Annotated in this window: 35 protein-coding genes and 2 pseudogenes (2 of these 37 cut by a window edge); 8 read left to right on the forward strand and 29 right to left on the reverse strand. The window is 38.0% G+C overall.

The window, feature by feature from the left end:
* From QLQ22_RS14830 to QLQ22_RS14875, 12 genes and pseudogenes are all read right to left on the reverse strand, one after another.
* Positions 1-8,400 carry the 5' portion of a non-ribosomal peptide synthetase gene (locus QLQ22_RS14830; protein WP_284015066.1) on the reverse strand. Its footprint begins 3,843 nt before the window's first position, so only the first 8,400 of its 12,243 coding nucleotides appear in the window; it begins with the start codon at positions 8,398-8,400; the stop codon falls past the left edge of the window.
* Positions 8,384-11,539, reverse strand: coding sequence for a cyclic peptide export ABC transporter (locus tag QLQ22_RS14835; protein WP_284015067.1), 3,156 nt, complete (start codon positions 11,537-11,539; stop codon positions 8,384-8,386). Before QLQ22_RS14835 ends, QLQ22_RS14830 begins: the two co-directional genes overlap by 17 nt.
* Before the next feature lie 23 nt (positions 11,540-11,562).
* Positions 11,563-16,044, reverse strand: a complete 4,482-nt coding sequence (locus QLQ22_RS14840) for an amino acid adenylation domain-containing protein (protein ID WP_284015068.1) — start codon at positions 16,042-16,044, stop codon at positions 11,563-11,565.
* Positions 16,045-16,048: 4 nt separating this feature from the next.
* Positions 16,049-20,296: a type I polyketide synthase gene (locus QLQ22_RS14845; protein ID WP_284015069.1), complete on the reverse strand. Its 4,248-nt coding sequence runs from the start codon at positions 20,294-20,296 to the stop codon at positions 16,049-16,051.
* The gene (locus QLQ22_RS25250; RefSeq protein ID WP_479724403.1) at positions 20,286-20,708 is read right to left on the reverse strand and encodes a phosphopantetheine-binding protein; all 423 of its coding nucleotides are present in this window, start codon (positions 20,706-20,708) and stop codon (positions 20,286-20,288) included. The genes QLQ22_RS14845 and QLQ22_RS25250 overlap by 11 nt, the downstream gene beginning before the upstream one ends.
* Positions 20,697-22,199 (reverse strand): annotated as a pseudogene (locus tag QLQ22_RS25255) (non-ribosomal peptide synthetase); the annotation flags it as partial. The pseudogene QLQ22_RS25255 and the gene QLQ22_RS25250, both read right to left, overlap by 12 nt.
* Positions 22,182-26,054 (reverse strand): annotated as a pseudogene (locus QLQ22_RS14850) (amino acid adenylation domain-containing protein); the annotation flags it as partial. The pseudogenes QLQ22_RS14850 and QLQ22_RS25255, both read right to left, overlap by 18 nt.
* Entirely contained in the window at positions 26,035-26,763 is a 729-nt protein-coding gene (locus tag QLQ22_RS14855; RefSeq protein WP_284015071.1) for a thioesterase II family protein, read from the reverse strand. The gene QLQ22_RS14855 and the pseudogene QLQ22_RS14850, both read right to left, overlap by 20 nt.
* Positions 26,764-26,950: 187 nt before the next feature.
* Positions 26,951-27,964: a fatty acid desaturase family protein gene (locus QLQ22_RS14860; RefSeq protein ID WP_284015072.1), complete on the reverse strand. Its 1,014-nt coding sequence runs from the start codon at positions 27,962-27,964 to the stop codon at positions 26,951-26,953.
* Between the two features lie 210 nt (positions 27,965-28,174).
* Positions 28,175-29,200: a serine hydrolase domain-containing protein gene (locus QLQ22_RS14865; RefSeq protein ID WP_284015073.1), complete on the reverse strand. Its 1,026-nt coding sequence runs from the start codon at positions 29,198-29,200 to the stop codon at positions 28,175-28,177.
* 442 nt (positions 29,201-29,642) lie between these two features.
* Complete coding sequence (locus tag QLQ22_RS14870; RefSeq protein ID WP_275976709.1) at positions 29,643-29,774, reverse strand: hypothetical protein; 132 nt, start codon at positions 29,772-29,774, stop codon at positions 29,643-29,645.
* An 821-nt stretch (positions 29,775-30,595) separates the two neighbouring features.
* Complete coding sequence (locus QLQ22_RS14875) at positions 30,596-31,102, reverse strand: GNAT family N-acetyltransferase (protein WP_223435759.1); 507 nt, start codon at positions 31,100-31,102, stop codon at positions 30,596-30,598.
* Between the two features lie 1,075 nt (positions 31,103-32,177).
* On the opposite strand from QLQ22_RS14875, the gene QLQ22_RS14880 reads away from it, so the two are divergent.
* A complete protein-coding gene (locus QLQ22_RS14880; protein WP_223435761.1) occupies positions 32,178-32,588 on the forward strand; it encodes a VOC family protein in 411 nt (136 codons plus the stop codon).
* A 286-nt stretch (positions 32,589-32,874) separates the two neighbouring features.
* Here QLQ22_RS14880 and QLQ22_RS25170 read toward each other — a convergent pair whose 3' ends face one another.
* Positions 32,875-33,090, reverse strand: coding sequence for an EamA family transporter (locus QLQ22_RS25170; RefSeq protein WP_223435763.1), 216 nt, complete (start codon positions 33,088-33,090; stop codon positions 32,875-32,877).
* The gene (locus QLQ22_RS14885) at positions 33,077-33,997 is read right to left on the reverse strand and encodes a DMT family transporter (protein ID WP_223443462.1); all 921 of its coding nucleotides are present in this window, start codon (positions 33,995-33,997) and stop codon (positions 33,077-33,079) included. Before QLQ22_RS14885 ends, QLQ22_RS25170 begins: the two co-directional genes overlap by 14 nt.
* Positions 33,998-34,113: 116 nt before the next feature.
* Here QLQ22_RS14885 and QLQ22_RS14890 point away from each other — a divergent pair, with 116 nt between their 5' ends.
* Together QLQ22_RS14890 and QLQ22_RS14895 are read left to right on the forward strand one after the other, a co-directional pair.
* Positions 34,114-35,454 carry an aminotransferase-like domain-containing protein gene (locus QLQ22_RS14890; protein WP_284015074.1) on the forward strand — a complete coding sequence of 447 codons (1,341 nt, stop codon included), beginning with the start codon at positions 34,114-34,116 and terminating at the stop codon, positions 35,452-35,454.
* 276 nt (positions 35,455-35,730) lie between these two features.
* On the forward strand, positions 35,731-35,973 hold the full coding sequence (locus QLQ22_RS14895; protein ID WP_223435765.1) for a hypothetical protein: 243 nt from the start codon (positions 35,731-35,733) through the stop codon (positions 35,971-35,973).
* A 127-nt stretch (positions 35,974-36,100) separates the two neighbouring features.
* Here QLQ22_RS14895 and QLQ22_RS14900 read toward each other — a convergent pair whose 3' ends face one another.
* The 3 genes from QLQ22_RS14900 to QLQ22_RS14910 all read right to left on the reverse strand — a co-directional run bounded on the left by QLQ22_RS14900 (position 36,101) and on the right by QLQ22_RS14910 (position 40,349).
* On the reverse strand, positions 36,101-36,256 hold the full coding sequence (locus tag QLQ22_RS14900; RefSeq protein WP_223435766.1) for a DUF1540 domain-containing protein: 156 nt from the start codon (positions 36,254-36,256) through the stop codon (positions 36,101-36,103).
* Positions 36,257-36,648: 392 nt separating this feature from the next.
* Complete coding sequence (ppsA, locus tag QLQ22_RS14905; protein WP_284015075.1) at positions 36,649-39,264, reverse strand: phosphoenolpyruvate synthase; 2,616 nt, start codon at positions 39,262-39,264, stop codon at positions 36,649-36,651.
* Between the two features lie 530 nt (positions 39,265-39,794).
* Positions 39,795-40,349, reverse strand: coding sequence for a GNAT family N-acetyltransferase (locus QLQ22_RS14910; protein ID WP_252207066.1), 555 nt, complete (start codon positions 40,347-40,349; stop codon positions 39,795-39,797).
* Between the two features lie 354 nt (positions 40,350-40,703).
* Between QLQ22_RS14910 and QLQ22_RS14915 the strand changes: the two genes are divergently transcribed.
* Both QLQ22_RS14915 and QLQ22_RS14920 read left to right on the forward strand, forming a co-directional pair.
* Entirely contained in the window at positions 40,704-41,666 is a 963-nt protein-coding gene (locus QLQ22_RS14915; RefSeq protein WP_284015076.1) for a S8 family peptidase, read from the forward strand.
* A complete protein-coding gene (locus tag QLQ22_RS14920) occupies positions 41,666-42,481 on the forward strand; it encodes an endonuclease I family protein (RefSeq protein WP_223435771.1) in 816 nt (271 codons plus the stop codon). The genes QLQ22_RS14915 and QLQ22_RS14920 overlap by 1 nt, the downstream gene beginning before the upstream one ends.
* A gap of 602 nt (positions 42,482-43,083) precedes the next feature.
* Here the strand turns inward: QLQ22_RS14920 and QLQ22_RS14925 are convergent.
* The 5 genes from QLQ22_RS14925 to QLQ22_RS14945 all read right to left on the reverse strand — a co-directional run bounded on the left by QLQ22_RS14925 (position 43,084) and on the right by QLQ22_RS14945 (position 47,828).
* Positions 43,084-44,466, reverse strand: coding sequence for a sensor histidine kinase (locus QLQ22_RS14925; RefSeq protein ID WP_252207068.1), 1,383 nt, complete (start codon positions 44,464-44,466; stop codon positions 43,084-43,086).
* Entirely contained in the window at positions 44,463-45,137 is a 675-nt protein-coding gene (locus tag QLQ22_RS14930; RefSeq protein WP_252207069.1) for a response regulator transcription factor, read from the reverse strand. Before QLQ22_RS14930 ends, QLQ22_RS14925 begins: the two co-directional genes overlap by 4 nt.
* 111 nt (positions 45,138-45,248) lie before the next feature.
* Entirely contained in the window at positions 45,249-45,926 is a 678-nt protein-coding gene (locus QLQ22_RS14935) for an ABC transporter ATP-binding protein (RefSeq protein WP_252207070.1), read from the reverse strand.
* A gap of 1 nt (position 45,927) precedes the next feature.
* Positions 45,928-46,962 carry an ABC transporter permease gene (locus QLQ22_RS14940; RefSeq protein WP_252207071.1) on the reverse strand — a complete coding sequence of 345 codons (1,035 nt, stop codon included), beginning with the start codon at positions 46,960-46,962 and terminating at the stop codon, positions 45,928-45,930.
* A 518-nt stretch (positions 46,963-47,480) separates the two neighbouring features.
* Positions 47,481-47,828 (reverse strand): DUF3243 family protein, encoded by a 348-nt coding sequence (locus QLQ22_RS14945; protein ID WP_252207072.1) that lies wholly within the window; start codon positions 47,826-47,828, stop codon positions 47,481-47,483.
* A 185-nt stretch (positions 47,829-48,013) separates the two neighbouring features.
* Between QLQ22_RS14945 and QLQ22_RS14950 the strand changes: the two genes are divergently transcribed.
* From QLQ22_RS14950 to QLQ22_RS14960, 3 genes are read left to right on the forward strand one after another with little or no spacing between them, the layout of a single operon-like run.
* Positions 48,014-49,078 (forward strand): GerAB/ArcD/ProY family transporter, encoded by a 1,065-nt coding sequence (locus QLQ22_RS14950; RefSeq protein ID WP_284015078.1) that lies wholly within the window; start codon positions 48,014-48,016, stop codon positions 49,076-49,078.
* 9 nt (positions 49,079-49,087) lie between these two features.
* Positions 49,088-50,569 carry a spore germination protein gene (locus QLQ22_RS14955; protein ID WP_284015079.1) on the forward strand — a complete coding sequence of 494 codons (1,482 nt, stop codon included), beginning with the start codon at positions 49,088-49,090 and terminating at the stop codon, positions 50,567-50,569.
* The gene (locus QLQ22_RS14960; RefSeq protein WP_252207075.1) at positions 50,559-51,686 is read left to right on the forward strand and encodes a Ger(x)C family spore germination protein; all 1,128 of its coding nucleotides are present in this window, start codon (positions 50,559-50,561) and stop codon (positions 51,684-51,686) included. The genes QLQ22_RS14955 and QLQ22_RS14960 overlap by 11 nt, the downstream gene beginning before the upstream one ends.
* A gap of 312 nt (positions 51,687-51,998) precedes the next feature.
* Here QLQ22_RS14960 and QLQ22_RS14965 read toward each other — a convergent pair whose 3' ends face one another.
* The 7 genes from QLQ22_RS14965 to QLQ22_RS14995 all read right to left on the reverse strand — a co-directional run.
* A complete protein-coding gene (locus tag QLQ22_RS14965; protein ID WP_252207076.1) occupies positions 51,999-53,213 on the reverse strand; it encodes a M20 family metallopeptidase in 1,215 nt (404 codons plus the stop codon).
* Between the two features lie 15 nt (positions 53,214-53,228).
* The gene (locus tag QLQ22_RS14970) at positions 53,229-54,200 is read right to left on the reverse strand and encodes a P1 family peptidase (RefSeq protein WP_284015080.1); all 972 of its coding nucleotides are present in this window, start codon (positions 54,198-54,200) and stop codon (positions 53,229-53,231) included.
* Complete coding sequence (locus tag QLQ22_RS14975; protein WP_223435784.1) at positions 54,200-54,757, reverse strand: ECF transporter S component; 558 nt, start codon at positions 54,755-54,757, stop codon at positions 54,200-54,202. Before QLQ22_RS14975 ends, QLQ22_RS14970 begins: the two co-directional genes overlap by 1 nt.
* 72 nt (positions 54,758-54,829) lie before the next feature.
* A complete protein-coding gene (locus QLQ22_RS14980; protein WP_252207078.1) occupies positions 54,830-55,675 on the reverse strand; it encodes an energy-coupling factor transporter transmembrane component T family protein in 846 nt (281 codons plus the stop codon).
* Positions 55,676-55,680: 5 nt separating this feature from the next.
* A complete protein-coding gene (locus QLQ22_RS14985) occupies positions 55,681-56,553 on the reverse strand; it encodes an energy-coupling factor transporter ATPase (RefSeq protein ID WP_223435786.1) in 873 nt (290 codons plus the stop codon).
* A complete protein-coding gene (locus tag QLQ22_RS14990) occupies positions 56,550-57,413 on the reverse strand; it encodes an energy-coupling factor transporter ATPase (RefSeq protein WP_284015081.1) in 864 nt (287 codons plus the stop codon). The genes QLQ22_RS14985 and QLQ22_RS14990 overlap by 4 nt, the downstream gene beginning before the upstream one ends.
* On the reverse strand, positions 57,413-57,671 hold the 3' portion of the coding sequence (locus tag QLQ22_RS14995; RefSeq protein ID WP_284015082.1) for an SDR family oxidoreductase. It continues 515 nt past the right edge of the window; only the last 259 of its 774 coding nucleotides appear in the window; its start codon lies beyond the right edge, outside the window; the stop codon is at positions 57,413-57,415. Before QLQ22_RS14995 ends, QLQ22_RS14990 begins: the two co-directional genes overlap by 1 nt.

Consider the following 57,671-nt stretch of genomic DNA (forward strand, 5'->3'; position numbering starts at 1 on the left):
CTCTAAATTAAATTTCACTCCATCTCCTTCAAACAGCGGTTCATCCGATCTGCGATAATCTGTTGGCAGATTTAAAAGGGGTATTTCCTGTGAAAATGTTTTAAGCCAGTATTCCTCCTGAGATTTTAATAAACCAGATTCTACCGCATGATTCTGCCAGCCTGAAAAATCTTTATATTGGATTCTTACATTCGGCAAGGTATTTCCTTGATATAGACTTACAAACTCTCTGATTAAAATTCCAATCGATAAACCGTCGGATATTATATGATGCATATCATAAACAAGTAAGAATTTTGAAGGTGACATTTCTACAATTGCCGCTCTGAACAAGGGACCCCGTTCTAAATCAAATGGTTGAATAAAACTTTCGACAACACTGTCCAGATTGTATTCATTCGCATACAGATGTTCCATGTTCCACTCCAAGTTTTCATGGACCTTTTGAATGATGTGCCCATTTGTCTGTGCAAATGATGTTCGTAAACTTTCATGCCGAAGGATTAAAGCTTGAAATGCCCTTTCCAGCTGTAACACATTTACTTTGCCATCAAGAAATACAGCTCCAGAAATATTATAGTTGGTACTAGCACCGCTCAAGCGGCTGACGATATACATTCTCTTCTGTGCAGCGGAAGCCTTATAAAATTCCTGCTGCGCTACTGGGGAAATAGATTGATATGTTTCTTTCTTCCCCATCATTTCTTCTATAAGTAAAGCCAACTCTTTGATGGTAGGAGACTCAAACACTTTCCCAAGTGGAATCTCTACTTCAAATACCCTGTGAATTTCCGAAACAAGCGTAATCGCTTTTAATGATTGACCTCCAATTTCAAAGAAATGATGATTGATTCCCACACCATCAGTTCCCAGTATTTTTTCCCATATACGTACGAGTTCTCGTTGTATTTCATTGTATGGTCTTTCATATCCACCACCTATATCCACTTTTATTTTCGTATGAGCAAGCGACTTTCTATCAATTTTCCCATTTGGACTCATTGGAAGTTTTTCCAGCTGTATGAAAAAGGAAGGGATCATATATTCTGGGATATTATTTCGTAAAAACTTCCTAATACTTGATAAATCATTTGTCATATGTGCGGCTGGGACGTAGAATGCAACAAGGTACTTCTCATTCTTCTCATCATTCTTCACTACAACTACAGAATCTTTTATGTTATCGCATTGGTTCAAAACAACTTCAATTTCACCAATGTCCATTCGATGACCTCTAATTTTTGTTTGGTCGTCCTTTCGTCCTAACACTTCTATGTTGCCATCACGAAGAATTCTGCCCAGATCTCCGGTCCTATAAAGCCTGTTTCCGTAATCTTGATAATAAGGATCTTGAATAAACTTGTCCTTTGTCATCTCAGGATTTTTCAGATAACCTCTGGCCAAGGGCAGACCTCCAATAAATATTTCTCCTTTCACACCAATGGGCAGCGGCTGCATGCTTTCATCAAGTATATAAACACGTCTGTTTGCAAGTGGCCTTCCAACCGGAATATACCTTAAATTAGCACTCTTAGTTCCATTACCAGATACTCTGTACAAAGTGCTGGTCATTGCTGTTTCAGCAGGTCCATAAGCATTTAATAGAATTACGTGGTCTAAAGATAAGCTTTCCCATATTCCCACTTTTTCTGCTGACATTTGTTCTCCGCCGACTATAACAAGTCTAAGCTTACTATCTGGAATCATTTCAGGACTTATATGCCATTCTTGGATAACTTCCCCCCAATAAGATGTAGGAAGATTCACAACCGAAAGTCCGAGTTCCACACACTTTCGAGAAAACTCGTGAGGAGTCCATATATTCTTATCACGCAGAACAAGAGAACTTCCCGCAGCAAGAGTCGTAAAAATCTGTTCTAGCGAAATATCAAAACTTATTGAAGAAAACTGAAGAACCCGATCCTCTGGTGTAAGCTCATAGCGTTTAACAAGATCGATGGAGTGGCTAACAACCGCTTCATGGGGCATCATTACACCTTTTGGTCTGCCAGATGAACCTGAAGTGTAGATGATATATGCCAAATTATTAGGTTCAATCCGAGATTTTGGCTGTCCTTCAGACTCTTTAAGCAATGAATCCCATTCCGCATCAAGGCAAATAGTGTGATCTTCATAGCTTCGTATCTTTGGTTTCAGATTGGTTTGAGTAAGCAGCACAGGTACTTGCGCATCATTCAACATCATATTTACCCTATCGCCAGGATAATCAGCGTCAATGGGCAGGAAAGCTCCTCCAGCTTTTAGAATACCCAGAATCCCTACAACCATTTTGATTGAACGTTCGACGTACAGCCCAACAGGCACCTCGGGCCCAACCCCTAGCTTTATGAGTCTATGAGCTAATTTGTTTGAGAGTATATCCAACTCTTTGTAAGATAAACTTTCATCATTCTGTATAATTGCAGTTTGGTTTAACCGTGATTTCACTTGAGCTGTAAATAAATCTTGAAAACACTTGTCTTTAGGATACTCCATCGATGCAGGATGACTGTCAATTAAAAGTTTAAGCTCTTTTTCCGATAACATCGAAATTTCACCTAGCTGTCTATTTTCACTTACGATCATATCCCATAGGATATTAATTAAATGTGCAAGTATCTGATTTGCTTCCGTTTCATCTAAAAAGTGACAATCAAACAGGAGCTTAAAATGAAGTTCTGGTTGTAAGTTACAATAGACAACCAAAGGGTAATCCAATTGTTCCTCTACACGTATTGATTTTACGTGAAGAGAACCAATTCCATCTTTTAGAGCAGCGTCAAAAGGATAGTTTTCAACTATTACAATACTTTCATACAGATCATATAAGCCAGAATTCCTTGGTACTTCACTCCAACTTCGTATATCAGCTAAAGAAGTATACTCAAATTGACGCATTTCAGCTTGTTTCAATTGCAAATCCTTAAGCCATGGTATCAAATCGATGTTCGAGTTTACATTTACTCTGAAAGGGAGAGTATTCATAAAGCATCCGATCATAGCATCCGAATTTTTCAAATCAGCTGGGCGACCAGATGAGGTAACACCAAAAGTAATATCTTTTTCTTCAGAGTAGCGATTTAAAAGAATAGCCCATGCTCCCTGAACCAAGGTGTTTAGTGTGATCCTGTGCTTCCTGGCAAAATTCTGGATCAGCTGCTTTTTCTCTTGTGTCACTTCATATACAACATCTCCAAAAGCGGATAACTCATCTGAATCTGCTTTTACAGGGAAAATGTTATCAAATCGTATAGGCGTTTTGAATCCTTTTAACGCCTTTCTCCAATATTGTTCCGCTTTCTTCCCATCCTGTCTGCGTAACCATTTGATATAATCCTTAAATGGAAGTGCATTTCCCATTTCAATTTTTTCACCAGCACAATAGGCTTTATAAAACTCTCCGATCTCCTTAAGGAGTATACTATTACACCAACCATCCAGCTGAAGATGATGATGTGTCCATATCACATCGTAGACAGAATCGCCCCTTTTAACTACCAAAATTCTCATTAGCGGCGGTTTAGTAAGATCAAATCCCCTCTTACGATCATCCTTTATCAATCGTTCTAATTTCTGAAGTCCCTCAATTTCCGAAAGATTCGTCCAATCCAAGACTTGAAAAGGAACTTTTATCTTTTTATGAACAATCTGAACGGGATCTTTCAGTCCCTCCTCCCAGTGGTATGAAGCCCTCAAGCTTTCATGACGATCCAGGATCGTTTGCCATACTCTTTCGAATACCTCGATATCTAAGTTTGATTCTATCGAGAAGACGGTTTGCTCCACCGTTACTGATGAATCAGGTGAGTAGATATGATGGAAAACCATGCTTTGTTGTACAGGTGAAAGTGTATAAATATCTTCTACGGTTTTATATTTCTTTCCCCATTCATCAAGATTCTTTTGATCGATAGAAGCAAGCGGGAAATCAGATGGAGTAAAATATATACTATCATTCGTCTGAAAATACTGGATCAAATGTTTCAGATAATGAACAAAGTCGTTTGCTAATTGCTCAATTGTTTCAGGCAAATGTTTATTAGAACTATACTTCCATTCAATATATAACTTTTTATCAACAATCATACAATCGATTTCAAGTAAATGGCTCCTTATTCCGCTCAAGTCGCGACCAGGTCCCGTATTCACTTCAGAGATCTTAAATAACTGATTTTTCTCAAGTACTTGTTCAAACTGACCTAAGTAGTTAAAGCTTATTTGTGCCCTTGGCTTAGATTCAAATTGTTCACGTATACTCTCTTCTGCCAAGTAGTATAAAATCTCATACCCAATTCCACCTTTGGGTATACCGCGATACCGTTCTTTCACTTTTTTCAATACATCTTCCACATGTATCTCTGGTTCAATATCTCCTAAGATCATCGGATATACGCAGGTAAACCAACCTACGGTCCGAGAAATATCATGCTCTTTTAATAATGGGTGTCTTCCATGTCCTTCTAGATCGACTAGGGTTGTCCCGTTCCATTTTGCCAATGAACTAGAAAGTGCTGAAAGTAGACTGTCATCGATTCTTGTCTTAAAAGAATGGTGCATATCACGCAATAAAAAATCTGTCTCATCCTTTGTTAACATAAGAGAGAATGTACGAGCCGACTCTTCCGTATTTAACCCACCTTTTATATCAACAGGAATAGGTTTGGAGGCAGGTGGCGTATTCATCTGCCAATAGACGAGTTCACTTTTTAGCTGATCCGAATCTGCATACTCGTAAAGATACTCTGACCACTTTTTAAATGAAAGGCTTTTCAATGGGAGTTGGACAGTTTCGCTATTTTCAAGCTGTTCATAAATAGATTGTAGATCATCCATCATGACCCGCCATGAATATCCATCTACTACAAGATGATGTGCTGTTACAAACAACCTTCCTTTTTCCTGATTTCCAAAGTCAAAATATGCTGCTCGGATTAACGGTCCATTCGTGATATTCAACCCATACTGCAGTTTTGAGAAGATCTCTTGCATTTGATCATCTTGCCGGTCAGAAGTATATTCTTCAAATAATACATGCTCATTAGCTTCTGAATATACTTGAACCCACTCACCGTTTCTTTGGTAATACCGAAGTCTGAAGCTATCGTGATAGCTTGTCAGGATGTGAAAACTTTGACTTAACAGTGCAGAGTTTATACCGGGCTGTGTTTCCAGCAGGATTGATTGGTTCCACTGATGATAGTTTCCCAAGTCTTGTTCAAAGAACCACTTTTGAATCGGTGTAAGGAGCACTTCTCCTGTCTCTGGCGTTTTAGTCCCTTCTTCACGCTTACTCTCTTTGCCGTCCACAACACATGCAGCGAGCTCCGCAATGGTCTGATGCTGAAACATCTGACTTACAGTAATCTCTATATCCTTTTGCAGCGCCTTGCCTACTATTTGGATACTTAGAATAGAATCTCCGCCGAGCTCGAAAAAGTTATCTTCTATACTGATTGCTTCCTGTTCAATGCCCAATACAGAAGACCAAACATCCAGCAGATCTTCCTCAATTTTATTAGCAGGAGCTACATACTTTTTGTTTGTTTGGATTTTCGGTGGCGGCAACTTCTTTCGATCAAGCTTGCCTATCGATGTTAAAGGCAGTTTCTCTAGTTGGATGTAATAGGAGGGAACCATATAATCTGGCAATTCTTCAGATAAGTAATCTCTAAGACTTTTCGAATTGATCTGGGCATCTGATACGATATATGCACAAAGCACTTTTTTGCCTTTATCATTTTCCCAATCAATTACTGCCGCATCTTGAATGTGATTATGTTTTAATAGCAGATTATGAATTTCTGCAACTTCAATTCGGTATCCTCTGATTTTGATCTGGTGATCCGATCTCCCGAGAAACTCAATTTCTCCATTTCGATTCCATCTCCCTAAGTCACCTGTTTTATACATCCGCTCATTGGGTATAAAAGGATCATTCATGAATTTGTCATTTGTAGACTCGGGCATATTCAAATATCCTCTGGCCACTCCGGCTCCCGCGATATACAGCTCGCCAGGAATACCAATTGGGCTAAGGTTTTGGTCTTTATCCAAGATGTAGCATCTCACATTTGAAATTGGCTTTCCTAATGATACATTTTCTTCAGAACACTTTATACTTAAGGCATCGACTGTTGTCTCTGCCGGTCCATAATTGTTATACAGTTCATAACCTCTATAAATCAGTTCATCTTTCAATGATTCTTCCAGTCTTTCACCACCGGAGATGACTGTGCGTAAACTCTTCAACTTTCGATTAGTACATAATAATTCTTTTAAAACAGTTGGGATAAAATTAATAATATCAATTTGATGCTGGTCAACATAATCGCAGAAGCTCTCACTGTTTAATATCAAATTCCTTTCGGCTATATGTAATGTCGCTCCGTAAAGAAGTGTCCCAAAAAAATCTTCAATGCTCGGATCAAATACATAATTTGTTAATTGTAATAGCTTCCTATTTTCCGTCATATTAAAAGTATTTCCAAACCACTGAATAAGATTAACCACACTTTGATTCTCTATCATTACACCTTTAGGTTTTCCTGATGTACCTGAAGTGTAAAAAACGGCAAATAAGTCAGCAGGACTGGGATCCAATCTTGGACTAATCGTCTCACCTGAAAACAGACTGGTATCATCCAACAAAAGAATACAATCTTTATGAAATTCCCCGATCAGGCAGTTGTTTTTGTTCATTAAATTTTCCTCAGTCAGTATGAACCTGGTTCCACTATCCTGTACCATAAATCTTTTCCGCGGTTCAGGATATTCCGGATCAACAGGTAAATATGCGGCTCCCGCTTTTAAAACAGCAATGATTCCCACAATCATTTCAATGGACGGTTCTGTCATTATGCCAACAATTTCACCTTTTTGTACTCCTTTCCTAAGGAGCACATTTGCAAGGCTGCTGGACATCTCATCCAACTCTTTATAAGTAACAGCGCTCTCTTTATATATCACTGCAATATTATCCTGTGTTTTCATCACTTGATGTTCAAATAATTGGCTAATCGTGTACTCATTTGAATATGTTGTCCGGGTATTATTGAAATCCGAGAGGATTTGCTTTTTCTCTTCGGCAGGTATAATTTCGATTTGTTCTATCTCTTTATCAGGGTTTTTTATTACGTCATCTGTGATTAAAGTAAAGTGTTGAGCCAACCGCTTAATTGTAGATGAGTCATATAATTGTTCATTGTAGCTGAAACATACTTCAACATCTTTGAACACACTTATGCTGATAGATAAACCATAATTCGTCATTTCAGTTGCGGAGTAGGAGTTGAAAGCAATATCACTTTTTTTGTTTAAAACGGATTGATCTAGAGGATAGTTTTCAAAAACGACAATGGTGTCAAAGAGATCCGTTTTCTCATCCAACTCGCCATGTCTTTTAATATCCGGTAAAGAAGTAGTTCCATACAATTCCCAGTTCTGTAATGCGCTGTTTACCGCTTTGATAAGTTCTATAGATGTTTCCCCTGGAGATCTTCTTATTCTTAATGGAATTGTATTGATAAATAATCCAACCATTTCTTCAATTCCATTAAAGACTCCTGCTCTGCCGGAAACAGTTGAGCCAAAAACAATATCATTACTATTAGTGTTCTTTTGAAGTACTATCCCCCACAAGCTATAGATAAGTGAGGCTAGAGTAACTTCATTTTTTGTTGTGAATCCGAGCAGTTCATTTTTAGAGAATCGAATTCGATAATGACGATCGTTTCGAATCGATTTTCTCTTTTTCGACTCCAGCCTTGGCTGTGGGTCAAACCCCTTTAAATAACCTTGCCAGAATTTTTTTTGCTGTTCTTTATCCTGATTTTGGATATATTTAATAAAATCCTTATATTTCTTCTTGATAGGAAGATTGTATTTTACTGAATGACTCAAGCATTGGTAAGCTTTTAAAAACTCTTTCAAAATGATCCCATTACTCCAGCCATCATATAAAATGTGATGATTACTGATAACCATTTCATATTTTTCTTCCGCTAATTTGCACAAGGTGATCCTGAACGGTACATCTCGAAGATCGATTTTTTTTTCTCGATCCTTGATTATTATTTCCTCAAGAAGGGCACTTTTTTCTGTTTCATCTTTATGCTGTAGATCGATTATTTCTATATAGGGCTTATGCTCTTTCAATACGATCTGGACAGGAGCTTTTAATTTTTCCCACCGAAACAATGTACGCAGCTGCTCATTGGTTTGGATAACAGACTCCCATGCTCTCATAAAGAATGACTCGTTTATATCTCCTGAAACCTCTAGGCATATCTGTTCGAAGTACACATCACTATGCGGATCTTTTAAATAATGGAACAAAATCCCCTCCTGTATTGGTGTCAGGCTAAGAATGTCTTCCACATTTTGTTTATCCAATTTTGCCATCAGTAAGCTCCTCCTTTAGATGATCATGTTGCACTTCATCCACAACCTTTCCGCTTTCCATCTTGATTACCTTATCTGCAAGATGGAAGTACCTGTCGTCATGAGTAATAGCAATGACACATTTTCCTTGGGCCTTTAAATCAGGCAATAGCTCCATATAGAAAAAATATCTAAATTCGGGATCCTGATCAGCTGCCCATTCATCAAATAGATAAATAGGTTTGTCTTCCAAATAAGAGATTAACAATGCTAACCTTTTCCGCTGACCCGTAGAAAGTTTTGTTGTACTAAATTCCCCATTTTGAATTTGTATTTTTTCATCGATACGCAGTATTTTTAAATACTTTTTTATTTCTTCTTGTTTCGAGCTGCAATCAATTCCATAGACTTTTGTAAACAAATAGTAATCACTAAATATCGCTGAATATAGTTCCTTTAACTCTTTTTGGCTTATTTTTTGATTGTTGACGAATATGTCTCCGCTCTTGTTGGTATACAGACCTGTAATCAGTTTTGCAAGAGTTGATTTGCCGCTTCCATTCCCGCCTGTTATGAAAACAATCTCACCTGATTTTAATTGGAGGTCAATTGGACCTACCTGGAAAGATTCTTCATGATCACTATCGTATTGATATTCTAAATTTTCGAACTCCAGTTTCAGTCTTAAAGGAGTTTTCAATATACTGATTGTTTCTTTTTTATCAGCTTCATCCGCATTTAGACTCTCAGAAAAAGCTTTTATCCTCTTCCAGCTGATTTTCATCTGAATAGCGTTTGGAATAGCATTAAGTATGCTATGAATTGGCCCTGTCATATAAAGAAAAACAAAAACATAACTCCTTAAGAACTCGCTCTGCACCTCTTTAAACAGAATGGGAAAAAGGAATGTAACGGCCCCGATCACCATAACAAACAGCAATTCACCAATAATAAAGACATTGGCAAATTTAAGGCCGCCCTTAATCCGTTTATCCTTATACTCACCACAGCTTTCTTTCATGTCCTCTCTAAACTCTTCTCGTTTTGCCTTTCCGATACTCAACTCTTTATAACCGCCAATGAGGTCGTTGATATATCTAAAAAAGGTGTTTTGAATATTCCGTGTTTGTTCCCAAAGATTATTGGCTGATCTTCCGGCTACATAGTACATGCCTGCTGCAACAAGAATGACCCCAATTGAAATAAGAAGTCCGAACACATTAATTACACCCAGATAAACCAAACAACACAAGAGTGTAATTGAATCGGTCAGACCAGTGATAATTGCAGGAGCATGGTTACTGATAGCTTCTGTGTCATTATTTAATATGGTCTGAATTTTTTCGGATTCCATCCGTTCGATTTTCTCATATGGGTTATTTAAGATTTTGTCTAATAGAATAAGCCTTTGTTCATAAATCAGATTATTTGTAAGAGTGATTAACTGAGTTCGAACCAGCTTTTGTGCAAGTACATAAATGATGATTCCAAGCACAAAATATAAAAACAGACTATTGTTTGAATCGTTGCTGCTATTTAAAGCTTCATTGATGATAAATATGATCATCGCATTTCCAAAACCACTAGTTACGCTCAACACAAAGAGCGGGAATAAATTCTTATTTTTATATAAAGGAAAGATGGTTATAAGCGACAAGTAAATAGAAAACAATACAATTCCAATTAGAGTAGCCCAAGCCGCCAAACTCATGCTGTCAGGTGCCCATACGTTTACAAAATCCCAAGTAAGCCCTGTAAAAAATACAGATGGAACTTTAAAAAGGGAATACCCGGTAAACAAAGAAAACACAACCATAATAAATGGAACTCCAATGCGTTTAACTCTATTTTCTTCCAGATTCCTCTTTTTCTGATACACCTGAATGATTATTTGAAAAATAAAATATAGGGTAAGGCACGAAAAAGGAATCATAAACAAAAGTAAGGTAAAAGAAAAAGCATCAATGCTCTTATACATATCTTTTGTATTATTTACTAATTCCTTCTCTGAGAGAATATCGATGATTCCTTGGCCAATGTTTTGAGTATAAGAGGAGTTCATGTTGGCCATGACTGCAACACCTATCTTTTCCTGAGGACGAAATACAATAAAAGACGAAAAATTAGGATTGCTTCCAGCATGGGAGATCTCGCCGGAACCGTTTTGGTATACTTCCCAACCTCCCGCATAGGAAGAGCCATCCGCAGAAGGTGGAACCGAGCGGTTAGGTATATGCGTCTTTTGAATCGCTTTTTGCTGGCCATCACTTAACTTATACATCCCAAACTGCATACGAAGCCACTTTTCCATATCATCTGCATTTGAAATAAAATAACCTGCAGGGGTGTTCCCGCGATAAATAGGTGCATTGAACTCTTTAGGCCTTAAAAAATTGATTTTGTAACCCTTAGACATTTCATATTTGGCAGCCTTTTCTCTGAACAAATAAGTATTATCCATTTCAAATGGGACTAATATGTTATTTTCAATGTATTTCTCAAATGATTGATTCGTTACTGTTTGTATAACTAAACCTAGAATGTCATAGTTGATGCTTGCGTAAGTAAATTGCTCACCTGGGTAAGTCTCCAATTTTTTATTTATCAGCTTTCTAACGGTGTTTTCCAGCGCATCATCGTCATTTGCGACTGGGATGTCTCCTATCGTTTGAAACGGAATTCCACTCGTATGATATAAGAGCTGTTCAAGTGTTATATCAACATTCTTATTGAGTTGCTGACCTTTATACTCACCCACATATTTCATTTGAAACCAGGGCAAATACTTTTTGACTGGTTCTTTCAAATCTATTAAGTTTTTTTCGGCAAGCGTATAGATTGCTAGAGCTGTAAATGACTTACTATTCGAGCCAATTTCAAATAAAGTTTGATCCGTTGCTGGTTGTTTTGTTTTTATGTCGGAATACCCAAAACCTTTTTTATAAACAGCTTGGTCCCCTTTGACTACTACCACTGACATACCTGGAATTTTGCCTTCCTTCATTTGCTTTTTAATGAATGAGTCCAGCTTTTTTCCATAGTCATCGGATAAACCGGCAGATACTCTATCATTCTCTGCATTTCCTATCTGTATTCCAGCAGTCATCTGCAATTGCAATAAGACTACAAGGGCAATCAAAACGATTTTTATTCTAATCATGACTGAATCTTTCCTCCCCTGCCTCATAGGTTAAATATATTTTCCAGCTCTTCACTTGAGAGGTTTGCAGTTTCGAAATCAGATGGAGTAAATTCAGAATGATTCCTTTGGCAACAATGTTGAATCAAATCTCTTAATTGAATCGTATAATCTCTAACAAACTCCGATATGGTTTCACATTTAAATTTGTTACGGCTATACGTGACTGATAAATTTAACTTTTTATCCACTGTGTATGCAACGATATCCACCAAACAATCCATTGCATTTGAATGACAGGTATCTCGGCCAGAGTATTCCTCAGCAAATTCAAATATTCCATTTGAAAATGACGCATTAAAATCACCCAGATAGTTAAATCGGACGTATTTTTGATTGTCAAACCTCAATTCATCCGAAATGTATTTCAAAACTCCATGACTCAAACCTTTTCTGGGAATACTGCGCAATTGATCCTTTAATTGCTTGATCTGCTGTGATATATCTGTATTTTCTACCTTCAGCAGAATCGGATATAAGCTCGTAAACCATCCAACAGTTCTTGATACATCTATTTCCTCAGATAAGTCTTCACGCCCGTGCCCTTCAACTTCAATGATTACTTCATTCTTTTTGATATAGTCAGACAACACCATTGACAGTGCTATAATCATCAATTCGTCAGCTTTTGTTCGATAGGCTTCATTTGCTTTTTGAAAAAGTTGTGCCGTTTCTTCTTCTGATAATTTTTGATCAAATGTCTCGCAATCCTCCATGCGATCAGGTCCTAAGTCAAAATCTGAAAATGTTTCCTCCCGAGATTGATAAACATGATTCCAATATTGTTTTTCCTTGTCTGGGATTTTTTTGCTTAACTTTTCCAATTCAACGCCCCAATCTTGCACCGAATTGTCTTTTGGCGGCAATAAAGCAATCTCCTTATTCTCCATCTGATTATATAATCGGTTCATATCTTCAAAAATAATACGCCAAGATATCCCGTCTACAGCCAAATGATGTGCCGCCATCAAAAACCTTTTACCCTGATCCCCCAGATCGAATATACACGCTTTAAGCAGAATATCGTTTTCAATATTAAAGCTCGATTTTAACTTTTCTCCAATTTTCGCTATATGATTGTTCTGATCTTGCACCGAATAGCATGATAAATCAAAGAATTTCAATTCAAACTTCTGATCGAGATGTTTCTCGTTATAATATAACTTCTCCGTTTGGATCATATAATTCAATCGGAAAGAGTCATGATGGCAAACCAATAATTGCAGAGCGGATTCAAGCATTTGCCTATTAATATCATCTTTCACCTTCAATAATACAGACTGCGTATAATGATGGATGTTATCTAATTTTTGTGAGAAAAACCAAGATGCAGATGGAAGTGACTGAACACTGCCAACGCATGGTTGATTACTCTCATGCAAATTTTTAGCGGTTGTTTCTAAATGTAAAGCCATGTCTTCTATTACAGGATTAGACAAAATATCTTTTGTTTTAATTTTTAGTCCTTTCTCACTTAGCCTGGAAGCTATCTGAATTGCTTTGATTGAATCTCCGCCTAGATGATAGAAGTTGTCCCGCATCCGCACTTTATCTACAAGTAACACCTGACGGATGATACATAGTAGATCTTCTTCTATTGCAGCATTAGCTGCATGGCGTTTCGCAATTACAGGTTCAGGCAAAGCATCCCTATCAACTTTTGCATTAATTGTCAGCGGAATTTCTTTCAAAGGAATAAAATGAGAAGGAATCATAAATGCCGGCATAAATTTCTTTAAATATCTGAATAACTCTGTAGCAGTAACCTCATTTTTCTCTATGTAATAAGCACAAAGATAATTTCCATCATGATTCTCCCGATCGACCACTACTGCATCCCTGATACTCGGATGGTTTAATAAATTTCTTTCAATTTCACCTAGTTCTATCCGAAAACCGCGGACTTTAATTTGATTATCCGCTCTTCCCAGGAATTCAATCTTGCTCTCATCCATAAACCTGGCTAAGTCACCTGATCTATACATCCGCTCTTCTGAAGAAAATGGATTCGGTATAAATCTATCACGTGTCAAATCTACTTTGTTTAGGTACCCCCTCGCAACGCCGTCTCCAGAAATATAGATTTCCCCTACAGCACCCACTGGAACATGACGGAGATCAGAGTCTAACAAGTATATCTTCGTATTTTGTGCAGGCATGCCAATTGGCACCGATGTTCCTAGATCCTTTTCAACATCGAATTGATGAATCATACACCCGACAACTGTTTCTGTAGGTCCGTATTCATTGAATATTTTGACATCTCTGCCGAAGCGATTCTGAATGCTTTTAGCAAGGCTTACCGTTAAATCTTCTCCTCCAACAATAAACTTTTTGATAGAACTTATCTCTGAATCCACATCTTGTAAGAGGGATAAATGGGATGGAGTTAATTTGACAATACTTACTTTGCCTTCCCTAAGCATTTTATATAGGACATGTTCATTTTCATCAGCAGGATAAATGACAATTTGATTGCCGCTAATTAGTGGGGTAAATATAGACGTAACCGTGAGATCAAAAGCAAGTGAAGAATAGAAAGGAAACACTTCGTCTTGACTTGATTCCACATATACGTTCTTCGCCCAACAAGTATAGTTAACCAATCCTTGATGCTCGATCATCGTCCCTTTAGGAGTTCCAGTAGAACCCGATGTGTATATAATATATGCGAGGTCAGATGGGTCACTCAGAGCCTTAATATTAGAAGACTTACCCTCATAAAGATTTGCTGAATGAAGCTGAACAACTTCCACTTTGTGTGGGGAAATGTTCCATCGATTTAAGGCATCAAAGTTAGTCAGCAGCATAGAAATACCCGAGTCTTCCAGCATATAATTGATTCGTTCAGATGGATAGTCAGGATCGAGAGGCAAGTATGCTGCTCCCGCTTTCACAATCCCTAGAATTCCAATGATTGTTTCCAGTGAGTGCTTGGTTGATATTCCGACAATTGTACCTTTTTTCACATTTTTCTTTAATAGATACCTCGCCAATTGATTCGATTTTTCATTTAATTCACGATAGGTAAGTTCCTCGTTTCCCAAGTTAAGAGCAACTTTGTCAGGGGTCCTTGCTGCCTGCTCTTCAAAAAGCTGGTAAATAGTCTTATCCTTGGGGTAATCCGTATCCGTTGCATTGAATTCGACTATTAATTTATTCCTTACGTCTTCTGATAAAAGTTCCAGTTCCCCAAGCTTTCTATCAGGAAATTGAAGCATTTGTTCTGCTAAATGGGTGAAGGAAAGATACATTTGTTCTATTTGTTTTTCTTCATATTCTTGGATCTTATAGTCGATATCTAAATTGAATCCTCCTGATTTAGACCACTCTCGAATAATCAGCTGGAGCGAATAAATCTGATTTCCGTTGTAGAATTCTTCATTTTCTGCTGGAATACCACCAAGTTCATTCGGAAGGTTTGTGTTGTAATAATTAATACATGCATCAAACAAATCACCATAGCCTTTTTTCTTCAATCCCAAATCTTGTACAAGTAAATCGTAAGGATATTTTTGATGGTAGTAACAGCGAATTAATTCACGGTTAATATCTTTGATAAATTCTCGAACCGTCATTTCCACATCAACAGAGTGCCGGAAGGGCATAGTACTCGTTAACATCCCTACGATATTTTTTTCTTTTTTCCCGGATCGATTAAGTACTGGCATTCCAACAATCAAATCCTCCTGCTTCGTTAATTTTTGAAGGTAGATATAATACAAACCAACAAAAAAAGCATACACAGAAACATTGTGGTCAGCAGCAAATTGTTTGATTCCGTTAGATTGACTATTCGGAAAACAATATGTCTTTCTATTCCCCTCTGCACATTCTAACTCCCTCTTCTGGATCGGAATTGGAAGTGTGCTGAATTTCTCATTCCAAAATTGTTTATTCTTCATAAATCGCTCAGATGCTAGGTATGATTGTTCTTTTTTGAGACAGAGAGTATAAGAGTCTCTGTGCTGATCGATTATTTTTTCACCTTTTAAAAGCCTCATATACGTATCGAAAATCTGTTCCGTTAAAAGATTCATAGACCATCCATCAGAAATGATATGATGAACCTTAACAAAGTAACCGCTATCGTTAGTATCTCGCACTTTAAACATTGCAAAATCGAATAGATCGCAATCATGAATAGTGAAAGGTTTCCCCGCCTCTTGTTGAACCCAGGCGTCCAAATCCTCCCGACAATTAAAAACAACATTAAGTACGTCTATCTTTTGGTATTTTTCCACGTATTGCCGTACTTCCTCGTCTGTTTCTATAAAACGATGTCTCATTCCGTCGTTATTTTTCACAAAACTATTAATTGCTTTCTCCAGGAAGGTAAAATCCAGCTTCCCTTTTATCGTTACTACTCCACCAATATTATGCAATGGTTGATGAGCGTTGATTTTCTCCATATACCAAATTCTTTTTTGGGGATGAGTTAGCGAATAATACTCTGTATGATTCATATAATCACCACTTTATCTTTTTTGATTTAGAGAAGAAGTTCACCTGCTGACCGTACTCTATCATTTTCCTTACCAATTGATCATTTATATCATTCCATATAAAACCAGTTCTGCTTAGCAGCATATTTGTTTTATCAGCTGTGATATGAAAAACTGTCTGCCCAGCATCATCAAAGACTTCCAGTTCTTCTCCTATGCTATGCAGCTGTAAGTTATAAATAGCTGATGCATGTCGATCGACTTGCTTTTCATCAAAGATAAAATCTAAAAATTTGTCAATTGACGTTTCTTTCACATCAATATTCAAGTCAGGAGTAGTTAGAAGATCGGATAAACTCATATAATTCGGATTAAAGATATGGTGGGTTTCATTCATTAATTCTTCTTTATCAAATAGACTGATTATTGCTCGACTAACATCATCAACACATGAAAAATCTGTATCTCTATCCATTTCTGGAACCAGACCAATTTCTATATATGATTTCATCATAGAATACAAAGCGTTCTGCTCTATGTTCTCTTGAAACCTGCCAGATTTAGAATCAAAAACGATATTTCCTACTCGAAAAATGTTTACATTTACTCCTCTTTCCCTTGCCTCAATAACAATCTTTTCAGCTTCTAGCTTTGTTTTCGGGTAAGGATTTTCAATAACTTGTCCCAAATCATTATCGTATTCCGTATACAATATATCTTTTTTATTTTTCACTGTACCGGAAGCTACAGCCAATGTAGAAATATGGTTAACATCTTTCTTTACTCCCGTGAGTGAAAAATCGATTAAATTTTTCGTAGCCAATACGTTCGCTTCGAAGGATTTATCGTAGTTTCCAAAATGACTAACATTACCAGCTGAATGGATAACACATTGAATCGTTTCACTAAGATATTGATAATTACTCATATCCAATCCAAAATCATTTCTTGCCAGGTCACCACTGTAAACAAAAATTCTTTGTTTAAACTTGTCATAAAAAGGTGGATCAAAATAAGAACAAATTTTTTCTTTCGTGCGATTTTCTGCTTCTATTTGATTCTTGCTTCTTACAATGAGGTGAACATTGCTATCTGATTTTGTTAATAAATCACGCAGCAAGTAAATTCCCAAATATCCTGTAGTTCCTGTTAATAGAATCTCTTTATAATTCAGTTGATAAAAAAGATTTACTTCCTCATATCTTCTGTTTTTGTCATCATATAAACGGCGTGTTTCTTCAATGTCCCTAATTTTATCCTCTACTAAGCGGTGCCTTTCCCTCCTTGCAACAAGGTAACTTGTCAACACATGTTTATCGACCTTATTCTTCTCTCCCTTAAACGTGATATGCTGTGCTAGTTCAGACGCTCTGGGATATTCAAATAAATGATTAATAGAAATATCAAAATCCTTCTGTAATCTGGCGACAACATTGACTGCGGTAAGTGAGCTGCCTCCTATTTCAAAAAAATCAGCATGAGGACTTATATATTTCAAACCAGTAACTTCCTTATATGATTCTATAATTTTTTGCTCTTTATCATCTTTAGGGGCAATAGGCTGCTTCGAATCTCCTACAAGTTCACTTTGAGATAAGGACGCACTTTCTCGGCTTTTTAAATCCTTAGAAATACTAAAGAACTGCCGATCAAAGGGATATGTGGGTAAAGGAACCCGCTGTCTTCTTTCTTGTGAAAAGTATTTCGGCCAATCTATCTTTACACCATAAATGTACAGCTTACCAATATTTTGAAGCAAAAACTTATCATCGGAGACTCTTTCTTTGGAATGCCGTACAGTGTTTACAATCGCAAGTTCTGATTCTCCCTGCTCTTGTTGTCTAACCAATGCACTTAAAGCTCTTCCAGGTCCGACCTCGACAAAAATGTTTTCCGAACCTGTTACTAGATGCTTGATACCGTCAGAAAACCTAACTGTTTGCCGCAGATGATTTACCCAATAATCGGAGTTGGTTGCTTGGCTTGCGGTAATCCACTCTCCTGTGACGTTGGAAATAAATGGGATGTTTGGATGATGAAGATCAATTTCTTTAATCTTCTCTTTATAAGCAGCTAAGATCGGATCCATCATGGCTGAGTGAAAAGCATGAGAAGTTAACAGTTTAATATATTTAAAACCTTCACGATTCAATATGGTCTCCAAAATGTTCATTTCTTCATCAGAACCCGAAACAACACATGATAATGGACCATTCACCGCAGCAAAGGATAAATCACGACTCATTAATGGTAAAATGTCATTTTGCGAAGCCTTTACGCTTACCATACTTCCCTTAGGTAATTGCTGCATTAAGATCCCACGGTCATAAACCAGCTTAAGTGCGTGCTTTAGGGATAATACCCCGGACAAGCAGGCAGCGACATATTCTCCTATACTGTGCCCGATCATGCCATCAGGACGAATCCCCCATCCTATTAACATTTTTGCCAATGAGTATTCAAAAATAAATATTGCAGGTTGAGTATTGGATGTCTGATTGATCGCGTCACTTGCTTTACCTTCTGGATCAGAGGGATATAATAATTCCATCCAATTGACGCCGCTAATTCCCTCTAAAATTTGACAGCAGCGATTAAGTTCTTCCCGAAATATCTTTTCTTCTCTATACAAATCCAACCCCATATTTACATACTGTGCCCCTTGTCCAGGAAACATGAATATTATTTGCTTACTGGCGCCATCATAACTTTTGGTCTGAACTTTAACAGGGTTCATACTGAAAAGTTCACGCTTAGCTTCCTCTATATCAGAAACTACCAGCATTCTTCGATGTTTTAAACTTTTTCTGCCGTTTAAAAGAGTATAGGCCACATCGGCCAAATTCACATTAGGGTCTTGATTCAAGTAATCTGCCAACTTTTTTGTCTGTTCCTCAAGTGACTTTTCCGTTTGTGCAGAAAAGGAAAGTAATTGATATCTTCTTCCTCTATCCGAAGCCTCTATATCCGGTGCTTCCTCAAGGACTACATGGGCATTTGTGCCTCCCATACCAAACGAACTTATTCCAGCTCTTAAAGGAAACCCGGAGTTCTTCCATTCCGTCAATTTATTGTTCACGTAAAATGGGCTATTCTCAAAGTCAATATTCACATTTGGTTTCTCGTAGTTTATATGTGGTGGAATCATTCGGTGTTTTAAAGAAACGACCGTTTTAATCAAACCTGCCACACCTGCGGCGTTATCGAGATGACCAATATTCGCTTTGACAGATCCGATGCCGCAAAACCCTTTTTTTCTTGTGTTAAACGCCAGTTTTAAAGCTTCAATCTCAATTGGATCTCCTAACATGGTTCCAGTACCATGGGCCTCTACGTAAGATATGCTTTCGGGTTCCACTTCTGCCATGAGATGGGCTGCCTTGATAACGTCAGCTTGTCCTTCAACACTGGGTGCGGTAAAGCTGACCTTATTTGAACCGTCATTATTTATTGCAGATCCTTTCACGATAGCATGGATAAAATCTCCGTCAGCAACAGCATCTTCTAGACGTTTCAATACAACGATTCCAGCGCCATTACCGTTAACCGTTCCCCTGGCATTTGCATCAAAAGGTCTGCAATGCCCATCTGGTGAAAGAATCATACCATCTTGATAGAAATGGCCTCTTTTCTCAGGTAATGTGAGTGAGACGCCACCAGCCAAAGCCATGTCACAATCACCGCTTAAAAGAGCCTGGCTTGCCAAGTGAACAGCAACCAAGGATGATGAACACGCAGTTTGAACGGTGTAGCTTGGGCCTTTCAAGTTCAATTGATGCGACAATCTTGTACTGAAAAATTGTGAACCATTCAACAATTCTGCTTCTTTTATAAAATCACGTGCTTGATGGTAAACCGTGTCAATCCAATACAAGTTTGTTGAGCTTCCAATATAAGTACCAACCAGTCCTTTAAAGGTATCGGAACAGTAGCCGCTGTTCTCCAACGCTTCCCAAGCACATTCGTGTAAAACTTTTAACTGTGGATCCATTACTTCTGCTTCCCGGGGAGAGTACTTAAACAAATGAGTATCAAACCATTCTGTGCCGGTGATGGATCCTCCAGCCTTAACGTAATTGGGACTCTGGATTGTTTCTTGGTCAATTCCTGCTTCCCGCAGCTCCTCATCTGAGAAAATGGATACCGATTCTTTGCCATTCTTCAAATTCTCCCAGAACGCATTTACATTATTTCCCCCAGGAAATCTGCATGACATCCCGACAATAGCAATTTCCATACCGTTTCTAACCGATAGCTGCGGACTATGATTCATTCCAATCCCTCTTTCTTCGCCTTCTGTCCTTTAGCCTGTTTCTCGATTCCTCCATCACTTGTACTCGATCTGGATTCGTTTTCTCTGGTTCCGCATTAATCAATTTTAATTGTTGGGCCAAAGAATAAATGGTGGTGTGTCTGAATAACGCCACTACAGGTAAGTCGATGTTTAATTCTTCTTTCAGCCGCTCATTTACTTGAACAATATTAAGGGAATTTCCACCAAGCTCGAAAAAATGATCATGGATACCTACTTTGTTCACACCAAGTACCTGTTTCCATATATCCGCTATAGTTATTTCTATTTGTGTTCCAGGTGCCTTATAAGAGGGTCCTGACAACATATAGTCCTCGTCTTTTCTTTTTTGCAGCGCTCTTACGTCAATTTTGTCACTGTTCGTCAGGGGCATACTTTCCAACTTTACAAAATGTGATGGGATCATGTAATCTGGCAGCTTATTTTTCAAGTATTCTCTTAAATCTGCGGTATTTACATCTTGAATTGTAATCAAATACGCACACAAGTAACTTTCATCACTCTGATTCTGTTTTGCAATGACAACTGCGTCCTTAACGGAGCTATGGTTTAAAAGATGCTCTTTTATTTCATCCGGCTCTACTCGGACTCCTTTAATCTTTACCTGGTGATCAATTCTTCCGATATATTCAATGTTCCCATTTTGAAGCCACCTAGCTAGATCCCCAGTTTTATACATCCTTTTACCCGGAACAAATGGATCGGAGACGAAACGTTCATTTGTCAAATCTGGGTTATTGATATAGCCTCTCCCTACGCCCGCACCAGCAATACATAACTCCCCAGTTGCACCTAAGGGTACGGGACTATGATCTTGGTCTAAAATATACGCTCGATAGTTGTTTAAAGGTTTACCTATAGGCAAGCTCGAACCTTCTTCTTTTTCGTTGCAAACATAAAGTGTTGAAAAAATCGTTGTCTCGGTTGGACCATAAAGATTTATTATTTGATCGGCATTAACAGTTCTTCGTAATTCATCGTAAAGATTCTTTGTGAAGACCTCGCCTGCTACAAAGACGTAGCGAAGACGCTGATTTGTAGAGGCACTATTTATCAAAACCTTCAAATGGGCGGGTACAGCACCCAGCATATTGATTTTGTTTTGCTCAATAAAACTCCAAAGTTTCCTCGGTTCAGCAGCCAGCTCTTCCTCAGGAATATACAATTTTCCTCCTGACAGGATCGGGAGAAAAATCTGTTGTACGGAAACATCGAAAGAAACTTTCGCAAGCAGCAAATGATGAAACTCTTGGTCAAACTGCATGTTTTCGATCAATCCACCCAGCTGATTGACAAGATTTCTGTGCTCGATCATAACACCTTTTGGATTCCCAGTTGTTCCGGACGTATAAATCACATATGCCAAGTCGTCGGATTGATTTATATTTTCAAGAGTAGAATCATCTTCATTACAGATCGTTTCATCATCCAGTCCAACAACTTCCTGTTCAAAAGTTAACTTTCCCTTCAAATGATGCTGCGTCAGGATTAACTGACAATTACTGTCTTTCAATAGATATTCTATCCTGCTTATCGGAAAGCCGGGATCGATTGGCAAAAATGCGCCTCCTGCCTTTAGCACCCCAAGAACTCCTATGACCATTTCCAAGGAGGGCTCAGCAATAATTCCGATGATGTTATTTCTTTGCACTCCTTTTGTTCTTAAAATGCGGGCCAGTTGATTGGCTTTCGAATCAAGCTCAGAATAAGATAGTGTAATCCCATTACAAACGACAGCAGTTTTCGATATTGTCTCTTTCACTTGATTCTCAAATATCTCATGCACCGTCATTTGATGATATGAGAATTCTGCATCCGTATTATTGAATCCTGAGAGAATGGTTTGCTTTTCTAGCTCGGACATTATCTGAATATCTTGCAGCAGCATATTCACACTTTGGGTAATTTCATCAAGCAAACGCATAAAATGGTCGGCCATTCTTAGTACTGTTTCTTTCATAAATACATTCGTCCGAAACTTAAATTTCAAATCAATGCTATTGTTCGTTTCCATTGCATGAATGAACATATCAAATTGAGTCATGTTGCTTTCTATCGGGAATTTATGGAAGGACAATTCTTTAGTATCCTTAAAGAAATTCTCATTACTGTCTAGAGAAAACATAATGTCAAACATCGGATTTCTACCAAGATTTCTATGAACGCCTAATTGATCTATCAACACTTCAAACGGATATTCTTCATGATCCAGAGCATTCAGCGTAGTATTCTTCACTTCATTCAAAAACTTCTGAAATGTTTTTTCACGACATGGAAAGTTTCTCATTACCACAGTATTAACAAACATGCCGATAACACCTTCCAAACCAGGACGGGATCTACCTGCAGTCGGTGAACCAATTGTAATATCTTCTTGACCAGTATATTTGAAAAACAACACATTCAAAGCAGAAAGTAACACCATATATAGGGTTGTCCCATTCTCCGCTGCTACTCTTCTTAAACGAGATGTCAAATCGTGGCTTGCAGTAACTAATACATGATCCCCTTCATAATTTTGCAAGGGACGACGCGGGTAATCAGTATTTAACTCTAGTACAGGAATACCTTCTTTAAACAGGTCTAACCAATACTCCTCTTTGCGCTTAAAATCATCAGTCTGAAAAAATACCTCCTGCCATACTGCGTAGTCTCTATACTGTATCTTAGCCTGAGGCAGGTTTTTATCTGAATAGTAATCAGAAAATTCCTCCATAATAATATCCATGGATATACCATCAAAAACAATATGATGAGCATCAGTCAACAGCAAATGCTTATTTTCTCCGATCTTAATAACCGTTACTCTAAAAAGAGGAGGTTTTTCCAGGTTAAAAGGCTTGACTAAACTCTTTACAAATTCCATTAGTCTATCTTTCGGGGCTTCCGCAAAATCGACTATAACATCTAATCTAGGATGAACAGACTGTACAAGTTGACCACCGACAAAAGAAAATGATGTGCGCAAAGATTCATGACGATCAACGAGCTTCTGGAAAACTGCCACCAGCTTATCTGGATTAAGATTACCTTCTATAATGATTGCAGAGGGCAAATTATAGGCCACAGAGTCTCGATTAAGCTGCCACATGATAAATAATCTTTTCTGCTGTGATGAGACGGGATAGTATTCTCTTTCTTTGACAGCTAAAACGGTTGATCTCTTATGTTGTTGCATCTTAGTAATTAGATTAACAACTTCTTTTATGGTTGGTTGCTTAAACAATTCGCTTATTTGCAGATTTGTTTCAAATACTTGGTTTATCTTCAGAACAATTGAAGCAGCCTTTAACGAATGGCCGCCTAATTCAAAGAAGTTATCATAAACTCCTATTCTTTCAATATTAAGAACTTCTTCCCAGATACCAGCGATCATTCTTTCCAGTTCACTTTCAGGTGCGACATAACTTGAGCTTGACGCATTATCCAAATCAGGCACTGGCAGTGCTTTTCGATCAATTTTTCCATTTTGATTAAGAGGCATTTTATTCAGTTGAGTGAAATAAGCTGGTACCATGAAATCCGGCACCCTTTTAATTAGATAATTTCTTAATTCCGAATTCGTTATATCCACATTGGCAACAAAATAAGCGCTTAACTCTTTTGTGCCAAAAGTATCTTCCATCGCAACAACAACTGCTTCCTCCACATCCTGGTGTTTCAAAAGACAATTCTCAATTTCACCAACTTCTACCCGAAAGCCTCTTATCTTTGTAAGATTGTCTATTCTTCCAATAAATTCAATATTCCCATCAGGCATCCACCTCGCCATATCCCCAGTTTTATAAACTTTTTTCCCGGGAATATGCGGAAACTCCACAAACTTTTCTTTAGTTAAAACGGGTGCATTGTAATATCCCTGTGACAATCCGACTCCAGCAATACATAATTCTCCTGTTATACCAATTGGCAAGAGGTTCATTTCTTGATTAACAATGTATAGTTCTACATTATTGAGCGGCTTTCCGATAGGAATTGACTTCTGCTGAACTAATTCTTGATTGCTGATTCGGTAGAAGGAGGCAATATCCGTGCACTCAGTAGGACCATAAGTATTTACTATTTCACTACTGAAGTTGGCTGACTCCGCCAAAGGTTTCAACTTTTTACAATTAATTGATTCACCGCCTAAGAAGACATGTTTCAGTGATGTTAACCTGCTGTAATCCGATTCTTCATTATAATCAACCAATGGATAAAAACCGCTTGGTGTACAATTTATAGTTGTAATTTTATGAAATTCAATATAATCTGACATTTTATTATAATCGTACATACCCGGCTCAAAGAGGTGTAATCGTCCTCCTCTTATTAATGGAGCAAATAAATTCTTATGCGCAGTGTCGAAACTTATTGGGGCAATTAATAATAAATTGCTGGCTTCATTTATATCAAATTCATTCGTGTACCAGTAGAGCAGGTTTACAAATGAATTTCTTTTTACCATAACCCCTTTAGGATCACCAGTACTTCCCGAGGTGTAAAGAACATACATTAAACTTTCAGATGAGATTTCGAGCTCTAGATTTTTTTCCATTGATACTGGTGTACCCTTTTCTAAAGTTGTATCGATATCAATAAATAGAGTATTCTGATTAATATACACATGTTTATGATCACTGCATTTCAAAATTATATCTACGTTGGAGTTACCTATAACCTTTTTTATACGTTCGATTGGATAGTTTGGATCAATGGGTAAATAAGCTGCTCCTGCTTTTAAAATTCCTAATACTCCGATTGGAAGTTCGAGAGATCTATCCACCATACTTCCTACTACACAATTTTCTTTGATCCCCAGCTTAACCAATTCATTTGCTATATGGTTCGCTTTTTTATTTAATTCCTGATAAGTTAACTTTTGACCTTGATAAACGACTGCTGTCTCATGAGGAGTTTTTGACACTTGTAATTCAAACAATTCAACAACTGACTTGTCTCTAGGAAAATCTGCAGCAGTGTTGTTAAACTCATAAAGAATTTGATTCCTATCATTGGATAAAATATCGATTTCAGAAAGTCGAATATTAGGGTTTTCCACCACTGCTCTAAAGAAATGAGTCAGTTGATCTGTAATTTTTCCGATCATTTCTCCTGCGATTCCGTTACAAGTAATAGAGCATTCAATAGTGCTTCCATGCCAAGTGAAATTGAAGACCGTGTCGGCATATGAATCATAATTTGAACTGCTGCGTTGAATATTTTCAAGCTGGACAACTGTAAGGGGGTTCAGTCTATTGGAGGTTTTAGAATCAAAACCTAATAATTTTGCTAATTTATCATGTGATACTTTCTGGTTTTTATTGGCATCAGAAATATTTTGCTGCACTTTAAATAGAAGCTCTTTAAATGACATTCCGCTATGGATATCACTTCGTATGATCAATTGATGATCTTGATAAGCTGCCCCAGATTTTGATTGAATGACTGGGGTTCCGATTGAGACATCTCCATTATCCGTATATATTGAAAGTAAGTATTTTACCCCGCTCATCAGAATGATGAATAACCCATATTCGGATTGATCACTCATCTTAAGGATTTCACGGGATATTTGACCTGGTAATCTATATGTAAATAACTTGCGTTTACGATCTTCAAAATCAACATTATTATTTTTATGAGTAAAGCTGCTCATGCTTAAATTCTCGGATAGTTGACTCAACCAAAATTTTTCTTCTTCAGTTAACAAATCATTATTATATGTATGATTGATCATAAAAACCGCCTCTCCCAACTAATGTCAAATTAATCAGATCTATGATATCAATATAATTTTCATTAATAAAAAAGTGTCCTCCTGGATAGCCGCGGACTTGGCTGTCTTTTGAAGTAAAGTCAGTCCATTTTTTCATATCTTCCTCAGTAATATCATCCTGCTTACCGTACATAGCAGTAATACTAGTGTTTAATTTGTACCCTTCTCTGCTAAATTCATATTCTTCTATCAATTTAAAGTCAGACCTTAAAATCGGTAAATATATATCCATTAACTCCTGATTATTAAGAATCTCTTTTGGAGTACCATTTAGTTTACCTATTTTTTCTTTGAATTCTTTTTCAGGTAAATTATGAACTTTCTTTTCTCTAACATGGTTAGGAGGTTTTATGCCTGACAGAAAAATATGAGCAGGGGAATGTAAGCCTTCGCTCACCATTTTTTTACAAAGTTCATAGGCGATAAGTCCTCCCATGCTATGTCCAAAAAACGAATAATTACTTTTGTTTATATAACCAGTTATATTTTCGAATATATCATTTGTGATCTCATTCATATCTTGATAGCAGCATTCTTGAAATCTCTTTCCTCTCCCTGCATAGTGAATAGGCTGCAGTTCAATGCTATGGTGTAAATAATTGCGCCAATTATTGAATATTGACCCTGATCCTCCAGCGTAGGGAAAACAAAAAAGAACCAATTTACTCATTCATTATCCCCTTCCCGGATAAATTGATTTGAATAAACTAAAAGACTCTATAGAGATTAATAAGTTACCCGACACCTCCCAAGGTTTTGCTAAACTAACCCCCAACTTATGTATAGGGTGCAATCAGGAAAAACATCTTTGGCAAACCAGTTAATTTCTATAAAGCCTATATAAAACGTGTATGAAACTATTTGTTCTTTAATTTATTCCAGAATGGTATACGGCCTTGAATATCATCAATAACCGATGAGAACCCTGGTGCAGAAGACAAAAAGAAGCCCGTACAATGGTGCGCTTTTTGGTATTCCGAATCTTCTAATAATATAAGATGAGCTTTCTTTATGTTGTAGTGCGGTACAGCAGGGAAAAGGTGATGAACTAAATGGTATGAATTTCGGTGAGGGTGGATTAGAGTGCGCTCAAACCAATTCCCAAAAGAATTTCTTGATGCAAATATCTCCTGTTCAGACTCTAACCCAGCATGTTCGGCCATTTCAGCCCAATACTTTAACACTTGGAATGTTGTTATAAATGGTACAAACCAGAAAAGGATTAACTCTTGCCAAAAACCAAAAATAATTGAATTAATAATGATAACTGCCCAATATAAAGTTCGGATTACCTGATCCAAACGAGGTTCATCTTTTGCATATGCTGTTACTTTGATCATTCCGATTAGATAGTTGGGCACATGCACCAAGAACAATGGCTTTAAGCAATGATGAATAAAAAACTTCATCCTATTTTCAGGAGGTTTATCCAATCCAACAATTTGATACCGTTGTTTATCGGGGTCTACGTCGCTCCACAAGTATTTGTGGTGACTCATATGACTCTTACAGTATGCTTTATGAGAAATCATAATCGGATAGGCTGCAAAGAAACAAGCAACCCACTTATTTAATTTACGGTTTTTAAACAGCATACGATGACTTGACTCATGCATCATGATATCCAATCCGCGCATACGGCTGCCGATGATAACGATACTAATTAAATACATCCAAACAGTTGGTATAAAATAATTGAGAACAATTGCCAAGGAGATGATTAACCAATCCAGTCCTATAGCAAAAAAATTATACCAATTATTACGTTGTTGTAAGTCGCGGATTTTCAACAAGATTTCTTTCGAAAATCGATGCTTTTCTAACTCTTGTGGGGGGTTCGTCGCTTCTAATCGGTTAATTTCACTATTCATGTTATTAACTCCTTTTAATAGAAATCATGAACTTGATTTACGACCTGAATCATTTATTTATAATCTCTTTATAAATACCAATAAACTTCCGAATTTCACCAAAACCCGAAACTGTCTATTACAGATCCACTTTCTAACCATACCCCCATCATTGTTATATACTTAAAAGTCACAAATAGTCATATTTTCCCAAGACTAAATCCTAAATTATTATCCATATATCAGTTTATCAATCCCAGTTACAATAGGGATTACACTTTGATCAATATTCGACATAATATGAGAATGTATCTTTGATTTTGCATTTACTGAGGAATGAATTCTAACACCTGGATCAAATCCAAATATAATATATTTGAGAACCTCATCACTTTTCATTGAAATCCAAACTCCATATCCATAATAGATATCATTGCTGCTCTTCACATAGGGAGTTAATAGCTTGTCCGTATACTCTTTTCCTAATAGTTTCGCATTTAATAATCCATTCCAAAACTTTGCTAAGTCTAACACGGTTGTAAATGCTCCCCCATCTGGACCTCCTACTAAAGGAATGGAATAAATATTTGTTCTCCAATCGTTGCCTTCTTCGCTGTCAATATATCCTAGTGCCGTCCGTTCTGGGAGTTTATCCATCCGGAAATACCCAGAATCGGACATATCACAAACTCGAAATATATTTTCCGCAACATACTCTGGAAACGTCATTCCTGTCATTCGTTCCACAATTAACCCAAGTAGAATATATCCTGCATTGCTATATGAAAACTTACTTCCACTATTAAATTTCATAGGATTATCCTGGAACATAGGTAAGAAATCTTTTGGTGATTTAATAGAATACATAGGGACAGCTTTCCATAACTCTTCAAAATCACTCATCACTTCTTCATCGAAATAATCTGGTACTCCTGAGGTATGTGTTAAGAGGTGGTGAATTGTAACATTTGGATGGAAATGTGGAAATGAGATATCCAGACAATCTTTGAGGCATGTATCGAAAGTTAAAATCCCTTTCTCAACTAGTTGACATATCGCAACTGAGGTGAAAATTTTACAACCAGATGCCATTCCAAATCTGGTCCTTGAAGTAATAGGGATATGTTCACTTCGATTGGCGTAGCCAAATCCACCCTCAAATATCTTTTTTTCATTTTGAATTAAGATTGCGCCAGAGAACCGTAATCTATCATCATAATTCATTACAAATTCTTCAATACTTTCAGAAAGCTCCATTAAATCCGACCTTTCTCATTCTTATATTTACTAAATATTTCTAATGGTAATTTTAACCTTTTCACTTCTTGCTAACAAGAGTTCTAAAGACCCTAATTTATCCAGCTTCAACCTAACGATTTAAAGAGTCCTGGGACTTTGTTCTGCGGTGTCCAGATTAAAACAGAGGATATCCATTCCCCTCATCAATGGTTTTAGACTTGACTTTGAGATTGGAGAACCTTTTGAAATGTTGGATATCATTTAATTTTTCCATACTGATTATTCCTCGATCCCTAATCAGGAAACCATATGTTACTTTAAATAGATTTCATGATGGTTAAAATATTAGACAACTAAATGAAGCAAGCAATAGGTCTTTCTTCAGTAGTGTCATGTTTCTATAAAACCCCAAAAAAGAGACTGCCAGCGCAGCCTCTAGATTACTTTGCTTCTTTAATTTTTAGTCCTTCTTCTTCTGCCCGCTTTTAGCACGGTTGCTGTCTAACTCAGCAGCATATTCTTCTTGTGTTTTGCCCTGCTTTTGACTTTCGGATTGGATTTTTCTGAACTTGTTATCATTTAAGTTTGGCATGTTTGCACCTCCTCATAACAGGAGTATTTTGTGCAATAAGCCATACGTTCATTCCAGATATGAGAAAAACAAGCATGATCTTCACAATTTGAAGCTATTGGTTAATCCGCAAAATAAATAATTCTGCCAATTTAACGTTGTAATAAATACCCGTAAATAGAATAACCGCTGAAGAAGCACCTTTAATAAACGGGTGAAGTTTTATAAAAGGAAGTTTTTCACTTAATGTTTCCACAATGAAAAATTGGAATAATACAACAATCGAAAAGAAACTTATTCCGTCCATGGGAATCATGAACACGAAGCTGAATAAGATGCCAAACGATAACTACATAAACAGCTTATATATAATTCTGGTGTTCTGAGGCACTTTTTTAGCAATCCATTCTGTAATAAAAGATACTGGCAAAGCGTTGAGCAACACTCCCCCAAGTAAAAAAAAGTGGATAAAGCTGAAATCCAGATAATGGTGAATTTCAATGTTAAAGTCCACTGCATTTAATGCTGTCAGCAGCAAAAACAAAGACAGTATATATGTAATAATAGATAAATTGATTTTTTGATAATCACACGAATCTTTCCTTATTATTGAACTTATCATGTATTATGAATTCCCTTTTGGTTATCCGCACTGATTCGTTACTTCTTTAATATGATTCCTTTTTTTTCACATCATCAGGCGGCTGCTAGTACACAGCTGCACCGACAAAGAGGAAAGATGGAATTAAAAAAGAAAGCCCCAAATCATTAGCAGCACATCTTTGGGAAAGATTATTATTTGTTGAATTCTATCAAAACAAGGTAGATCCTATTTTCATTCCTCAGCAAGTTTTATAATAAACAATAGTTGCATCAAGCTTTCCATCCGCTGATTCAGCAAATAACGGGATGCGGCCGCATTCTGTAAAACCAAGTGAGATGTAAAGTTGATTCGAGACATCGCCTTCTCTTGTATCGAGAACTAACAGGGATCTCTTTTCTTGTTTAGCCCGCTCTTCGGCTTTTTGCATTAATAACCGGGCGATGCCTTTTCTGCGATAGTCCGGATGTGTGATCAGTTTTGCGATTTCTGCTCTATGGCGTCCGTTTTGTTTCCCGCATAATTGGAGCTGAACGCTCCCAACAATTTCATGATTCACTTTCGCAATTAGGAGAATCACATTGGGTTCTAATACGTTTTCCCAATATTCTGTTGCCTGAGAATGGCTCATTGGGGGCAGAAACCCTATTGAAGCACCTCCCTCTACTGTCTTGATCAGAAGATCAGAAAGCTTCTCAATATGCACTTCTGACGTTTTCAATTCTGAGATTTCCACTTCGTATGACACCTTTATTACCTCCCCTCTCCTTTTATTTTACATGAAAAATTTTCTAAAAAGAATGAAGTATGCCTTGGCAAATGATCTCTCCCGCTAAATGATTCATTTTGCGGCCTTACAGTAAGCATTGATCTAAACCGCGATCCCGCTTGTGGTCCAGATAGAGGACTCAAAAGCACGAATTCGTTCATTTTGAGGTCTCAACCGCTCTTTGAGTTCTCAAAACCCGGGAGGAGTCCAGTTTGAGGACTCAAACACGCTCTTTGAGTTCTCAAAATTACGAATTCGTCTAGTTTTAGGACTCAATCGCTTTCTATGAGTACTCAAAACCCGGGAGGAATCCAGTTTGAGGACTCAATCGCGCTCTTTGAGTATCCAAAACCCGGGAGGAATCCAATTTGAGTACTCAACCACGCTCTTTGAGTTCTCAAAATTACGAATTCGTTCTGTTTGAGGACTCAATCGCGCTCTTTGAGTATCCAAAACCCGGGAAGAATTCAATTTGAGTACTCAACCACCCTCTATGAGTTCTCAAAATTACGAATTAGGTCTGTTAGAGGACTCAATCGCGCTTTATGAGTATCCAAAACCCGGGAGGAATCCAGTTTGAAGACTCAAATCCCGAATTCGTCCAGTTTGAGTACTCAATCGCTTTCTATGAGTTCTCAAAACCCGGGAGGAGTCCAGTTTGAGGAATCAACCACGTTCTATGAGTACCCAAAACCCGGGAGGAATCCAATTTGAGTATTCAATCAAACGATATGAGTTCTCAAAATCCCGAATTCCTTCAGTTAGAGTTGCATGCGCCTGATAAGCAAGCAGCATCCATTGTAAATCTGCTCCCAATGCTTTTAAAACTGTTGATCCAATTTTAAATGAAAAGGACTAAAAACGACAAGATATTTTCATAAGATTCTGTGAATGCGGCAGGAAACTAAAGAATTGCTGGAGAAATAAAAAGATGAAGCAAGACAGTAAAATTCTTTTTATTGTAGAGGGGGGATTTTGGAATTAAGAAAAGGCAGCTTCTTAGTTAAATTTGACAATGCCCGTACATTGAGAATACTAATAAAGGGTGATAAAAATGAGTCTGACAGCAGATAAAATCTTTGTTAACTTACCTGTAAAAAATCTTAATCAATCCGTCGAATTTTTTTCAAAAATCGGGTTTGAGTTCAACCCGCAATTCACAGATGAAAATGCCACTTGCATGGTGATCAGCGAGCATATTTTTGTCATGCTGCTTGTTGAAGATTATTTCAAAACTTTTACTAAGAAAGTTATTTCGGATGCAGGAAAAAGTACTGAAGTTATCCTGGCTCTATCTGCAGATAGCCGAGAAAAAGTTGATGAGATTGTTAATAAAGCGCTGCATGCTGGAGGTAAGGAATCTAAAGACCCAATTGATCATGGATTTATGTATGGCTGGAGCTTTCAGGACTTGGACGGTCACCTCTGGGAAGTTATGTATATGGATGAAAGCGCGGTTAATTAGACAATCACTTATTCGAAAGAGAAAAAACCTCCAATTGAAGATTAAGGAGTTCCGTTTTGGGAGGGAAAACCTGAAATCACACGGTTTTTAACACCGGGTATAGTATTAGGATTAGTGCACTAATTCGCACCGCTTTTAGTGGTGTTTTTTTGCATAGTAAAACTCAGTTCATTGTTGAACTGAGTTAATAAGTTATTCCATTATACCCCCGATAATTCGATCAGCATAGATGCAATACTGCTCGATACATACTTTTGGCCTTGTGCAGTAAGAATAAACGGCAAGACTACTTCAAAAAGTGCAATCCAAAAATATTTTTTAGTATTGGTTGTGTAGTTTTTCTTGATTGGAACAGATTAATCACTGATAAACAAATTGCACCGATCAGTGCTTTCAAAGCAGACAACGAAATGGAATTTACATCATTCGTTACTAATTCCGCGAAGAAAAATTGAGATCCCCAAATAAAGCTTATGATTAGCAAGAGACTATATTTTTTCATTTGATTTGCCCCTTGCACCAAAATAGTTTGTACCAACAACACCTATGATAATGATAATTGATCCAACTATATGGTATAAATGAAATTCCTCTTTTAAAAAAATGACCCCTGCTAGAATGGTAATGAGCGTAGCAAAATTACTGAAAACACTCATTTTCGATGCGTCTATTTTTGATAAAGCATAGTTGGAAAGATAGGACGTTCCTAATGACGATAGGATACCTAAATATAAAATGGCAAGAACAAAATCCCAGTGTCCAAAAGGTTGCATATATTGATGGACTGTTCCATTCATTACATGGTTTGTCAGTGCCAGTCCATTAAAAGCTATAAACCCAAACAAGGTCATGAAATATGTGATAGTGAATAACGAATAGCGTTGTGTTAACTTTCTGGCAAATACGTTGTATAGTGAGGCGGTAAGTGCTGAAAGTAAAATTAAACCAGTCCCAAGGAGACTTGTATTTGTGCTCCCTGCCCCGTTCATGTACATAATATAGATCACACCGAGTACAGATAAACCAATGGCTATTTTTTGACTACTTGTAGATGTTTCCTTTAAAATGATACTTGCAAAAATTAACGTAAAAATTGGTATTGTTGCTTGAATAATACCAGCTTCTGATGAAGATGTATGCACTAACCCAAATACCTGAAAAGCAAAAAAGAGTGTCGGATATAAGATGGCTAACAAGGCAATCCGCAGTACATCTTTTTTTGTTGCTTTGATCGATTCTTTTTTTAACACGAACAACACTGTGGCAGCGATCCATGCAATGGTAAACCGATGAGCCAATGTATCTAACGGTGTTGCAACCGTTAATGTCACTTTAACAAACATAAATGACAATCCGATAATGATTGCATAGATGGTTGCTGCGATATATGCATTTCTATTTTCAATTATTTTGATTACCCCCTTATATTGATCTGTCCGGTACCATTATCGTAAGAGATAATAATAACCTTTACGATATAAAAAATACACATCTGTACCGATACAGATGTGCAAAGAGGTTTATGATGCTTAAATATGAATCAATCTATCAATCCCTTATGATGCAAATTCAGTCTGGAAAATTTTCGACCGGTGCAAAATTACCATCCATTCGAAATTTAACTCAACAATATTCTTGTAGTAAAAGCACTGTATTGACCGCTTTAAAAAAATTGGAGGAGCAACATATTATTTATGCCCTACAGAAAAGTGGTTATTATGTTGTGGATAATCACGTCTTCAAAACCCCATTGTCCACTGACATAATTGACTTTACAAGCGCATCTCCTACTTGGCATGCATTTCCTTATAAAGAATTTCAACACTGCATAAATAAAGCAATTGATACCTATCAAGAAGAATTATTTCGCTACGGAACGCCAAAAGGTTGGCCACCACTCATAGCAGAAGCTAAAAAACTGTTAGAATCTTACCAAGTATTCACGCATAACGAACAGATTTTCATCACTGCAGGTGTTCAACAGGCTCTTTCTTTAGTAAGTATGATGCCCTTTCCAAATAATCGTTCCTCCATTCTAGTTGAACAACCCAGCTATCATTTATATATGGAACTGCTGAAAACCTTACAGATACCAGCAATAGGAATTCAACGTACCGCGAAAGGTATTGATTTAGGTCGACTAGAACAAATATTTCATGAAGAAGATATTAAATTCTTTTATACAATGCCGCGCTTCCATAATCCTTTAGGATCTTCATACGGTAAAAAAGAAAAAGAAGCTATTTTACAATTAGCAGACCAATATAATGTATACATTTTAGAAGATGATTATTTAGCAGATTTTGAATACAATCCGAAGAACGATCCTCTTTTTGCTGATGATTACCATGATAAAGTCATCTATTTAAAAAGTTTTTCAAAAATAATGTTTCCCGGGTTAAGAGTTGGTTTGGCGGTTCTTCCTTCCTCAATTATTGACATTTTTCAAAAATACAAAATGACAACGGATATCGACAGCTCTATGATTTCACAAGCCGCATTATATCTCTATTTGAAAAATGGTATGTTTGAACATAATAAAACGAAAGTCAGTAACATCTATTATGCACGTGCGAAAATTCTGCATCAATCAATACAAGATCATTTATCTACGTACGAATCATCATCAGAAATTGTAATGCATAGTCATATTAGGTTGCCCAAGCGTGTGAATTTGAAATCATTTGTTTATCATTTGCATGAAGAAGGCATATATCTGGATTCAGTTGAAAGAAATTATTTAGATGACTTTAACCACGATCGGATTTTGAAGTTGAATGTTTCAAATGTTGACGCCCATCGAATTGAAGAAGGAATTAGGAAAATTGCAAGTGCATTAAAAAATCCTCAAAACTACTTTTTTTAAATTCTTTCAACAAGGCAAAACTGTCCTTGTTCGAAAGCATAAAGGGTGATGGATATTAAACATGACTAATATCCATCACCCTTTTAATGTGGAAGATCGACCATATTATTAATTAAGAATGAGCAATGATTGCTTTAGATAGAATAAAGCGATCTTATTTGTCAAAGGACAAGGAATTAAGCGAGCGAGTTCTGTAAGATCATCTACACATAAACTCTATAATTAGTCATATATTTAGACAATATAAGTTAGTATATAGAGGAGGATGAGTATATCATGCAAACAAAAGAAATACGCTTACGTCGAATCCAACATCTGGCATATGAAATCATGGATGAGATGAATAAAAGGAAAGAACGGAGACAGTTTGATACATTAAGTCTAGTGATTGATAATTTATCTCGGGCAATCGGAGACTTTGCAGATCCATTAGGCAATTATTCACTCGACTATTTAGAAAAAAAAGTGGAAAATGCCCATTATCTGTTATTTATAAATGAAAAGAAGGTTCACTCTTAATCCTCTTGGAATCCTTTTGTTTTATCACAGCTAATAAATTTTTATTAAATATGAATGAAAATGATAGTTATTATCAATACTATAACTAATAAAGGATAACCAAAATGTTGGTTACCCCTTAAGAAAATTAAACTCCTGGTTTAAATGTTTTACAATCTGTTTCTTCACTATTCGAAGCTTGCTTACCTTTATGACTTACAACGTAAATAGCATCCGCATTACATTTGTTTCCTGAACCCCAATACGAACAGTTGTTTACTTCACAAAGAACATCTTTAGCCATAGTATCACACCTCCTCTTTTGTTATCATTAACTAATTTGAGGTGGTTGATACTTTTTATTTTAGTGTGAATATTCTTAGGAATATGTTTAAGATATGCATTCCTTTTTCGCCCTATTCTGAAATAATCCTTTACTAATATTACTTCATTAAGCCCTTTTTACCTTTTCACTTTTTTGTGCTTTTAGCCTTCAGAATAGTAGTTGCATACCGAACAGGTAGGGTACGCATAATATAAATTCAGACCGCCACTGCACAGATAATTGCTACACCCTACAGTGCTACTTTCTAAGCCTCAGTTAACTGTGAATGCCAAAGGATAGGATCACACTTTTCTGGTCGAACCCAGAACCTCCAAATAGTGCTGATTGTACATAATGCCTAATGTAATGAATTATAGTATTTCGATATACCCTTCTGTTCCATGCACCCGAATTCGCTGCCCGTCTCTTATCAGTTTGGTAGCATTCTCCACCCCGACAACTGCCGGTAAGCCATATTCACGTGCTATAACTGCTCCATGAGTCATCAGTCCACCAACTTCGGTGACTAGGCCTTTTATGGATACAAACAATGGTGTCCAGCTAGGGTCAGTAAAGGAGGTGACTAATATATCTCCATCTTCTAAATCAGCATTTTCCATATTTAAGATGACACGTGCTCTTCCTTCGATAACACCTGAAGAAACAGGTAGAGCTGCAATAGCATTAGATGGGAGATGTTCCCGTTTGTATTCACCTACAATGATTTCTCCATCGGACGTGATAACACGTGGAGGAGTTAGTTTTTCATATAGTTTGTACTCTTCTGTTCGTTTACTGATGATTTGATAATTCAGATTGTTTGTACCTACGACTTCGCGAAGTTCCTCAAAAGTAAGATAGTATATGTCTTCTTTTTCACGAATAACTTTTGCTTGTACAAGCTGTTCGGCTTCTTTCATCAAAGCCTGCTTATAAACGAAGTAGCGATTAACCATGCCGTATTTTGGATATTCCCGATAACCGATGAAATTCCGGATTAGGTCGATCATTCGTTTTGTTTCTTTGGCTTTTTGTTCACCATCCGGTAATTGCTTCAGTCGATCTAATAATTCTTGTTCTTTTTTCAAAGCTTCCTGTCGCCCTTGCTCAAATTTCCGATTGCTGGCATTAGGCTCAAAATTTTTGATGTTACTGAGAATCATGGGGACAAGTGTAGTTGGATTTTCGCTCCAACGAGTTTTAGAAATATCGATTTCTCCACTACATCGCATTCCGTATTTGTTGAGATAAGCATAGATGGTGTCTCGGGTTTCCTGTCCACCATCAAACTTAACCAGTTCATCCAAAAAGCTATCATCTTTTACATGCTGTAAATAATTAATTACTTCTGGGTAAGGACGAATCACATCTGCAACATCCAATAGCGCCAGACCCATTTCCGAAGTAATATTGTTTGGTACAGATTGAGAAAGGGTGTCGGCTGCGTTTTTTTCACCTAACCACTCGTTCATATTTTCATTGATCCATGATGAAGCATCCATAGCAGCCATAAACACAGCTGAACTTTGTGGGTCAAATAAAATCTTCTTTAATATCTGGATATCTTCCAGAATAAAATCAAATAAATCCGATCCTGATTTCGTTTGGATGTTTTGTTTTAACTCTTCTATCGATGTTTGACTACTCTTAATCAAATCAGAAACAATTGTCGGATCGTTTTCGATTTGTGCTTGAAAACCCGAAGACGATATACCTTTATTGCTTTTACTGGGACTCGGTACTTTTTCATCATCTGGTGACGATTTTATAAAATCTTCTCGCTCTAAAATGGTCATAAGTGCGTCTTTCATGAGCAGATCGTGTTGTCCCATGGCATCTAATAACATTTTTCTGCTAACAGGTGAAGCCAGATTATGTGTAATATCAACAAACAATCTTCCGCCAGCTTTACGCATGGGTGCAGGAGTCGTTAACAGGTAAAAAGACAATCCCAGTGGTTTTATGGGATCTGTCATCATTTGTTGATGACCGACAGATACGTAGACGTGATTTTCTTGATCGTTCGCTTCAGGGATCGGGTATAAAGTAGTGATGGGCCGGCTTTGAACGATGTAAATTTTATTGTCAACAAGACACCATTCAATATCCTGCGGACATCCAAAATAAGCTTCAAGCTTTCTGCCGATCTGTTCTAGCTCTAACACTTGCTCATCTGACAGGGTCGATAGATTCTGCTGACGCAGCTCAATTTCCTTTTTCTCCGTTCCGCCTTCTTTTCGTGCATATATAGCCAACTTTTTGCCAGAAATCGTCTTCTCCACAATCCTGCCTTCCCGCACTTTATAATTGTCCGCAGAGACTATGCCAGAGACAAGTGCCTCACCCAGTCCAAAGCTAGCATCGATCGACAGCACCTTGCGGTTTGAGGTAACTGGATCAGCTGTAAATAGTATTCCGGAAGCTTGTGGAAAAATCATCCTTTGAATAACAACAGACAGATAAACCTTACGATGGTCAAATCCGTTTTGTATTCGATAAATCACAGCACGATCAGTAAATAGTGAAGCCCAGCACTTACTAATATGTTGTAAAATTGCATCTTTTCCTTTGATGTTTAGATAGGTATCCTGTTGACCAGCAAAGGAGGCAAATGGAAGATCCTCTGCTGTAGCACTTGAACGAACAGCATATGCATGCTCGAAGCCAAAAGTTAAGAGACATCGATCGATATCTTCTTCGATCCCCTTCTCGATCTCGATCCCCTCAATCAGCTCACGAATCTTCCCGCTAATTTCACTAATTCTTTCTCGTGCGTCCACTTTTTGAACTGCTAGTTGATCCAGTAATTGATGAAGCTCCTCATTTTTCCCAATGACTCTTTTATATGCCTCAGTGGTAACACAAAATCCCTCTGGTACAAGTATTCCTTCAATCCTCGAACATTCGCCCAAATTCATCCCTTTGCCACCGACCACCATTTGTCTCGTTTTATCGATCTCCCGAAACTCTAGTACATATGGTTTCATTTCTTTCCCTCCCATTTATCGCTCAATACCAAGACGAATCATATGCATAAATTGTTCATCTGATCAACCTTTGTTCTGTAATTGTTTCCATTACGCTGTCCACTTGTTCTTGCTTCTGGCGAAGTTTCATGTTCATATCAAACACTCCTTTAAAAAAATAAAAATTGGGGTTGACTGAAAAGGATTTTATGATGTATAATTAAAATAGGGATATTTTATACATAAATCCATAAACAGTGTGTATCTATATAAATTTACCACAGTTTCTCAATTTTATCAATGTATTTTCACGACCATAATTGATGCAAATTCAAAGGAAGAAAAAACCCATTTTACAAGACAAATGACTCACACTATATGATCCAAATATCCAATCATTTAGTGTAGCGTCAGGAAAATACGGATTTACAACGTTAAGAAATTCCAATATTAAAAAGCCCAGTTTCTTAGTATTAATATTAAGAAACTGGGCTTTTTTCGTTTTTTTTAGTTGCTTAAAGTAAATCCGCGTTTTGCTGGCGGCAGCCCATTTACATCCCATCTTTGTTATCTTTCTTAGAGAAAACTTCTTGATAATCAATTAAGTTTAAACGCCAATTATTGCACCGCATAAAGCTCCCCGGCGGGTATTCAAATTCGCATTCGGAGATAAATTGAAAGCCAAGCTTTTGACAAATTGCATTTGAAGCAGGATTACTGATTGAAGGAAAAGCGTGAACGTACTTATACTTGTTCTGCTCAGCTGCTTTAACTAATGCTAATTTCACTGCCATTGTTGCTATACCTTTCCCCTGAAACGATGGTAAGACGCTCCATCCAGTTTCATACACATTTTCACCATTCCAATTATTTTCCCAGTATCCAACAGATCCTGCTGCTTCTATATCTGGTAACATTTTAATGCTAAACATACTTCCCCAATTACCAGGCTCAAGATACCGTTTGTGTCGTTTCAAAACCTTTTCCTTACTCTCCGGACCCCCAAGGTGCTTCAACATCTCTGGAGTGTTCATACGAAAAAGTAATTCAAGGTCCTTATCTTCCCAAGGCTTAATCTGAATGGATTGGTTGCTTTGTTCTGACATCTCCTTTATCCCCTAACATTTTTAATTATTTGTTCTTTCTATACTGAAGAGCAAAATTCCTTTAATTAGTGATGCTTATTGTTGTACTAACCTGATTCTTTAGTTTAAGTACATTTCTTCACAGTGTTATTGGTTCTTATTTCATGGTTAAGCCAACTTGTATCTAAACCAGCTAGATGACGTGTTGATCTAAGAAGTCAGTCATGATTATCGTAACCTGGGACAAACGCAAAACAGGAACATTAGTTCGATAAAAACACATCTATTGTAACTGTTTATATAGATTTTGAATTGTTAAACTATTAGTAACTACCAAGAATAAACAGAAAATTAATTCTGCCAGGAGGTATACAAATGGAGCGAAAATTACATTTAATTCCGTATCAAGTAAATGCAGTGGTCGAAGCGGTGTCTGAGGTGCCAAAAGGTATTGAACTGATTGCGGCTCCAAAAATCTGGGAGAAATCGAAAGGGAAGGGAATCACGGTTGCGATATTGGACACAGGCTGCGATGTCACCCATCCTGATTTGAGTGAGCGGATTATCGGAGGACGGAATTTCACTGGTGATGATAATGGAAATCCTGATGTATATACTGACTATAATGGCCATGGAACCCATGTGGCTGGCACAATTGCTGCGGTCCATAACGATACAGGAGTAGTTGGGGTTGCACCTGAAGCGAGTCTACTGATTTTAAAGGTTCTTGATAAAAATGGATCAGGTCAATACGACTGGATCATAAATGGAATTAACTATGCAGTTGAACAAAAGGCGGATATCATTTCCATGAGCCTTGGTGGTTCTGAGGATGTTTCTGAGTTGCATCAAGCTATTCAAAACGCAATCGCTAAGCAAATTCTAGTAGTATGCGCTGCTGGAAATGAGGGAGATGGACAGGATTCTTCAAATGAATTGGCCTATCCTGCCTGCTACAACGAAGTCATTAGCGTTGGAGCTATTAATCTGCAACGCCGTTCTTCTGAATTTTCAAATTCGAATAATGAAGTCGACTTAGTAGCTCCTGGTGAAGAAATCCTTTCAACGTATTTAAAGGGAAAGTATGCAAAACTAAGCGGAACCTCGATGGCAACACCTCATATATCCGGTTCACTTGCGCTCATTAAAGAGATTGCCAACAAAAACTTTGAGCGAAATCTCACAGAGCATGAGCTGTATGCACAATTAATAAAGAGAACGGTTCCGCTAGGAAACTCGCCAAAACTCGAAGGCAACGGATTGCTGTACTTAACAGCAGAGGACTGCTTATCGGATGTGTTCAACCAAAAGATATCTGCTCAGGCGTTGAAATTATAATGGAAAAGCTAGAATTGCTATACAGTGAACGGGAAACGGCCAAGTCAGACTTTTTAAAATATAAAGAAAATCGATCCTATTATGACGAAAAGAAAGATAAGGAAGTCAAGGATCAATATTACCAGAGCATTTCATTCACGGATGCTAATCTGTCAGACAGCCTTCATACATTGCTTGAAAAAACACATACAGATCAGTTAAACTACAGCCCGCACCGTTATGTGTACCCTTGGGTTGATTTGCAGGAAAACGGTCAATTAAAAAGCCTTTATTCTGGAAAAGGGATGAATCCGCTTTCTGTCATAGAGGAGGACGTTCGACTCCATGAAATGCAGGCAAAAGGGTTAATTGGCAGCTTCTCGGAAGATCTATTAAACTGTGAACATGTAGTTCCTCAATCATGGTTCGATAAAAAAGAACCGATGAGAGGAGACTTGCATCATCTATTTGCCTGCGAACCCACCTGCAATAGCAGTCGCAGCAACCATCCTTACTATGATTTCCACGATTATGTCCCTGAAGGATGGATTCTAGGAATCAAAGATGGCTGCGGCAAGACTGAAGAAAGTAAATTCGAACCAGAATACGGCAAAGGAATCGTTGCCAGAGCAACACTCTATTTCCTAATTCGCTATCCAAACACAATAAAAAAAGAACTAGAGAATGTCTCTTTATTGCTAAAATGGCATCAAACATTTCCGGTATCCATCTATGAAAAGCATCGCAACCTAGCTATCTATGAACTTCAAGGCAATCGGAACCCATTTATTGATTTTCCAGAGATGGCAGAGAGTATTGTAACCATAGAAAAATAAAGTGATTGATTGGAAACTCCTTTGTGAAAGGGTCTTTCTAGAATAAAAGATTGAAAGGAGTGCAGCCATTCGGCTTCCTTTTATAATTTTTATGCTTTGTCAGAAAAATATCCAGACGAATATTAAAGGTCCTGCAGCAACTTGCAACAGGCCCGATGTTAAATTTATATAATGACAATTAACTTATTGAATTAAAAAGCCTGTATCAAAGATTACCAAGTAATCATTGATACCGGCTTCTTTTATTTCTTTCCCCTGCATAAAGTTTGATTGCACTTAGAGGTTTCCGTTCCCTTCAAATGATTTACCCCCACAATGATCATTCAAAGAATGAAATACCATGTTTCCAGAGGACTGCTAATCGGATACCAGTGAATGAGAATTGTATGAGCAAGTAGGTCAATCAATCGACATGCTTCGTAAATTACCCACTATCCATCATATTTAAACTCTATATAGAGATCAATTGCGCATTGTTCGTAAATAACCAAATAAGAACGATTTGAGTAGGTGTATATATTCTTTTAAATGAGTTCAAGTATAATTACTTCAGCTTTTTTTACTCTAATGTAACCCTGATTCTTACAAATATCATCTTTTTGCTACCCTTTAGGTAAGGAAATAGTGATTGAAGTCCCCTTTAAAGGTTCACTTTCGATTGAAATACTGCCATGATGCAACTTTACAATCTTTTTCACAATCGAAAGACCAAGACCTGTCCCTTCGGTTTTGCGTGTTCTTGCCTTATCTGCACGATAGAATCTCTCAAACGCCTGTTTTCTCTCATCCTCAGACATTCCAATCCCCTCATCGCGGATTATGATCGTAACCTGATCCTCATTATTATCTGTTTCAATATGAATACTTCCGCCTTTTTCACTATATTTAACCGCATTATTTAAAAGGTTTTCCCATACTGTTTGAAGCAAGGTTGCATTTCCTTTGATATCTTCTGCTTTCAAAGAATGAGAAAGGCTCATTTCTTTTTCCTCTAATTTCCATCTATTGTGGTTAATCGTGTCTAACCATTGTTTATTTATTGAAAGAAGTTTCTGATCTTGAACTGCAAGAGATTCGTCCAAAACGGTTAATGCAAGCAGCTGTTTAGTTAATTCAGACAATCTGGACGTTTCTTGATGAATAATTTTCTGATAAGCGAATTGCTCTTCTTTTGTCACATCAGGCTTATTTAATAACGCAAGGTAGCTTTGAATCGTATGCAGCGGTGACTGAATATCGTGTGAAACATTATTTACGAACTCTTTTCTTTTTGTCATCAGCTGCTTGATTTGCACACGCATTGCATCAAAACTTTCAGCTAATTGGCCGATTTCATCTCGGCGGGAAATGTTAATCGGTTCATCAAACGATTCAGCGGCCAGTTTTTTTGTCACGTTGGTCAAGTGAGTAATTGGATGAATTAATTTCCTTGCAGCAATAATCATGCCAAAAACACTTAAAAGCAATAGACCAATACCAAGACCTCCGAATAAAAAACGAAGCTCTCCAAACAGCAGGCCGATGTTAGGACGAATAAATAGAGCATATTTTGTTCCATCCGCTTCCAATGGAACACCTACTGAATTTTTTAGCTCATTTGCAAAAAATCCTGTCACAAACGTTTCTCTTGGGTAGTCTCGCATTCCATGGTACACTTCCCCGTCAATGACAGTAGAAATAACCTCTTTGGGCAAAGTTTTATCCCGGTACTCCCCTCCATAGAAAGAACCGCTTCCGCTTTGATCCTCCACATATAGCTGATAACCGGATGCGCCCAGCATTTCAAAAGCATCACTTAGCTGATCGGAACTCAAACCTTCTAAATATGCCGACATCTCAGCCGCAATCGCTGCATTCTTCTTATCATTTTCTTTTTTTACATACTGGTGATAATACGTATTCATAACAAAGAAGGATGTTAAACTGCTGATGATCATTGTAATGAGAGTAAACCAAACGAACTTCAGGTAGAGTGAATGGGTCATGTCAGCTCCTCCAGCTTATACCCTACTCCGCGGACTGTTGTAATTTGTATATCAGGCGCCTTGCTGGAAAGCCTGCTGCGGATTCGTTTCATATGAACATTGACAGTCTGGTCATCACCTGTGTAGTCTATTCCCCACACACTTTCAATTATTTGTTCGCGGGTAAACACATGATTTGGACGAGATGCGAGAAGGCTCAGGACTTCGAATTCTTTAAGCGGAAGCATCAGCGTCCCGCTTTCCGCCTGAACTTCATAGCTTCTGCGGTCAATTTTGATAGAACCAATAATCAGGAGCTCATCCTGATGTTTTTGATATCTTCTTAAAATAGCTTGTATTCTATATAGTAATTCTTTAAATTCAAATGGTTTTACGACATAATCATCTGTTCCTGATTGAAATCCCTTTTCTTTGTCTTCTATGTGATGCCTTGCCGTTAATAAGATGACAGGCACCTCGCAAATATTTTTCATTTCTCTTGTTACTTCAAAACCATTTAAACCAGGCATCATAATGTCTATTACAGCTAAGTCGACCGACGTTTTATTTAATATGGAAAGAGCTTCCTTACCAGAATAGGCGCCGATTGCATTATAGCCTGCTCGATTTAACTCTATCTGGATATACTTCACCATATCCTGATCATCGTCCACTACTAAAATTCTTTTCATGTTCTCTTCCCCTTAGATAAGAAATAAACCTATCATTCACTATTGTAATCAAATTAATATGGACAAAATCAGACCGCCTCAGATTCCGGCAGTCTTTTCATGATTATTGCATTAATTGAAAACCAGCCCATCCCTTATTGTAACGACTTTGTCTGCATAAAGAAGCATTTCTTCGTCGTGAGTAACCATCATTGTGGTAATCTTCATCGTTTTTGTTAATTGTTTGATTAATTTCATTATATCTTTTGATCTTTTAGAATCTAAACTGGCTGTCGGTTCATCCGCAAATAAGATTTTTGGTTTGTGTATCAAGGCTCTGGCTACAGCAGCTCTCTGTTTTTCTCCACCTGATAAAGATTGGGGATATGCATCCTTCCGATGATACAGATCTGTCAATTTTAGCAGCTTTGCTGCTTCGTCTCTTTGTTCCTGTTTCTTTAGCTTTGTTTCAGAGAGTTTAAGCATGAGAATTAGCTGATCTTGAACCGTAAGAAATGGGACCAGATGAGAAGCTTGAAAAATAAAGCCAAACTGATTGGCTCTCAAATTTCTGATTTGGTCTTGACTCATTTCACTTACATTTTCACCGTTAAAAAGAATATTCCCATGTGTTGCACGCTGAAGTCCTGCAGCAATCGTCAAAAGCGTACTCTTCCCTGAACCTGAGGCCCCTACTAACGCAGTGATTTCACCTTCTTTAAGAGATAGGCTAATTCCTTTTAATACTTGTTCTTCCTCTTCACCATAAATGAACGTTTTCTTCACATCATTCAGCTGTAATATTGTCATTTTACCCTTCTCCCTGTTGTATGGCTTTTAATGGTTCGACTTTTTTTATTTGAATACCTGATAATGTAGCCCCAATGAACCCAACTGCTATAAAAACGAGTGAAAACTGAAAACTGGTTTTGGCCGGCAAATAAAATGGCAATCCCTCAGGAGCAACGGTTTCTAACGCTTGGCTCAATAGAACTGATATTCCAAGTGAAGCGAGCGTGATGATCATCATTTGGCTCCACATCATAACAAACAACGACCTCGTTTTCATGCCAATGGCTTTTAATATTCCGTACAGCCCTATTTTTTGAACATTCATCATGTAGAAAAAAATAGTAAACAGCATGCCGCTTATGACTATTAAAAACCAGGAAATCATATTCAGGGACATCTGCTCCGCGCTATAGCTGGGAATTGTGCTGAGGAACTCGTCATTCGTAAAAGACTGAAGTCCGGTAATAGATGGAGCCTCAACTAGTTCTGGAATAAAGATTAACTGCATCTCAGTTCCTTTAAAAATTTCTTTGTAATCTTCTCTATGAATAAAAGCTGCAGGAGCATGACTGAATTTCTTGTGATCTGCAAACCCTTTTACGATCAGTTCTTTACTATATTGTTTGTTTTTTACCTTATCTCCTATTTTCACTCCTTCATCTTTTAAAGAACGATCTAGAATCACTTCTCCTTTTCCGACCTCTTCAAAAAATGGCGAATGAGCTGCTGCCACAAATGCAACACTATGCTGCTTATCTTGATCATCGTTTATAAAACCCATTTGGATTGCAAGGACAGATGCCTGTTTATTTTCCGCAAGGACATTTCCCTCAATCTTTTTATCAATCTTAGATGCGAGATAATTTTCTTCAGCATCTGCATTCATATAGAAATGACCATCAGGCAAATCTTTTATCAGAGATGCATTATCTTTGGATAATCCATTTGAAAGCCCAGAAATCATAAACGTCAGAAAACTCACTAAAAAAATGATGAATCCTAAAATGATAAAACGGGCCTTGTTTTTTTTGATTTCCTTCCATGCCAGAATCATTTTGCTTCCTCCAATTCTCTTGATACGAAAATTATAAATAAGCAAGGTGAACACAACATGAACGGGAGATTACAAACGTACAGCATAAAAAACCTGTAACAGGTTCGAAGTCCGTTAACAGGTTTTTTAATGGTTTGTTAATTTTGCTTATTAATAGTGCTTTTCTTTATTAATTCTTTATAAGCAGCAATCTTATCATCAAGCTTTTTTCCAGTAGCCCCCAGCGTCTTAATTGTTTGTGAATCGATTTTTTGTGATTTTCAAACAGCTGCATCCGAGAATTTGTTGTTTGTTCTCCTTCTAAGAATAATTGAGCATCTGCTAAAGAAATGGCAGTTTTTATGTTTCTATGCTGGACCTTTACGACATTGAAAAAATGGTCGGCATTGTGGACGCGGCATACGTATGAGTTTAACCTCTATCACCCTATCTTTTATTATGCCGAACGATCCTGCCGTTCCCATTCATAAAAGAAAAAACTAGGGCGGAAAATTCCGCTCTAGTTTTTTCTAATGATTTTATGCGTTCTCTTTTCCAACAAGCCTGACAAGCATATGCGCCAATTGATGGCGCTGTTCGTGCCCGCCTGCTTTCCAAAGTTCCTGAAGCAATTTTTCTTCTCTATTTCTCGGTTCCTCATTTTCAGCAAGGTATGCTGCTACCTTTTCTGCTGTTTTGGCTAATTGTTCTTCATTTAGTCCGAGTTTTTCGCCTAGTGCCACCCTTTTCCCCAAATACTGTTTAAAGCTTTCAAAACTCCCCAGAATATCTTCCATCTTTTCATCAGGAATCGTCGCTATGCGGCTTTCAACTTTTTCTGTTTCCAGACCTTCATTTTTATTAATAATATGATTTTGTTCTGACATTTGAATCCATCCCTTCTTTATATAAGCGTCGTTCTATTAGTTTTTTACCCGCTTTTTTCATATCGAAACTTATTAACTCTTTACTGCCTGACTATGTTGAAAATCAGGGAAACACCACCAAATTATCGTATAAAACCCATTTTTTAACTAAATACTAACTTTTATTAATAACAATGGGGGAAAACATGCGAATTCAGCCAGGAATTGCTCCTATCCATATCTATTTCATGATTATCATGTCTTCCGGATTAGTCAATCACGTTCTTATCTTACCGCTTATTCTTTCGGCTGCCGGGCGAGACTCATGGCTCAGTGTTGCTGTTTCAATCGTTCCTTATATCATTTGGATTCTATTAATAGGTGCAGTTACTAAAAAGATTGGAAATCAAAACCTTTTAGACTATTTGAAGTCTCGTCTTGGAAGTGTTCCTGTTTTTCTGTTATCAGTGATTTTGTTCCTATATTTTTATTTGAATGCTGCAGTGACCTTCAGAGATACAGTTACTTGGACAAAAACCAATTATTTGATGAATACTCCACCGCTTGTTCTTTGCATTTTGTTAGGCTTACTGTGTTTTTTCGGAACATATAAAGGTATTCAGGAATTAGGCATTGTTGCTATGATTGCTCTTCCGCTGGTTGTTGCCTTTGGTTTTTTCATCGCAATTGGAAATATTCAGCATAAGGATTACTCCATGCTTCTTCCCATCGCTGAACATGGACCAGGACCAATAATAAAGGGCACAACCTACGTTTTTTCTGGACTTACAGAATTATGCACGCTTTTATTTATGGTCCAGTATACGAATAAGCCTTTGAAATGGAAGCATATTTTCCTGGTGGCTTTTATCTTAATGGGACTCATGCTTGGTCCTTTGATGGCAGCAATCGCTGAGTTTGGACCATACGAGGCAAGCAAGCTCCGCTATCCTGCATTTGAGCAATGGAAGCTCCTTACCATCAGCAAAGAAATTACCAGAATGGATTTTCTGTCCATTTTCCAATGGATTTCAGGAGCGTTTATCCGAATCAGTTTCCTTATTTATATAGGATCACATTTGATTAATGCAAGGAAATATAGAATTTGGATAATAAGTCTTTTATACATTCTGGTAATCGGCTATACACTTGCTCCAATATCTAACCTTGTCATTTTCAGGTATCTCTATCATTACTTTTTTCCCTTCCAGATGTACGTTATGATTCCGCTCATCAGCATCATTTGTATTTACGTCCTACTTAAGAAATGAGGAAACTGTATGACACATAATGCTGCCGCTAATGTCAAAGCTATTGTACTAAATGAATTTTTGTCCTATTTTCAAAACAATATGGATGTGGTCATTAAGAAACGCTTATTTACTGAAGAATTTCCTTGCGGTTATACGCTTTTGTTTTGCAAGGGGTTAACAGATGTTCAGATTATGGAGGAAACGCTGCTTCCTTTTTTGACATCAATAATCGAAAAAGGTGAAACTTTAGATTGTCAATCGATAGGAAACCGTTTTACAGTAAACAAGCTTTCCCTTACTGATCAAGAGCTTCAGTTGATAGAACGCAGTCTGTTTTCAGGCAATGTTCTAATAACAAAAGATCATGGAAGCTATGTTTATTCAATTGATCTATCAAACACACCTAAAAGAAGCCCTGAAGAATCCAATACAGAAATTTCGATCAGAGGAGCGCGAGATGGATTTATTGAGGATTTAGAAACGAATTTCGCCCTAATTAGAAAACGATTTAAATCTTCCTCGCTGCATAGTAAATCCTATACGATCGGAAAGAGAAGCCAGACTTCTGTATCTCTGCTGTATGTAAATGATATTATCGATCAGGATTTAGTAAAACGGGTTCATCATCGTCTCACACAATTAGATCTTGATGTTTTGGTGAGCAGCAGTGATTTAGAAGAGGCCTTATCAGATCATTACTTTTCTATTTTTCCTTTACTTGATAATACAGGACGTCCTGATTATGCCGTTCAATCCTTGGTTCAGGGTCATTTCATCATTATTGTCGATGGATCCCCTACGGTCCTGATAGGACCAGCGACACTAGGGATTACATTAAAATCACCAGAGGATTCAAACGCAAGTTTTTATATGGTTACTTTTGAACGGCTTCTGCGTTTTACGGGATTATTTACAACGATTTCACTCCCTGGTCTGTGGGTTGCGCTAACAACCTTCCACCAGGATCAGCTCCCTTATCCGCTGCTTGCAACTCTTACTCTTTCTCGAACCGGACTTCCTTTATCCTTGCCGCTTGAGATGATGATTATGGTCGTATTGTTCGAATTGTTTAAAGAAGCTGGCGCAAGGCTGCCGAGGGCAGTCGGTCAGACTGTAGCTGTATTGGGAGGGTTAATCGTAGGAGATGCAGCCATTCGTGCAGGTCTTACTTCCCCTACTACACTTGTTGTTGTAGCAATCACCATGATCGCAAGCTATACATTCGTGAACCAATCGTTAAGCGGAAATTTGCTTTTTTTACGTGTTTATACCCTCTTGATGTGCGGTTTGTTTGGATTATTCGGCTTTTTTATATCAATGCTCAGCTTATTTTTGCTTCTGGGGTCCTTGCGTTCATTTGACTATCCTTACTTGGCAACATTGGCTGCACCTAATGTTTCAGACTTTCTAAAAACATTTCTCAAACTGCCTTTTCCGCTTATGAAACAAAGAGATAAATCGATGTTTCCTCAGGACTCATCCCGTCAAGGTGACAACAATGATCACTAAACATATAAAACTTTTTCTGCTGCTTTTTTCGATCAGTACCGTTCTGAGCGGATGCTGGGGAAGCCGGGGAATTAGCGATCAGCTTTATATTGAGGCATTAGGAGTGGACTATAAAGATGGAAAGTATATTGTATACACAGAATCTGCCGTTTTTTCTTCCATAGCAAAGCAAGAAGCTGGAGGATCCCAGCCTTCGGAGTCCCCAGTACTGGTAGGAAAAGAGGAAGCAGATAGCTTAACGATGGCGTTCAGGAAATTGGAGAAGGCATCCCAATATCCCCTGTACTATGGCCACATACAGGTAATCTTGCTAAGTGAGAGGGTTATTAATCAAAAGTTAGAAGAAGTTATCTCTCACATAGGCCATGATCCGTTAATCAGATATACCTCTTGGGTTTTCGGCACATCTGAGGATTTGTCAGAAGTTTTGAAAACAAAGTCTCTCTTTAATCAGGCACCAACATATAAAGTCATGTTTCATCCTGACATTATGCTTAGCCGGAATCATGCTGTAAATCCTTTAAAAATGCAGATGCTGATGAGAGGCGGCAATGAGCCTTATGGATCGATCCTGATTCCGAATGTTATTATCTCTCAGGGAAAATGGCAGGAAGATGAAAAAAAGCCCCCCACCCCTCAAGTAAATGGAGGTTTTATTGTATCCAAGATGAAATCCAAGGGATTTTTGAGTTACGAAGATCTTTCAGGACTACAATGGTTAACAGAGGAGCAAAAAGAAAATAAACTTGAAATCCCTCATGAAAAAACTGTCGTTGAACTCTTGGTGAAGGGCTATAAAATCACTCTTCATCAACCTGTAAAGGATGGATTGCACTATACTGTTAAATTGAATACTAAGGCTTTCATTGATGAAAGTGTAGATGAACCTTCACTGACCAGTTTAAAGAAAAAAATCAAACAAGAAATTAAAAATGATGTACAGCGCACATATGAAAACGGAATTAAGCTGGACGCAGATTTGTATAATTTGACTGCATCCACATACCGCTCATCACCTGAACTCACAAAAAAATATAAGCTGCGGGAAGATTCTCTGTCTGAGATCCAAATAGAAGTTGTCATTGTGAATGCCGGAAGTCAGAAATACAAAGAGTAATATGATGTTTGGTAAAGGTCACTCTTTAGCCCCGGAAAAATAAAATGGAGTGTCGTTCCAGAACCATGTACCACGGAGGCTCAAAGCGGATTTCATTCCATGGCCCAGATTTTTCTCATCCGATTAGTCTATATATACACCTGCCCACCATGAAAGAACAGGCACTTCTAGCCGTTTTCACAGTGAAAAAAGGGTGTGCCAAAAGTTAGCCTCATGACACACCTCTTTTATTCAACTTCCCATCAATATTATTTCATTTAATAGAATGAACTGATTATATGATTGTTGATGTTATTTTTACTGTGTAGAGTTCTACTTTAAAAAGTTAAGAGCAGAAAGTGTGTAGATTTGCACAGTTTCAACGAGCTCATCAATATCAACATATTCATCGGCATGATGGGGAATATGGCGGTCACCTGCTCCTGTTGTAATGATCGGCACACCTGCAAGGTGAAGGAACGTCCCGTCTGTCGCCCCAGGGACCCCATTGTATACGGGTTCTTTGCCTGTAACCTGCTTATAAGCCTGAGCTACTGCTTGTACCACCTCATGATCTTTTGATGTTTCTGTCCAAGGTCTGTCTTCAATCAATTCAAGTGTAGCTTTGAAATGTGGATCTTCTTTACCCAGCTGTTCAATAATGACTTCTATTTCTTTCCTCAATTGATGATGCTCTTGCCCGGGAACCGTCCGAATATCCAGTGTAGTCATACATTGTGCGGGAACTACATTGATTTGCGGTTCTCCCTTAACCGGCGCTTGCAAGATAGTTGGAGTAATACTAGGCCATCCAAGATAGGGATGTTCACCCATCCGTTCTTTTTCCCGCTGTTCCAATTGGTCCAATTCTACGATTAATTTAGCCATTCGTGTATTTGGATTAATTCCGGTGAGCGGCATCGCACCATGAGCCATTTTTCCGTAAGTTTTTAATACAATGCGCATCGCCCCTTTTTGTGTAATACAGAGCTGATTCTCCTCAGGTTCACAGATAATAGCTCCATCCACTCCATCTGCCCATCCTTTTTTTATAAAATCTTTAATTCCGATCATCATTCCCTCTTCATCGCATGGGATACAAAGGATTATTTTCCCATTAAAAGCAGCGTCTGATTTTTTTATAGAATGAACAGCAGAAATGGCTGCAGCAAGGTTTCCTTTCGTATCACAAGAACCTCTGCCATAAATTCTGCCATTGCTGACTTCTCCGCCAAAAGGATCATATGTCCATGAATCAATATCTCCTTCAGTCACTACATCCGTATGTCCTTCAAATAAGAGAGTTTTGCCTGGAATGCCAGAGTCATAAACCGCAATAACATTTGGCCGTCCTGGCACCACTTCTTCATAATAAACTTCTAATCCGATGTTCTTAAGATAGTCAACTATGAACCGGGCGACTTTTTCCTCGTTTCCGCCCTCGACATTTGGACGATAGACACTTTGTATACGAATAAGACTCCTTGTCAGTTCAATCACTTCTTTTTTATCAATAAAAGGAAGAATAGATTCTATCGCTGCTGTCATGGCAAACGTCCTTTCTTAATGAGATTCATTGACTTCGTTACTTGATGGAAAGCCCTTAATTCCTTCTGCATTCTTAACAGCCAGAATGACCGCTTCTGCCAAAATGTCAGCAGCAATCGTTCCAATCAGGTCAACTGATGCACTCATATCCCCCGTACTCAGGGAAAAGATTGTGTCTCCATCAAACATCGTATGCACAGGATAGATGGTTCTCGCTAATCCATTATGTGCCATGGAGGCTACTTTAGAGGCCTGCGATTTAGTTAACTTCGCATTGCAGGCGACTACCCCTATTGTTGTATTGGCACCGGGCTTTAGGGGAATGGCAGGCTGCTCTAGCATCCATTCTAAACTGCTCTTTATTTTCCCCTGATCATCTCTGGCACCGGCAATCACTTCTCCCGTTTCGGGATTTCGAATTTCCCCCATCGCATTAACTGCAACAATGGCTCCTACAACCAAACCATTTGGAAAAATTTTAGACGCGGAACCAAGCCCGCCCTTCATAGCCCGATGGTGGCCAGCTATTTTTCCAACCGTAGCCCCGCAGCCCGCTCCTGAGTTACCTAACGGGAAATATCCTCTTTTTGCGTTTGATGCAGCCTTATATCCCATTTTCTGATCTGGACGAATAGAAGGATCCCCTACGGGCAAATCAAACAGGACAGCTGAGGGAACAATCGGAACCACTCCTGCACCTACATCCAGACCAATACCTTTCTTTTCCAAAAACTGCATAACACCACTTGCTGCATCAAGGCCATAGGCACTTCCTCCCGCCAGGCAGATACTGTGAACCCGGTCTATAAGGTTCACTGGATTCAGTAAATCGGTTTCCCTTGTTCCTGGAGCTGAACCCCTAACATCTACTCCGCATACAGCACCTTTCTCCAACAATAAAACGGTACAGCCCGTATAACCTAATTTGTCCTCTTCATTCCCTACTTTTACACCAGGAACGTCTGTTATGTTATGAAACCGTTCCACTACAATTCTCCTGAAATCTTTGATTTCTTGTTTCCGCTATGGTCCAGCTTTTTCCATGCGACAACCACCGCAAGCGTAATGATCACGGAAACAATTGCTTCCGGTATTCCGTTGGTTACAGCAATCGTAACCGCGACACCTGGAGCAATATATCCTCTGATTACCGCCATTGTCAAAACAAGCAGCGTATTGGTAAATGCACCTACAAATCCTGCCACCCCAATAGCGGCATATTCGTTGACTCTCTTCAAGGAAATGTAAGATAAATAGGCTGTTACTCCAATAAACAATCGCGGCAGTATAGCAACCAGCGGGTCTTTGAATAACGGAATGGTTGCATCAAGGAACGAAGACACACCGAAGATCAGTCCAATGACTAATCCAACAAACGGGCCTTGCATGACTCCTCCTATTATTGCCGGGACATGCATGATAGTAGCGTTCCCCGCTGCAGTTGGAACAGGAATAAAACCTAATCGGGTGACACCAAGCAAAATAGCTACTGCTCCTAATACTCCGGCAATGACAATCTTTCTAGTGGTTAGACCTTTTTCCATTCGATTACCCTCCTTATTTTTTCAGACTGCTAGAATGGTATTGCATTTTAAATAATAGAAATGGATTAAAATCTAATAGGGAAATGGAAATGCCAATAATAGAATAGTAAATAGAATACAGAAAAGGAGTGCACGATAATCTCTGCTTTGAGCTTTATATTTTGTATAAATTGACCGTTCACTCCCCGGGGTATAGCATCTGGATTCCATAGCAAGCACTAAATCTTCAGCCCTCGCCATCGCAACATTGAATAATGGAATGATAATCGGAAAGACATCCTTGGTCCGCTGGATAATTCTCCACCATGCTCCTGTGCCAAATTCTGCCCCTCTTGAGGCTTGAGCTTTCATCATTTTTTCCATTTCCACTGCAAATGTAGGAACAAAGCGAATCGCAATCGTAATGATTAGAGCAAATTCATGAACCGGAAACTTAACATGCTTTAAAGGTCTTAACAGACTTTCGATACCATGTGTAATTTGTGTGGTTGAAGTGCTTAAGGTTAATACACTGCTTAAAAAAATGATTTCAATAAATCGAAGGGCAGAAACGATTACCAGACGAACGCTGTCACTAGTAATAAGAATAAATCCATAATCGACAAAAACCGTTCCGCCTGAAGCAATTTCGCTATAGAATAACAGCTGCAATACCGCTAAGATCAAAATGAAAGGGACAGCCGGCTTGACTCCTGACAAACCATAGCTAATCGGAATACGTGACATATAAAATAAATAACATGCAAAAGCTAGTGCAATTATATTTCCCCCATATGTGTCACAAATAGCCATTGCTATGACAAGGATGGTAAATGCCAAGAGCTTCATGCGAGGATCCATACGATGAATGAGAGAACCTGTGGGCAAATACTGCCCTATGGTAATATTTCGGGTTAACTCGAATTCAAAACCAGCCATTTTCCTCACCTCCTATTTGACTGAATGACAGAAACCAGTTCTTTTGCTGCAGCCTCTATTTCATATGCATTAAGATTGACAGAATATCCTCGTTCTTTTAGCTGCGCCAGAATCTCCACCGTTTGAGGTGCTCCAATATGATGTTTTGCCAGGATTTCGGAATTGCCGAATATGTTTCCCGGTGTTCCTTCAATCAGATTTCTTCCTTCTGCTAAAACGTAAATTCGATTTGCTAAATACGCAACTTCCTCCATGTTGTGAGAGACAAAAATGACTGTCATATTTTCCTTTTTGTTCAACTGAAGTATTTGCTCCAAAAGTTCCTGTCTTGACCTTGGATCAAGGCCTGCTGTCGGCTCGTCCAATACCAAAATTTCAGGCTTTAAAGCAAGCACCCCGGCCAGAGCGACTTTTCTTTTTTGGCCGCCGCTTAAGGCATAGGCAGCACGATCTTTCAGGTCTTCAAAGGAAAGCCCAACCAATTCCATTGCCCATTTCACACGGTCTCTTACTTCTTTTAAAGGAAGTCCCATCTTTAATGGGCCATAAGCAATATCATCACCGATCAATTTTTCGAAAATCTGATCCTCTGGATTCTGAAACACAAGGCCGACCTTTCTCCGCAGCGCTTTTACATCTAGTTTTGGATTAGATAAATGCTGGCCGTCCACTATAACATTACCCTGCTGGGGGCGCATCAGCCCATTAAAGTGCTGAATTAAGGTCGATTTGCCTGACCCTGTATGTCCAATAATTGCTATACATTCCCCCTTATCAACACGTAAACTTACTCCGGAGAGGGCCTTGTGTTCAAGAGGTGTCTTTTCCATATAGATATGATGTAAGTCCTTCACTTCAAGAATGGGAAATTCACTCAACCTGCATACACCCCTCTTTTGGCTGATAAACGGATAACCTCTTGAACGATCTCGTTATTATGAATCAAATCAGCCTCATATTCATTGTCATATTTATGAATCAGCCTTGCTAATTGGCTGGCTACAGGGACATCCAGCTGCAATTGATGCAGCAGTTCATGCTGCTGAAAAATTTCTCTTGGTGCACCATCCAATACGATTTGACCTTTTTCAATGACAATAACCCGGCTTGCTTCAGCTACCTCTGACATATGGTGGGTTACAGTAATGATCGTCATACCGTCGTTATTAAGCTTGCGGACAACATCCAGAATATCTCTTCTTCCATAAGTGTCCAGCATACTGGTCGCTTCATCCAGTACAATGCAATCAGGCTTCATCGCAAGGATTCCCGCAATAGCAACCCGCTGCTTCTGGCCTCCTGAGAGATGATGAGGAGGGCGATTCCGAAATGCACTCATCCCAACCGCTTCTAATGCAAAATCAATTCTTGCCTTCATTTCTGAAGCAGGTACTCCGATATTCTCCAGCCCAAAAGCTACATCATCTTCAACAATCGTCGAGACAATCTGGTTATCGGGATGCTGAAAGACCATCCCTACTTTTTGACGGATCTCACGGAGCAGTCCTCCATCTCTGGTATTTAAACCATCCACAAAAATATCGCCAAGCTGCGGAGTTAGAATTCCGTTAAAATGCTTTGACAGCGTTGACTTTCCAGAGCCATTATGACCAATTATCGCCACATATTCACCCGGATGTACATCAAAGGTAACGTTCTGCAGAACAGGAACAGTCTTTTGGTTGTTAATTGTATATTCAAACGAAATTCCGTCTATTTTAATGAATGGTTTACTCATTACACTCCCCTTCCTCCATCAACATTCATGATTTCCCCAGTAATAGCCCTGGCGAGATCAGAAGCAAGATATAGTGCCGCTTGGGCAATATCCTCCGGCTGAATTAACGTACCTAAAGGAACACTTTCAAGAAAAATTTTCTTTTTATCCTCTTCTACTTTTTGAGAATCGCCAGGTAAAAATCTCTCAAGCATTGGTGTTTCAGCAGGGCCTGGATTAATGGCATTGACCCGTATTTTAAAAGGAGCCAATTCCAGC

This window comes from Metabacillus hrfriensis, assembly GCF_030127205.1.
Classification (GTDB): Bacteria; Bacillota; Bacilli; order Bacillales; family Bacillaceae; genus Bacillus_P; species Bacillus_P dongyingensis.

Bases quoted from the DNA above. Each gene is read 5' to 3' on its own strand.
- QLQ22_RS14990 (WP_284015081.1), bottom strand. From the start codon at position 57,413: ATGAGTAAACCATTCATTAAAATAGACGGAATTTCGTTTGAATATACA.
- QLQ22_RS14955 (WP_284015079.1), top strand. From the start codon at position 49,088: ATGACACATAATGCTGCCGCTAATGTCAAAGCTATTGTACTAAATGAA.
- QLQ22_RS14855 (WP_284015071.1), bottom strand. From the start codon at position 26,763: ATGAGTAAATTGGTTCTTTTTTGTTTTCCCTACGCTGGAGGATCAGGG.
- QLQ22_RS25170 (WP_223435763.1), bottom strand. From the start codon at position 33,090: ATGAAAAAATATAGTCTCTTGCTAATCATAAGCTTTATTTGGGGATCT.
- QLQ22_RS14835 (WP_284015067.1), bottom strand. From the start codon at position 11,539: ATGATTAGAATAAAAATCGTTTTGATTGCCCTTGTAGTCTTATTGCAA.
- QLQ22_RS25250 (WP_479724403.1), bottom strand. From the start codon at position 20,708: ATGCCCCTGACGAACAGTGACAAAATTGACGTAAGAGCGCTGCAAAAA.
- QLQ22_RS14975 (WP_223435784.1), bottom strand. From the start codon at position 54,757: ATGGAAAAAGGTCTAACCACTAGAAAGATTGTCATTGCCGGAGTATTA.
- QLQ22_RS14880 (WP_223435761.1), top strand. From the start codon at position 32,178: ATGAGTCTGACAGCAGATAAAATCTTTGTTAACTTACCTGTAAAAAAT.
- QLQ22_RS14980 (WP_252207078.1), bottom strand. From the start codon at position 55,675: ATGGCTGGTTTTGAATTCGAGTTAACCCGAAATATTACCATAGGGCAG.
- ppsA (WP_284015075.1), bottom strand. From the start codon at position 39,264: ATGAAACCATATGTACTAGAGTTTCGGGAGATCGATAAAACGAGACAA.
- QLQ22_RS14960 (WP_252207075.1), top strand. From the start codon at position 50,559: ATGATCACTAAACATATAAAACTTTTTCTGCTGCTTTTTTCGATCAGT.
- QLQ22_RS14965 (WP_252207076.1), bottom strand. From the start codon at position 53,213: ATGACAGCAGCGATAGAATCTATTCTTCCTTTTATTGATAAAAAAGAA.
- QLQ22_RS14870 (WP_275976709.1), bottom strand. From the start codon at position 29,774: ATGCCAAACTTAAATGATAACAAGTTCAGAAAAATCCAATCCGAAAGT.
- QLQ22_RS14950 (WP_284015078.1), top strand. From the start codon at position 48,014: ATGCGAATTCAGCCAGGAATTGCTCCTATCCATATCTATTTCATGATT.
- QLQ22_RS14935 (WP_252207070.1), bottom strand. From the start codon at position 45,926: ATGACAATATTACAGCTGAATGATGTGAAGAAAACGTTCATTTATGGT.
- QLQ22_RS14895 (WP_223435765.1), top strand. From the start codon at position 35,731: ATGCAAACAAAAGAAATACGCTTACGTCGAATCCAACATCTGGCATAT.
- QLQ22_RS14910 (WP_252207066.1), bottom strand. From the start codon at position 40,349: ATGTCAGAACAAAGCAACCAATCCATTCAGATTAAGCCTTGGGAAGAT.
- QLQ22_RS14865 (WP_284015073.1), bottom strand. From the start codon at position 29,200: ATGGAGCTTTCTGAAAGTATTGAAGAATTTGTAATGAATTATGATGAT.
- QLQ22_RS14930 (WP_252207069.1), bottom strand. From the start codon at position 45,137: ATGAAAAGAATTTTAGTAGTGGACGATGATCAGGATATGGTGAAGTAT.
- QLQ22_RS14945 (WP_252207072.1), bottom strand. From the start codon at position 47,828: ATGTCAGAACAAAATCATATTATTAATAAAAATGAAGGTCTGGAAACA.
- QLQ22_RS14925 (WP_252207068.1), bottom strand. From the start codon at position 44,466: ATGACCCATTCACTCTACCTGAAGTTCGTTTGGTTTACTCTCATTACA.
- QLQ22_RS14920 (WP_223435771.1), top strand. From the start codon at position 41,666: ATGGAAAAGCTAGAATTGCTATACAGTGAACGGGAAACGGCCAAGTCA.
- QLQ22_RS14940 (WP_252207071.1), bottom strand. From the start codon at position 46,962: ATGATTCTGGCATGGAAGGAAATCAAAAAAAACAAGGCCCGTTTTATC.
- QLQ22_RS14845 (WP_284015069.1), bottom strand. From the start codon at position 20,296: ATGAATCATAGTCCGCAGCTATCGGTTAGAAACGGTATGGAAATTGCT.
- QLQ22_RS14840 (WP_284015068.1), bottom strand. From the start codon at position 16,044: ATGAATCATACAGAGTATTATTCGCTAACTCATCCCCAAAAAAGAATT.
- QLQ22_RS14915 (WP_284015076.1), top strand. From the start codon at position 40,704: ATGGAGCGAAAATTACATTTAATTCCGTATCAAGTAAATGCAGTGGTC.
- QLQ22_RS14900 (WP_223435766.1), bottom strand. From the start codon at position 36,256: ATGGCTAAAGATGTTCTTTGTGAAGTAAACAACTGTTCGTATTGGGGT.
- QLQ22_RS14890 (WP_284015074.1), top strand. From the start codon at position 34,114: ATGCTTAAATATGAATCAATCTATCAATCCCTTATGATGCAAATTCAG.
- QLQ22_RS14860 (WP_284015072.1), bottom strand. From the start codon at position 27,964: ATGAATAGTGAAATTAACCGATTAGAAGCGACGAACCCCCCACAAGAG.